The sequence below is a fragment of the Janthinobacterium sp. BJB426 genome (genome assembly GCF_002735705.1).
In the GTDB taxonomy this organism is placed as follows: domain Bacteria; phylum Pseudomonadota; class Gammaproteobacteria; order Burkholderiales; family Burkholderiaceae_D; genus Janthinobacterium.
Genome location: NZ_PDZL01000027.1, coordinates 1 through 57229 on the forward strand (window position 1 = coordinate 1; position 57229 = coordinate 57229).

Annotated in this window: 50 protein-coding genes and 2 tRNA genes; 19 read left to right on the forward strand and 33 right to left on the reverse strand. The window is 62.6% G+C overall.

Annotation, left to right across the window (positions count from 1 at the left end; all coding sequences use genetic code 11):
• Window positions 1-118: 118 nt before the first annotated feature.
• Window positions 119-646 (forward strand): hypothetical protein, encoded by a 528-nt coding sequence (locus CSQ93_RS26075; RefSeq protein ID WP_099380544.1) that lies wholly within the window; start codon window positions 119-121, stop codon window positions 644-646.
• Window positions 647-811: 165 nt separating this feature from the next.
• Here CSQ93_RS26075 and CSQ93_RS26080 read toward each other — a convergent pair.
• The 5 genes from CSQ93_RS26080 to CSQ93_RS26100 all read right to left on the reverse strand — a co-directional run bounded on the left by CSQ93_RS26080 (window position 812) and on the right by CSQ93_RS26100 (window position 4601).
• Window positions 812-901 (reverse strand) — tRNA-Ser (locus CSQ93_RS26080).
• Window positions 902-1236: 335 nt separating this feature from the next.
• Window positions 1237-1326 (reverse strand) — tRNA-Ser (locus CSQ93_RS26085).
• 76 nt (window positions 1327-1402) lie between these two features.
• Window positions 1403-2692 (reverse strand): serine--tRNA ligase, encoded by a 1290-nt coding sequence (gene serS / locus CSQ93_RS26090; protein WP_099380545.1) that lies wholly within the window; start codon window positions 2690-2692, stop codon window positions 1403-1405.
• A 134-nt stretch (window positions 2693-2826) separates the two neighbouring features.
• A complete protein-coding gene (locus CSQ93_RS26095) occupies window positions 2827-3030 on the reverse strand; it encodes a hypothetical protein (RefSeq protein ID WP_099380546.1) in 204 nt (67 codons plus the stop codon).
• 149 nt (window positions 3031-3179) lie between these two features.
• On the reverse strand, window positions 3180-4601 hold the full coding sequence (locus tag CSQ93_RS26100; RefSeq protein WP_099380547.1) for an aminotransferase-like domain-containing protein: 1422 nt from the start codon (window positions 4599-4601) through the stop codon (window positions 3180-3182).
• Between the two features lie 180 nt (window positions 4602-4781).
• Here CSQ93_RS26100 and CSQ93_RS29110 point away from each other — a divergent pair, with 180 nt between their 5' ends.
• Window positions 4782-5072 (forward strand): DUF2917 domain-containing protein, encoded by a 291-nt coding sequence (locus CSQ93_RS29110; RefSeq protein WP_158301373.1) that lies wholly within the window; start codon window positions 4782-4784, stop codon window positions 5070-5072.
• Window positions 5069-5806, forward strand: coding sequence for an NAD-dependent epimerase/dehydratase family protein (locus CSQ93_RS26110; protein WP_099380549.1), 738 nt, complete (start codon window positions 5069-5071; stop codon window positions 5804-5806). The genes CSQ93_RS29110 and CSQ93_RS26110 overlap by 4 nt, the downstream gene beginning before the upstream one ends.
• Window positions 5807-5808: 2 nt before the next feature.
• Here the strand turns inward: CSQ93_RS26110 and CSQ93_RS26115 are convergent, their stop codons facing one another.
• The 3 genes from CSQ93_RS26115 to CSQ93_RS26125 form a co-directional block, all read right to left on the reverse strand.
• Window positions 5809-7116, reverse strand: a complete 1308-nt coding sequence (locus tag CSQ93_RS26115) for a replication-associated recombination protein A (protein WP_070304040.1) — start codon at window positions 7114-7116, stop codon at window positions 5809-5811.
• Between the two features lie 73 nt (window positions 7117-7189).
• Window positions 7190-7819 carry an outer membrane lipoprotein chaperone LolA gene (gene lolA, locus CSQ93_RS26120; RefSeq protein ID WP_233516360.1) on the reverse strand — a complete coding sequence of 210 codons (630 nt, stop codon included), beginning with the start codon at window positions 7817-7819 and terminating at the stop codon, window positions 7190-7192.
• Window positions 7820-7849: 30 nt separating this feature from the next.
• On the reverse strand, window positions 7850-10210 hold the full coding sequence (locus CSQ93_RS26125) for a DNA translocase FtsK (protein ID WP_099380551.1): 2361 nt from the start codon (window positions 10208-10210) through the stop codon (window positions 7850-7852).
• Between the two features lie 215 nt (window positions 10211-10425).
• Between CSQ93_RS26125 and trxB the strand changes: the two genes are divergently transcribed.
• The 3 genes from trxB to CSQ93_RS26140 all read left to right on the forward strand — a co-directional run bounded on the left by trxB (window position 10426) and on the right by CSQ93_RS26140 (window position 12812).
• Window positions 10426-11379: a thioredoxin-disulfide reductase gene (gene trxB, locus CSQ93_RS26130; RefSeq protein WP_034786153.1), complete on the forward strand. Its 954-nt coding sequence runs from the start codon at window positions 10426-10428 to the stop codon at window positions 11377-11379.
• Between the two features lie 7 nt (window positions 11380-11386).
• On the forward strand, window positions 11387-12061 hold the full coding sequence (locus CSQ93_RS26135) for a Smr/MutS family protein (protein ID WP_099380552.1): 675 nt from the start codon (window positions 11387-11389) through the stop codon (window positions 12059-12061).
• 121 nt (window positions 12062-12182) lie between these two features.
• Window positions 12183-12812 carry a trimeric intracellular cation channel family protein gene (locus CSQ93_RS26140; RefSeq protein WP_034786156.1) on the forward strand — a complete coding sequence of 210 codons (630 nt, stop codon included), beginning with the start codon at window positions 12183-12185 and terminating at the stop codon, window positions 12810-12812.
• 25 nt (window positions 12813-12837) lie between these two features.
• On the opposite strand, the gene CSQ93_RS26145 is transcribed toward CSQ93_RS26140, so the two are convergent.
• Both CSQ93_RS26145 and CSQ93_RS26150 read right to left on the reverse strand, forming a co-directional pair.
• Entirely contained in the window at window positions 12838-13176 is a 339-nt protein-coding gene (locus CSQ93_RS26145; RefSeq protein ID WP_034758685.1) for a P-II family nitrogen regulator, read from the reverse strand.
• A gap of 41 nt (window positions 13177-13217) precedes the next feature.
• A complete protein-coding gene (locus CSQ93_RS26150; protein WP_099380553.1) occupies window positions 13218-14834 on the reverse strand; it encodes an NAD+ synthase in 1617 nt (538 codons plus the stop codon).
• A 91-nt stretch (window positions 14835-14925) separates the two neighbouring features.
• Between CSQ93_RS26150 and CSQ93_RS26155 the strand changes: the two genes are divergently transcribed.
• A complete protein-coding gene (locus CSQ93_RS26155) occupies window positions 14926-16059 on the forward strand; it encodes a GNAT family N-acetyltransferase (protein ID WP_099380554.1) in 1134 nt (377 codons plus the stop codon).
• Between the two features lie 55 nt (window positions 16060-16114).
• Here the strand turns inward: CSQ93_RS26155 and ppa are convergent, their stop codons facing one another.
• Window positions 16115-16657 carry an inorganic diphosphatase gene (gene ppa / locus CSQ93_RS26160; RefSeq protein WP_034758697.1) on the reverse strand — a complete coding sequence of 181 codons (543 nt, stop codon included), beginning with the start codon at window positions 16655-16657 and terminating at the stop codon, window positions 16115-16117.
• A 623-nt stretch (window positions 16658-17280) separates the two neighbouring features.
• Here ppa and CSQ93_RS26165 point away from each other — a divergent pair.
• Window positions 17281-19716, forward strand: a complete 2436-nt coding sequence (locus tag CSQ93_RS26165) for a membrane-bound PQQ-dependent dehydrogenase, glucose/quinate/shikimate family (protein ID WP_233516357.1) — start codon at window positions 17281-17283, stop codon at window positions 19714-19716.
• 78 nt (window positions 19717-19794) lie between these two features.
• On the opposite strand, the gene CSQ93_RS26170 is transcribed toward CSQ93_RS26165, so the two are convergent.
• Genes CSQ93_RS26170 through hemC form a run of 4 tightly spaced genes read right to left on the reverse strand, consistent with a single transcriptional unit; the run spans window position 19795 to window position 23932 of the window.
• Window positions 19795-20991: a heme biosynthesis protein HemY gene (locus CSQ93_RS26170; RefSeq protein WP_071653290.1), complete on the reverse strand. Its 1197-nt coding sequence runs from the start codon at window positions 20989-20991 to the stop codon at window positions 19795-19797.
• A gap of 4 nt (window positions 20992-20995) precedes the next feature.
• Complete coding sequence (locus CSQ93_RS26175; protein WP_099380556.1) at window positions 20996-22156, reverse strand: uroporphyrinogen-III C-methyltransferase; 1161 nt, start codon at window positions 22154-22156, stop codon at window positions 20996-20998.
• The gene (locus tag CSQ93_RS26180) at window positions 22153-22935 is read right to left on the reverse strand and encodes a uroporphyrinogen-III synthase (protein ID WP_099380581.1); all 783 of its coding nucleotides are present in this window, start codon (window positions 22933-22935) and stop codon (window positions 22153-22155) included. The genes CSQ93_RS26175 and CSQ93_RS26180 overlap by 4 nt, the downstream gene beginning before the upstream one ends.
• Complete coding sequence (gene hemC / locus CSQ93_RS26185; protein ID WP_099380557.1) at window positions 22928-23932, reverse strand: hydroxymethylbilane synthase; 1005 nt, start codon at window positions 23930-23932, stop codon at window positions 22928-22930. The genes CSQ93_RS26180 and hemC overlap by 8 nt, the downstream gene beginning before the upstream one ends.
• 243 nt (window positions 23933-24175) lie before the next feature.
• On the opposite strand from hemC, the gene ppc reads away from it, so the two are divergent.
• Both ppc and CSQ93_RS26195 read left to right on the forward strand, forming a co-directional pair.
• Window positions 24176-27016, forward strand: a complete 2841-nt coding sequence (gene ppc / locus CSQ93_RS26190) for a phosphoenolpyruvate carboxylase (RefSeq protein ID WP_099380558.1) — start codon at window positions 24176-24178, stop codon at window positions 27014-27016.
• 176 nt (window positions 27017-27192) lie between these two features.
• Entirely contained in the window at window positions 27193-28950 is a 1758-nt protein-coding gene (locus CSQ93_RS26195; protein WP_158301374.1) for a PAS domain-containing sensor histidine kinase, read from the forward strand.
• Between the two features lie 190 nt (window positions 28951-29140).
• On the opposite strand, the gene rpoD is transcribed toward CSQ93_RS26195, so the two are convergent.
• Complete coding sequence (gene rpoD / locus CSQ93_RS26200; RefSeq protein WP_099380560.1) at window positions 29141-31699, reverse strand: RNA polymerase sigma factor RpoD; 2559 nt, start codon at window positions 31697-31699, stop codon at window positions 29141-29143.
• 569 nt (window positions 31700-32268) lie between these two features.
• Here rpoD and CSQ93_RS26205 point away from each other — a divergent pair.
• From CSQ93_RS26205 to CSQ93_RS26215, 3 genes are read left to right on the forward strand one after another with little or no spacing between them, the layout of a single operon-like run.
• Window positions 32269-32778 carry a ProQ/FINO family protein gene (locus CSQ93_RS26205; protein WP_099380561.1) on the forward strand — a complete coding sequence of 170 codons (510 nt, stop codon included), beginning with the start codon at window positions 32269-32271 and terminating at the stop codon, window positions 32776-32778.
• A 9-nt stretch (window positions 32779-32787) separates the two neighbouring features.
• On the forward strand, window positions 32788-33447 hold the full coding sequence (locus tag CSQ93_RS26210) for a 3'-5' exonuclease (RefSeq protein ID WP_099380562.1): 660 nt from the start codon (window positions 32788-32790) through the stop codon (window positions 33445-33447).
• Between the two features lie 21 nt (window positions 33448-33468).
• Window positions 33469-33894, forward strand: coding sequence for an SMI1/KNR4 family protein (locus tag CSQ93_RS26215; RefSeq protein WP_099380563.1), 426 nt, complete (start codon window positions 33469-33471; stop codon window positions 33892-33894).
• A 21-nt stretch (window positions 33895-33915) separates the two neighbouring features.
• Here the strand turns inward: CSQ93_RS26215 and CSQ93_RS26220 are convergent, their stop codons facing one another.
• Both CSQ93_RS26220 and CSQ93_RS26225 read right to left on the reverse strand, forming a co-directional pair.
• Window positions 33916-34263 carry a DUF4870 domain-containing protein gene (locus CSQ93_RS26220; RefSeq protein WP_034786172.1) on the reverse strand — a complete coding sequence of 116 codons (348 nt, stop codon included), beginning with the start codon at window positions 34261-34263 and terminating at the stop codon, window positions 33916-33918.
• A 99-nt stretch (window positions 34264-34362) separates the two neighbouring features.
• Window positions 34363-35775 (reverse strand): aminotransferase-like domain-containing protein, encoded by a 1413-nt coding sequence (locus CSQ93_RS26225; RefSeq protein WP_099380564.1) that lies wholly within the window; start codon window positions 35773-35775, stop codon window positions 34363-34365.
• Between the two features lie 153 nt (window positions 35776-35928).
• Here CSQ93_RS26225 and CSQ93_RS26230 point away from each other — a divergent pair, with 153 nt between their 5' ends.
• Window positions 35929-36654 carry a c-type cytochrome gene (locus CSQ93_RS26230; RefSeq protein WP_233516358.1) on the forward strand — a complete coding sequence of 242 codons (726 nt, stop codon included), beginning with the start codon at window positions 35929-35931 and terminating at the stop codon, window positions 36652-36654.
• The gene (locus CSQ93_RS26235) at window positions 36651-37925 is read left to right on the forward strand and encodes a cytochrome c (protein ID WP_099380566.1); all 1275 of its coding nucleotides are present in this window, start codon (window positions 36651-36653) and stop codon (window positions 37923-37925) included. The genes CSQ93_RS26230 and CSQ93_RS26235 overlap by 4 nt, the downstream gene beginning before the upstream one ends.
• A 52-nt stretch (window positions 37926-37977) precedes the next feature.
• Here CSQ93_RS26235 and CSQ93_RS26240 read toward each other — a convergent pair whose 3' ends face one another.
• Complete coding sequence (locus CSQ93_RS26240) at window positions 37978-38613, reverse strand: SAM-dependent methyltransferase (RefSeq protein ID WP_034758744.1); 636 nt, start codon at window positions 38611-38613, stop codon at window positions 37978-37980.
• Between the two features lie 188 nt (window positions 38614-38801).
• Between CSQ93_RS26240 and CSQ93_RS26245 the strand changes: the two genes are divergently transcribed.
• Window positions 38802-39587, forward strand: coding sequence for a head GIN domain-containing protein (locus CSQ93_RS26245; RefSeq protein WP_099380567.1), 786 nt, complete (start codon window positions 38802-38804; stop codon window positions 39585-39587).
• Window positions 39588-39647: 60 nt separating this feature from the next.
• On the opposite strand, the gene CSQ93_RS26250 is transcribed toward CSQ93_RS26245, so the two are convergent.
• Both CSQ93_RS26250 and purU read right to left on the reverse strand, forming a co-directional pair.
• A complete protein-coding gene (locus tag CSQ93_RS26250; protein WP_034786185.1) occupies window positions 39648-40190 on the reverse strand; it encodes a YaeQ family protein in 543 nt (180 codons plus the stop codon).
• A gap of 39 nt (window positions 40191-40229) precedes the next feature.
• Window positions 40230-41111, reverse strand: coding sequence for a formyltetrahydrofolate deformylase (gene purU, locus CSQ93_RS26255; RefSeq protein ID WP_099380568.1), 882 nt, complete (start codon window positions 41109-41111; stop codon window positions 40230-40232).
• Between the two features lie 345 nt (window positions 41112-41456).
• Between purU and CSQ93_RS26260 the strand changes: the two genes are divergently transcribed.
• The 3 genes from CSQ93_RS26260 (at window position 41457) to CSQ93_RS26270 (ending at window position 43072) form a co-directional block, all read left to right on the forward strand.
• Complete coding sequence (locus CSQ93_RS26260) at window positions 41457-41969, forward strand: phasin family protein (protein ID WP_099380569.1); 513 nt, start codon at window positions 41457-41459, stop codon at window positions 41967-41969.
• A 48-nt stretch (window positions 41970-42017) separates the two neighbouring features.
• Window positions 42018-42401, forward strand: a complete 384-nt coding sequence (locus CSQ93_RS26265) for a KGG domain-containing protein (protein WP_099380570.1) — start codon at window positions 42018-42020, stop codon at window positions 42399-42401.
• Between the two features lie 158 nt (window positions 42402-42559).
• On the forward strand, window positions 42560-43072 hold the full coding sequence (locus tag CSQ93_RS26270; protein ID WP_034758768.1) for a YgjP-like metallopeptidase domain-containing protein: 513 nt from the start codon (window positions 42560-42562) through the stop codon (window positions 43070-43072).
• Window positions 43073-43183: 111 nt separating this feature from the next.
• Here the strand turns inward: CSQ93_RS26270 and CSQ93_RS26275 are convergent, their stop codons facing one another.
• The 12 genes from CSQ93_RS26275 to CSQ93_RS26330 all read right to left on the reverse strand — a co-directional run bounded on the left by CSQ93_RS26275 (window position 43184) and on the right by CSQ93_RS26330 (window position 57115).
• Window positions 43184-43786: a PEP-CTERM sorting domain-containing protein gene (locus tag CSQ93_RS26275; RefSeq protein ID WP_442778350.1), complete on the reverse strand. Its 603-nt coding sequence runs from the start codon at window positions 43784-43786 to the stop codon at window positions 43184-43186.
• 303 nt (window positions 43787-44089) lie between these two features.
• Window positions 44090-44635 (reverse strand): TIGR00730 family Rossman fold protein, encoded by a 546-nt coding sequence (locus tag CSQ93_RS26280; RefSeq protein ID WP_199534519.1) that lies wholly within the window; start codon window positions 44633-44635, stop codon window positions 44090-44092.
• Window positions 44636-44646: 11 nt separating this feature from the next.
• On the reverse strand, window positions 44647-45420 hold the full coding sequence (locus tag CSQ93_RS26285) for a hypothetical protein (protein ID WP_099380573.1): 774 nt from the start codon (window positions 45418-45420) through the stop codon (window positions 44647-44649).
• 41 nt (window positions 45421-45461) lie between these two features.
• Window positions 45462-46133, reverse strand: a complete 672-nt coding sequence (locus tag CSQ93_RS26290; RefSeq protein WP_034758777.1) for a TetR/AcrR family transcriptional regulator — start codon at window positions 46131-46133, stop codon at window positions 45462-45464.
• A gap of 138 nt (window positions 46134-46271) precedes the next feature.
• Complete coding sequence (locus tag CSQ93_RS26295; protein ID WP_099380574.1) at window positions 46272-46877, reverse strand: phasin family protein; 606 nt, start codon at window positions 46875-46877, stop codon at window positions 46272-46274.
• A gap of 136 nt (window positions 46878-47013) precedes the next feature.
• On the reverse strand, window positions 47014-50652 hold the full coding sequence (locus CSQ93_RS26300) for an EAL domain-containing protein (protein ID WP_099380575.1): 3639 nt from the start codon (window positions 50650-50652) through the stop codon (window positions 47014-47016).
• Between the two features lie 302 nt (window positions 50653-50954).
• Window positions 50955-51911, reverse strand: coding sequence for an esterase/lipase family protein (locus CSQ93_RS26305; protein WP_099380576.1), 957 nt, complete (start codon window positions 51909-51911; stop codon window positions 50955-50957).
• Window positions 51908-53548 carry a GMC family oxidoreductase gene (locus tag CSQ93_RS26310; RefSeq protein ID WP_099380577.1) on the reverse strand — a complete coding sequence of 547 codons (1641 nt, stop codon included), beginning with the start codon at window positions 53546-53548 and terminating at the stop codon, window positions 51908-51910. Before CSQ93_RS26310 ends, CSQ93_RS26305 begins: the two co-directional genes overlap by 4 nt.
• A 7-nt stretch (window positions 53549-53555) precedes the next feature.
• The gene (locus CSQ93_RS26315) at window positions 53556-54077 is read right to left on the reverse strand and encodes a hypothetical protein (RefSeq protein WP_099380578.1); all 522 of its coding nucleotides are present in this window, start codon (window positions 54075-54077) and stop codon (window positions 53556-53558) included.
• A 77-nt stretch (window positions 54078-54154) separates the two neighbouring features.
• Window positions 54155-55360: an MFS transporter gene (locus tag CSQ93_RS26320; RefSeq protein ID WP_233516359.1), complete on the reverse strand. Its 1206-nt coding sequence runs from the start codon at window positions 55358-55360 to the stop codon at window positions 54155-54157.
• Between the two features lie 91 nt (window positions 55361-55451).
• Window positions 55452-56354: a LysR substrate-binding domain-containing protein gene (locus CSQ93_RS26325; protein ID WP_099380579.1), complete on the reverse strand. Its 903-nt coding sequence runs from the start codon at window positions 56352-56354 to the stop codon at window positions 55452-55454.
• Window positions 56351-57115, reverse strand: a complete 765-nt coding sequence (locus CSQ93_RS26330) for an RNA methyltransferase (RefSeq protein WP_099380580.1) — start codon at window positions 57113-57115, stop codon at window positions 56351-56353. The genes CSQ93_RS26325 and CSQ93_RS26330 overlap by 4 nt, the downstream gene beginning before the upstream one ends.
• Window positions 57116-57229 lie beyond the last annotated feature (114 nt).

The following is a 57229-nucleotide window of genomic DNA, read 5'->3' on the forward strand; positions in this document are numbered from 1 at the left end:
CAGATGTGTATAAGAGACGGGTAGATTACCATAGGCTGAGGGGGCTCAAGGTGGGCGGCAGCAGCGAAGGGTAGCGTGGACAGCATCGGCGCCACCAAAAAGTTGAAAAGGACGCAGCATGCACAAGCTGAACGATACACAGGCGCGGCCTGATGCGCCGCAGCGGCAGGCACGCCAGCGCAAGATCGATGCATGGCTGCAGGTTGCAGCCAGCCTCAGCGAACAGATCGCTGCCGAATTACAGACTGCCACGGACCAGCTTCAGGGCAAAGGAATGGCAGACCTGCAGCGCGCGACGGTACTGGCGCAACGCTTGGCAAGGAATAGTAAGGCCATGCACGATACTCTCGGGACACTGTTTGACAGGAGTGAAAAAAGCGAGGAGCATGGAATCAAAAGCACGGAGGATTGCACCATGGACGAGCAGCTCAACGCACTCGCAAAAGACATGGCTGGTGTAAAAGCGGATATTGCCGTTCTCAAGGCGGATGTCGGCAACTTGAAACTGGACTTGGCAGTGGTGCGCTCCAATTATGCGACCAAATCCGATGTGGCTGAGGCGAAGTCGGCTGTCATTCTGTCGTGTGTGGGAACGATAATTGCTATGTCGGGCGTGGCGTTTGCTGTGGCTAGGCTGGTGCACTAGCTTGTTGCGTTAGTGGCGGCGCTAGTTATTAGAACTTGAATGGAGGAAAAAACGCCTTGCGCTGCGCGCTTTGGGCGATTTTTTCTACCTGGACTTTGAGCTGGTGGCTTTTTGACCTTGCGGGAATAAAAAAAGCTCCCTTGCGGGAGCTTCTCTTATGTATTCTGGCGGAGAGGGTGGGATTCGAACCCACGGTACGATTTAACGTACGCTTGATTTCGAGTCAAGTACATTCGACCACTCTGCCACCTCTCCGTTTACTGCGGTCTATTCATTCAAACTGGCGCGCCGGTTTGAACGAGGCGCTATTTTAGCATGGGTGTTGTTGGGTTGGGTAGGGGGTTTATTGCTAATCTTGCTTTTGAAAAGCAAAAACCATTTGGGCGATTCGGGGAGGCTCGCGCGCGTGGATTCCCGTCTTTGAATTTGCTGCCTTGGCGCACGCGTAAAAACCAATTTGGCAATTCGGAGAGCCCCGCGCAAATATGCGCGGGGCTTCGAATCCCACGCGCAAGGCGCGCAGGCGCCTTGCTCCTTTCCGCCGCCACAAATAAAAAAAGCCCCCTTGCGGGAGCTTTCTCTATTTGTTCTGGCGGAGAGGGTGGGATTCGAACCCACGGTACGATTTAACGTACGCTTGATTTCGAGTCAAGTACATTCGACCACTCTGCCACCTCTCCATTTGCTGCGGTCTCTCCCGCATTGCTGCGAGAAGGCAAGATTATAGCAGCCCGCGGCGAAAAGAAAAGGACTATTTTAAGCCGTCAGATGCGTCAGGCCCCCCATGTACGGGCGCAGCACTGGCGGGATCTCGACGCTGCCGTCTGCCTGCTGGTAGTTTTCCAGCACGGCGACCAAGGTGCGGCCCACTGCCAGGCCGGAGCCGTTCAGGGTGTGCGCCAGTTCCGGCTTGCCGGCGGCGTTGCGGAAACGCGCCTGCATGCGGCGGGCCTGGAAGGCTTCGCAGTTCGACAGGGACGAGATTTCGCGGTAAGTATTTTGCGCCGGCAACCACACTTCCAGGTCGAAGGTCTTGGTGGCGCCGAAACCCATGTCGCCCGTGCACAGCGACATCACGCGGTATGGCAGGCCCAGGCGTTGCAGGATGGCTTCCGCATGGCCGACCATGTCATCGAGCACCTGGTACGACGTGTCCGGATGCACCACTTGCACCATTTCCACCTTGTCGAACTGGTGCTGGCGGATCATGCCGCGCGTGTCGCGGCCATAGCTGCCAGCTTCCGAACGGAAGCATGGCGTGTGGGCCGTCATCTTCAGGGGCAATTGGTCGAGCGCCAGGATTTCATCGCGCGCGATATTCGTCAGCGACACTTCCGAGGTCGGGATCAGGTAGAAGGTCTCGCCCTCGCCTTCCGCGCCGCCTTTTTTCACCGAGAACAGATCGGCTTCAAATTTCGGCAGCTGGCCCGTACCGCGCAGCGAATCGGCGTTGACCATGTACGGCGTATAGCATTCCGTGTAGCCATGCTCGTCCACGTGGGTGTTGAGCATGAATTGCGCCAGTGCGCGGTGCAGGCGGGCGATGCCGCCTTTCATGACGGAGAAGCGCGAACCGGTCAGCTTGGTGGCCACTTCGAAATCGAGGCCCAGCGGGGCGCCCACGTCGACGTGATCCTTGACTTCAAAGTCAAACGTGCGTGGCGTGCCGACCTTGCGCACTTCCACGTTGCCCGACTCGTCCGTACCCAGGGGCGACGATTCATGCGGCAAGTTCGGCACGGCCATGATGAAATCGCTCAGCTTGGCTTGCACGACGCTCAGGGCCGCTTCATCGGCTTTCAGCTCATCGCCCAGGCCGGCCACTTGTGCCATCACGGCCGAGGTGTCTTCCCCCTTGCCTTTCAACATGCCGATTTGCTTGGACAGCGCATTGCGCTTGCCCTGCAGCTCTTCGGTGCGCGTCTGGATCGCCTTGCGTTCGGCTTCGAGGGCGGTAAAACCTGCCACGTCGAGCTGGAATTTGCGCGTCGCCAGGCGTTCTGCGACGTTGGCGATGTCTTTACGGAGAAGTTGGATATCTATCATGGGTGGATGGCGGTGCCGATGTATCGAAAGCACTCATTGTACCAAGACCCTGTTCACTTCGATGAGTTTTGCGCAAGGTCAACCATCGTCATGGCAGCCTGGCTGGGCACTCGCGCCCGCTTTACAACCGGTGTTCAGATAAAGGCGGCTTTTTCGGCAGCGGTCAGGCGGCGGGCGCTGACGGTAACGACAGGCATCGTGCTGTCGGCAGCCTGGGCGACCACGGTGCTGCTGGCGCTCACTTCCACGGTATTCGCGCCGGCGGTGGCGAAGCTGGCGCCGATGGCGATGATGGCGGCGGCGACAAAGGTGATTTCCATGTTTTTCAGTGCGTTCATGATGTTACTCCTGGTTAGTTTGTTTCGTTGACTGCTGCTGGTATGGTGGTACTTTAGCCAACGGCCACGAACAACGCCACCGGCTTGCGACCAGCAGCGAAAAACAGGGAGCGAACGGTGAAAAACGGGGACTGAAGCGCAAAGAATAGTTACAAGGCGTCCTTGACGAGACGACCGAGGCGGCCAATCGCCTGCTCGATGCGCGGCGTCCACGCATTGCCGCAATTGAGGCGCAGATAATTGCTGAACTTGCCCGAGGCCGAGAACAGCTGGCCCGGCATGTACGCCACGCCGTCCGCGATAGCCTTGCCATGCAGGGCCAGCGCATCGACTTGCGGCGGCATCTGCACCCACAGCACGAAACCGCCCTGCGGCTCGGACAGCATGCACTCAAGCGGAAAACTGGCCGCCACGGCATCGGACATGCGCGCGATGCGCTGCACCAGGGTGCGCCGCATCTTGCGCAATTGCTGGTCGTAGCTGCTGCCATCCAGAAAATCGGCCAGCACGGCCTGGAAGAAATGGCTGGTGGCGCCGCTCGACACGGTTTTCAGCAAGGCCACTTCCTGCGCGAAACGCCCGGCCAGCACGTAACCGACACGCGAGGCGGGCGTGATGGCCTTGGAAAACGAGGAGCACAGCAAAACGTTGCCGCTCGTGTCGTAGGCTTTCACGGGCCACGGCCGCTGCGGAGCAAAGCACAGGTCTCCATAGACATCGTCTTCCACCAATGGAATATTGAATTCAGACAGCAGCCCCGCCAGCCGCTTCTTGTTTTCTTCCGGCATGACGCAACCCAAAGGATTATTTGCGTTCGGCACGAACAGGCACGCCTGCACGAGGCCCGCGCGCAAGGCCAGTTCCAGCGCGTCGAGCGACGGCCCCGTCTTCGGGTCGGTGGGAATTTCCAGCGCCTTCATGCCCTGGCTTTCGATCATTTGCAGCAGCACGAAATACGTGGCCGACTCGATGGCGATGGTGTCGCCCGGCTTGGCGACGGCGCGCAAACACAGGCTGATCGCTTCCGTGCAGGAATTCGTCACGACGATCTCGTGCGGGTCCAGCTTGCCCCAATCCAGCGCGCGGCGCGTAACCTGGCGCAGAAAATTGCCTTCGCTGACGTCGTAGCAGCTGACCTTGCTCAGTAACGCGGGCTCGCGCCGCGCCACGGCGCTGATGGTGCGCTGCATGCGCTTGATCGGCAGGATCTCGTCGGGCGGCCAGGCCGTGCCCAGCTGCACGATATTCGCCGTCTCGTTGTCCTTCAGCACGCGCATCAACAGATTGTTGATGCCGACAAAGGCCGGCTCCTTCAAGTGCTGGGCGTCCGCGCTGCACGGGCGGCGCGGCGCGCGGTGGCGCACGAAATAGCCGGACTGGGGCCGCGCATCGACTTGCCCCCGGTCTTCCATCAGGCGCAAGGCTTGCATCACGGTGCTGATCGAGATCCGCTTTTGCTGCGCCAGGTGACGAATCGACGGCAAGCGGTCGCCGGGCGCAAACACGCGCGAGTCGATCAGGGCGCCCAGCTCGTTGGCCAGGTGCTCGTACAGATTCAAATGCGCGCTCATGTTCATCCCTTCAGTATGCGGCTGCCGCGCGCGGCACGCACAGATACAGTTGCCGAGTTTTTTGATAAGCACAGTCTACGACGAAATGTACTGTATTCATCACAATTTCGTTTTCCTGCATCTGTCATGGTTCGTCGCAAGCGCCTAAGCTGTTCCTGTCAGCACAACAGGAGCGATGCCATGCATACCGACCACGAATTACGCAGCGAACGGCCCTTGCGCCTGGAAAAAGCGCACGCCAGGGTCATCGAATGCCTGTCCGGCACGGCGTGGATCACGGCCTACGCCCAGTTCGAGGATTGCGTGCTGCGCAGCGGCGAACGCTATACGATACCGAATGACGGCCTGGTGCTGGTCGAAGCCGTAGGCAGCGGACACATCCGCGTGCATGGCACAACCACACCCCGGCCCACCCTGCTGCGCTGGCTGCACCTGGCACTGCCTCACACACTGAATACAAGGAATACATGATTCAAGAACCACTGCGCGTCCTCGTCACGGGCGCCGCCGGCATCATCGGCACCGCTTTCTGGAAGCGCCGGCACGGGGAATTCTCCCTGCGCCTGGCCGACCTGCACACAGGCAAGCTGGCCGAAGCGCCCTGCCCATCCATCGAGCTCGACGTCAGCGACTATGCGGCCTGCCTGGCCGCCTGTGCCGATATCGATGTGGTGCTGCACCTGGCCGGCGTGCCGCACGCCAGCGCCGATTTCGATGCGCAACTGCTGCAGCCGAACATTGTCGGCACGCACAACATCTTCCGCGCGGCGCAGGCGCAGGGCGTGCAAAGAGTGGTGTTTGCCAGCAGCGCGCAAGCCATCGAAGGATATCCGCTGGACGTGCAAGTGCAGGAAAACATGCCGGCCCGTCCAGCGAACATGTATGGCGCCAGCAAGGCCTTCGGTGAAGGCGTCGCTTCCGCGTTCGCGCACCAGCATGGCATGACGGCGATCGCCGTGCGCATCGCCAACGTGGCCAACTTTGCGCCAGGCCAGGAGCACAGCGCGCGCGACATCGCCGCCTTCATCAGCGAACGGGACGTGGTGCAGTTGCTGGCCCGCTGCATCGTGGCGGATGTACCGGCCGGCTACCACGTCGTGCATGGCGTGTCGGACAACCGCTACAAGCGGCTAGCCATCGAAGCAACGCGCCGGCTGGTGGGCTACGCGCCGCAGGATGACGGTTTTAGCTTGCTGGGACTGTAGCCTCAGCCCTTCCCTGCTTTCCTGTCCAGCTCGCGGAGCCAGGCCAGCTTGTCGGCAATTTTACTTTCCAGGCCGCGCGGCACGGGCTGGTACCAGCCCGGTTCGGCCATGCCGTCCGGGAAGTAGGTTTCACCGGCCGCATACGCATCGGGTTCGTCGTGCGCGTAGCGATAGGCGTGGCCGTAGCCCAGTTCCTTCATCAGCTTCGTCGGCGCATTGCGCAAGTGCACGGGCACTTCCTTCGACTTGTCCTTCTTGACAAACGCCATGGCCGTATTGAAGGCGTTATAGCCGGCATTGCTTTTCGCGGCGATCGCCAGGTAGATGACGGCCTGGCCCAGCGCCAGCTCGCCTTCGGGCGAACCGAGCCGCTCATACGTTTCCGCAGCGTCGTTGACCATGGTCAAGGCACGGGGGTCGGCCAGGCCGATGTCTTCCCAGGCCATGCGCACGATGCGCCGCGACAAATAACGGGGGTCGGCGCCGCCGTCGATCATGCGGCAAAACCAGTACAGGGCCGCGTCCGGGTTCGAGCCGCGCACGGATTTATGCAGGGCGGAAATCTGGTCATAGAAATTGTCGCCGCCCTTGTCGAAGCGGCGCGAATTCAAGGTGAGCGCATTGTCGACGAAGGCCGCGTCGATTTTGGTCGTGCCCGTCGAGCTGGCGGCCGTCTCGGCCTGTTCCAGCAAATTCAGGAAGCGGCGCGCATCGCCGTCCGCGTAGCCGATCAGGGTATCGGCGGCCGCCTCGTCAAAGGTCAGGTGCGTCAGGGCCGTGGACTGCGCCTTGGCCAGCAACTGCTTCATCTCGTCTTCGTTGAGCGACTTTAATACATACACTTGCGCGCGCGACAGCAGCGCCGAGTTCACTTCGAAACTGGGGTTTTCCGTCGTCGCGCCGATGAAGGTCACCAGGCCCGATTCGACGAAGGGCAGCAAGGCGTCCTGCTGCGATTTATTAAACCTGTGGATCTCGTCGACAAATAATAAAGTGTGCTTGCCGAACTGGTCCAGGCTGTGGCGGGCCTGGTCCATGGCTGCGCGGATATCTTTTACACCCGCAAACACGGCGGACAAGGCGATGAATTCGCTGTCGAACGCGTTCGCCATCAGCCGTGCCAGAGTCGTCTTGCCCACGCCGGGCGGCCCCCACAAGATCATCGAGTGTGCCTTGCCCGCCTCGAACGCGAGGCGCAGCGGCTTGCCCACGCCCAGCAGATGCGTTTGGCCGATGACTTCGTTCAGGGTGGCTGGCCGCAAGGCTTCGGCCAGCGGCTGGCGTGGTGCGGTGGAAAAGAGATCCGCCATAATGAGTTACCTAATAAGAATGCAAAAGCCCCGCATTGCTGCGAGGCTGGCTCATACGCAAGGCGCGACAGTCTTAATTATTAATGACGTCGGCACCCTTGGGCATGACAAATTTAAAGTGATTAGCCGAAAGCGCCGGATTTTTCTGGAAATTCTTGAACGCCAGCACCGACGTCTGACCGAACGAATCGCGCAATTCCATCGCTTCCGGCACGCCATTGCGCAGGCCGATGGTGATTTCGTCAAACGTTGTGTCCTTGGCTTTCGGCGTCGCTTTCAGCCATTCCAGGCCATCGCGCGTGCCCGCTTCAGCCAGGGTGAAATTCTTTTCCAGGTCGTTGCTGCCGAACAAGATGGCCGCTGGCGAGGAACCGAGCGCGTCGCCCAGTTTCTTGACCGTTACCTGGCTCAAGTCCTTGTCATAGATATACAGCTTGTCGCCATCCGCTTGCAGCAGCTGCTCGTACGGTTTCAGATACGTCCAGATGAACTTGCCTGGACGGGCAAACTCGAACGTGCCACTGGCCGGTGTCGACACTTTCGACTTGCCGCTGGCGTCCGCCTTCTTGACCTGGCGCTGCACGAACTCGCCCTTGGCCGACTTGGTGCCGGCCGCAAAGCTCTTGAACTGTTCCAACGCGCTGGCCGAGGCACTGGCCGCGAACAGCAGGCCGCAGGCAACGCTGGCCGCGCCGATCATCATTTTTGCTGCGAAAGTATTGCTTTTCATTCTTTACCCTTGTTCGGCACTTGCCGCCGGCACCAGGATTTCCCGGTTGCCATTGGATTGCATGGTTGATACCACCCCGCTCTGCTCCATCTGCTCGAGCAGACGGGCGGCGCGGTTGTAGCCGATGCGCAAATGGCGCTGCACCAGCGAAATCGAGGCGCGGCGGTTTTTCAGCACCACCGCCACCGCCTGGTCATACAGGGCATCGGCCTCGCCGCCGCCCTCGCCCGGCGCGCCGCCTTCGGCGCCGTCGCCTTCCAGGGTGCCGCCTTCGAGGATGCCCTCGATGTAATTCGGTTCGCCCTGCAGCTTCAGATGGCTGACAACGCGGTGGACTTCTTCATCGGACACGAACGCGCCGTGCACGCGCATCGGCAAACCGGTGCCGGGCGGCATGTACAGCATGTCGCCCATGCCCAGCAGGGTTTCCGCGCCCATCTGGTCGAGAATGGTGCGCGAGTCGATCTTCGACGATACCTGGAAAGCAATACGCGTCGGGATGTTCGCCTTGATCAAGCCCGTGATCACGTCTACAGATGGGCGCTGCGTGGCCAGAATCAAGTGCAAGCCGGCGGCGCGCGCCTTTTGCGCGATACGCGCGATCAATTCCTCGACTTTTTTGCCCACTACCATCATCAAATCGGCCAGTTCGTCGATGATGATGACGATGGTCGGCAGTTTTTCCAGCGGCTCCGGCGAGTCCGGTGTCAGGCTGAACGGATTCGGGATGTGTTCTTCGCGCTTTTTCGCGTCAGCAATTTTTGCGTTATAGCCGGCCAGGTTACGCACGCCCATCTTGCTCATCAGCTTGTAGCGGCGCTCCATCTCGTTTACGGCCCAGTTCAGCGCGTGGCCGGCCTGGCGCATGTCGGTGACGACGGGCGCCAGCAAGTGCGGAATGCCTTCGTAGACAGACATTTCCAGCATCTTCGGATCGATCAAAATCAGCCGCACATCGAGCGGGTCGGATTTGTACAGCAACGACAGGATCGTCGCATTGATGCCGACCGATTTACCGGAACCGGTGGTACCGGCCACCAGCAAATGGGGCATCTTGGCCAGATCCGCCACGACGGGCTTGCCGGCGATATCCTTGCCCAGCGCAATCGTCAGGCTCGATACGCCATCGTTGTAGACCTTGGAGCCAAGGATTTCCGTCAGGCGCACGATCTGGCGCTTGCTATTCGGCAATTCCAGCGCCATGTAATTCTTGCCGGGAATGGTTTCCACTACACGGATGGAAGTAAGCGACAGCGAACGGGCCAGGTCGCGCGCCAGGCCGACGATCTGGCTGCCCTTGACGCCCGTGGCCGGCTCGATTTCATAGCGCGTCACCACAGGGCCGGGGTAAGCGGCCACTACCTTGGCATCCACGCCAAAGTCCGACAATTTCTTTTCGATCAGGCGGCTCGTGAATTCCAGGGTTTCCACGGAAACCGTTTCCACCACGGGTGGCGCTTCATCGAGCAAGGACAGCGGCGGCAGCTTGCCGTCGCCGGGGGTTTCAAACAGATGCGCCTGGCGTTCCTTCTCCACGCGCTCCGATTTCACCACGGTCACCACCTGCGGCTCGATCTTCACGGGCGGCGCGGCCACGTGTTTCTCCACGTGCTTGGCCCGTTCGATGACCACCACCTCGTCGCGGCGCACGGCAGCCACTTCGCCCTGGCGGCGGTCTTCGCGGTCCTGGTAGCGCAGCACGAACCAGTTGAAGGCATCTTCGATGGCGCCGCCAATGCGTTCGGCCACTTGCAGCCACGATACGTGGAAGAACAGGGAAAAGCCCAGGCCGAACAGCAGCAACAGCAGCAAGGTCGCGCCAGTGAAACCGAAGGCCACGTGGGCCGAGTGCCCCACCAGCTGGCCCAGCACGCCACCGGGATCGCGCGGCAGCTGCACGTGCAGGCTCTTCGCCATGCGCAGGTATTCGAGTCCCATGCTGCCGATCAGCATGATGGAGAAGCCGACGATGCGGATCAGCATCTCGACGTGGTGCTCGCGCTCCACCTCTTCCTCTTCCAGCAGGAAGCGCTTGCTCAGGCGGCGATAGCCATGCCACACCGTGCGCAGCAGCCACACGCACCACCACCAGGCGGAAAAGCCGAAGATATACAGCAACAGATCGGAGAAGGTCGCACCGAGCTTGCCGCCCAGGTTGGCGACCTTGTCGACGTTGGTGGCATGCGACCAGCCCGGGTCGAGCTTGTTGAAGCTGGCCAGTATCAGCACGAAATACAGGGCAAACGCGGCCAGCGCGAACCAGCGCGCCTCGGACAGCAGCCGCACCAGCCGGTTGGGCAGGGGCCGGCGTTCGACCGGTTTTCGGGTGTAGCTATTTTGATTGGCCTGGGCTGGTTTAGTCATTCTGGGAAGCGCTGCAAGGTGAAAAATGTTTCTGAAAGGGAATTTCCCATAATAAGGAAGTATTCTAAGCCATATATGCCCCGGACGGCCCCACGATTCGTCGCTACAGGCGGCTTGGTCTATAATCGTGGATTGTTTGCGCAAGCGCAATACGCCCTTGTTCTTCGCGCGTATGCCCCCAATTCGGATAGACCCCACTCATAGAGAAGCCTCCCATGACCACTACCAAACACGCCCGCGTTTTGATCCTCGGCTCCGGCCCAGCCGGCTACAGCGCCGCCGTCTACGCCGCCCGCGCCAACCTGAACCCGATGCTGGTCACCGGCGTGGAACAAGGCGGTCAATTGATGACCACCACCGACGTGGAAAACTGGCCAGGCGATCCAATGGGCGTGCAAGGTCCGGACCTGATGCAGCGCTTGCTGCAACACGCCGAGCGTTTCAATACGGAAATCGTGTTTGACCACATCCATACCACCTTCCTGAATGAAAAACCGATCCGCCTCAAGGGCGACAGCCACGAATACACGTGCGACACCTTGATCATCGCCACGGGCGCGTCCGCGCAATACCTGGGCCTGCCATCGGAAGCGGAATTCATGGGCAAGGGCGTGTCCGCCTGCGCCACCTGCGATGGCTTCTTCTACCGCAACCAGGAAGTGGCCGTTGTCGGCGGCGGCAACACGGCCGTCGAAGAAGCGCTGTACCTGTCGAACATCGCCAATAAAGTCACGCTGATCCACCGCCGCGACAAGTTCCGCGCGGAAGCGATCCTGATCGACCGCCTGAACGCCAAGGTTGCCGAGGGCAAGATTGTGTTGAAATATAACCACACTCTGGATGAAGTGACAGGCAACGAAGGCGGCGTGACGGGTCTGAACATCAAGTCCACCATCGATGGCAAGGTTGAAGCGCTCTCCGTGCACGGCGTGTTCATCGCCATCGGCCACAAGCCGAACACGGGCATCTTCGAAGGCCAGCTGGAAATGCACAACGGCTACATCAAGACCAAAACGGGCCTGGAAGGCATGGCCACCGCCACCAGCGCACCGGGCGTGTTTGCCGCCGGCGACGTGCAAGACCATATCTACCGCCAGGCCATCACCAGCGCCGGCACGGGTTGCATGGCAGCACTGGACGCCCAGCGCTACCTGGAAGGCCAGGAGTAAGCGTCGCATGGCGTCGATGAAAGACTTTGCCGACCTGAAAGCGGTCAGCAAGCAGCTCAAGGAGCAGGCGGATGCGCGCGCGCAAGCCGCGGCTGAGCGCGCGCAGCAGGTCAAGGTGCAGGCCGTGGAGAGCAATCTGTTCAAGGCCAGCATCGGCGGCGTCAAGCGCCTGCCCGAGTCGGACCGCTACGTGCCCAGCTTGCCCAAGGCGGGCGCCATGGCGGCCCAGCAGCCGGCGCGCAAGTTGTCTCCGGAAGAGGACGATGCTGCCGTGTTGCGCGAATCGCTGTCGGACTTGTTTGAAGTCGACCATTACCTGGAAAACGATCCGGCCCTGAACTACGCCCGTCCCGGCGTGGGACCGGACGTGGTCAAGAAGATGCGCAAGGGCCACTGGCCTATCCAGGATGAGCTGGACTTGCACGGCTTGCGCCGTGACGAGGCGCGCGACGGCATCGGCGCCTTTTTAAACCAGGCGACGCGGCGCAAGCTGCGCTGCGTGCGCGTGATCCACGGCAAGGGTTTTGGCTCGAAAGGCCAGGAACCGGTCTTGAAATCGATGGTACACAGCTGGCTCGTGCAAAAAGATGAAGTCATCGCCTTTTGCCAGGCGCGCCGCTCCGAAGGAGGCGATGGCGCCCTCGTCGTTTTACTTTCCGCAGCGCTGCAGCCCATCCGTTAGCCTTGACAGCAAGATCACAATTCAATAACAAGTTCCGCACTGCACACGGCCCCGTTTGTCACCATTCGGGGCCGTGTCATGTTAACCTGTGACAATTATTTCCTGCTCAAGCGCTCCGCCCATGATGCCACCCCAATTGCCGCCTGGCTCGCTGATCAAGATCATTGAGGTCATCGCCATCCTGGTGGGCGCGTTTTCCGGCTTCATCGAAGCGCGCCGCAAGCGCATGGACCTGGTCGGCGTGTTCGTCGTGGCGTTCATCACGGCATTCGGCGGCGGCACCCTGCGCGACATCCTGCTCGACAAGCGCCCCCTGTTCTGGGTTTCGCACCAGGAATACGCGATCCTCATCTTCGTGCTGGCCCTAACGGCCGCGCCCTTGATCCAGCATTTGCGGCAAATCGTCTCGGAACGCCTGATCGTCATCGCGGACGCCATCGGCCTGGGCATGTTCGCCATCGCGGGCGTGGCTGAAGCCATGCGCGCCGGCATGCCGATCTTCATCGCCTCGATGATGGGGGTGATTACGGGGATTTTTGGCGGCGTGATGCGCGACATCGTCTGCAACGAAGTGCCGATGGTGTTTCGCGACGGCAAACCATATGCGATCTGCGCCTTCTTCGGCTGCTGGGCTTATTTATTGCAGATGCACTTCGGCGCCGAGCACGACTTCGCGCTGTGGACCAGCGCCAGCGGCATCACGATTCTGCGCCTGATCTGCTGGAAATTCGACATGCGCCTGGGACGCTGAAGGTCAGCGGCCCAGGCTGAAACACTTACACGGCGTCGGGGCCAGTCTCGCCCGTACGGATGCGGATGACTTGCTCCACATCGCGCACGAAGATCTTGCCGTCGCCGATCTTGCCCGTGCGGGCCGCCTTGATGATGGCGTCGACCACCAGTTCCGACACGCTGTCGTCCACCACCACTTCGACTTTGACTTTCGGCAAGAAGTCGACCACGTACTCGGCGCCACGGTACAGCTCGGTATGGCCCTTCTGGCGGCCAAAGCCCTTCACTTCCGTCACGGTCAAGCCCGTCACGTTCACGTCGGCCAGGGCTTCGCGTACTTCGTCGAGCTTGAATGGTTTGATGATGGCGGTAATCTGTTTCATGGCTACTCCTTAAAATTGTTGGATTGTGGACAGATGGCTGCTTATTCGTAGAACTTCGACGTAATCGGGTAGCGCCAGTCGCGACCGAAGCCACGGTGTGTGACGCGGATGCCCACCGGCGACTGACGCCGCTTGTATTCATTGATCTTGATCAGGCGCGTGACCCGGGCCACATCGGCCGGCGGGTAGCCAGCCTCGATAATCTCGGCGATCGGCCGGTTTTCTTCCATGTACAGCTGCATGATGCCGTCGAGTACGTCATATGGCGGCAAGGAATCCTGATCCAGCTGGTCGGCGCGCAATTCGGCCGACGGTCCGCGCGTCAGGATGCGCTCGGGAATCACGTCCGACACGCTGTTGCGCCATGTGCACAAGCGGTACACGAGGGTCTTGGCGATATCCTTGATCACGGCAAAGCCACCCGCCATGTCGCCGTACAGGGTGCAATAGCCGACCGCCATCTCGCTCTTGTTGCCCGTCGTCAAGACGATACTGCCATGCTTGTTCGACAGGGCCATCAGCAGGGTGCCGCGGATGCGCGCCTGGATATTCTCTTCCGTCGCGTCTTCCGCCAGTCCGGCGAACTCGTCAGCCAAGGTGGCACGGAAAGCGTCAAAGGTTTGCTTGATCGGAATTTCATCGTAGCGCACATTGAGGCGTTTTACCATGTCGCGTGAATCGATCCATGAGATATCTGCCGTAAATTGCGATGGCATCATCACGGCGCGCACCTTGTCGGCGCCCAGCGCATCGACGGCGATGGCCAGGGTCAGGGCGGAATCGACGCCGCCGGACATGCCGATCAGCACGCCAGGGAAACCATTCTTGCCGATATAGTCGCGCACGCCCAGCACCAGCGCCTGGTACACCTGCGCTTCGGTGGTCAATGGCGTGGCCAGCGGCTGCGGCACGGGCGAGGCGCCGTCGAAGTCGACCAGTTGCAAGTCTTCCTCGAAGTGACGCAACTGGGCGCAAATCGTGCCGGCCGCATCCATGACGAACGAGTCGCCATCGAAAATCAGTTCATCCTGGCCACCGACCAGGTTGGCATACACGAGCGCCATGCCTTGTGCGCTGACATTCTTGCGCATGGTTTCATAACGCAGATGCTGCTTGTTCATGTGGTACGGCGAGCCGTTCGGCACCAGCAGCACTTGCGCGCCGGCCGCGCGGGCGCGCATGGGCGCATGCTCGAACCACGTGTCTTCGCAGATATTGATGCCGAAACGCACGCCCTTCACGCCAAACACGAAAGCCTGGTCGGAGGACGTGAAGTAACGCTTTTCATCGAACACGGTCGTGTTCGGCAAGTCGTGCTTGCGGTAGGTACCCAGCACTTCACCGTTGAGCAGCACGGAGGCGGCGTTGTGGCGCACTCCCTTCTCGTCTTGCAGGGGCAAGCCCACCACCACGTGCAAATCCTTGAACTGGGCCAGGTCGGCAGCCAGTCCCGCAAACGCTTCCTGCGTTTTTGCGTAGAATGCATTGCGCAGCAATAAGTCCTCGGGTGGATAGCCGACCAGCGACAGTTCCGGCGTAAGCACGATATCGGCGCCCGCCTCGAACGCGCGGCGGGAAAGGTCGAAGATCTTGGCACGGTTGCCGGCCAGATCGCCGACCGTACTATTCATTTGAGCAATTGCGACTTTGACTGTCATGATGATGATGGATATTTTCGTTCTATTAAACAAGACAGGGGCGCACAGGCCGATGGTGGCGCCCCGAGAGTGATGAATGCACACTACAACAATGAATTATCGCACGGCTATCGTCACTACCCTGGCTGAAATTGGCGAAGCGGCCTGGTCTGAACTGCTGGCAAGCCAGGCGGACGCCACTCCCTTCCTTTCCTACGCCTTTTTGCACGCGCTGCACGAGTCCGGCTGCGCCAGCGCGGACACGGGTTGGCAGCCGAATTACCTGGTGCTGTGGCAAGGCGAGGTGCTGGCCGCCGCCCTGCCCCTGTACCTGAAAATGCACTCGTATGGCGAGTACGTGTTCGACTGGGCCTGGGCCGATGCATATCAGCAACATGGTCTCGAATATTACCCGAAACTGCTGTCCGCGATACCGTTTACGCCTGTGAGCGGCACGCGCTTGCTGGCCCGCGATGGCGAGGCGCGCGCCGCCCTGCTGGCCTTCCTGCAGGCCCAGCAACAAGCGGCCGACGTGTCGTCCTGCCACATCCTGTTCCCACCGGAAAGCGAAGCGCGCCAGCTGGCGCAAGCCGGCTACCTGATGCGTAGTGGCGTGCAGTTTCACTGGCTCAATCCCGGCTACACGGATTTCGAGCAATTCCTCGCCACCCTGGAACACAAGAAGCGCAAGAATATCCGCGCCGAGCGGCGCAAAGTGCGGGAAGCAGGCATCACCCTGCGCCAGGTACGCGGCATCGACGCCCTGGACGCCGACTGGCAGCTGTTCCACCGCTGCTACAGCAATACCTATGCGGAACACCGCTCCTCGCCCTATCTGTCGCTGGACTTCTTCCGGCGCATCGGCGCCAGCATGCCTGAAAACATTCTCCTGGTGATCGCCGAGCGCGAAGGCCTGGCCATTGCCGCCTCGCTGGTGATCCACACGGCAGACACTTTATATGGCCGCTACTGGGGCGCGCTCGAGCACGTGCCCTGCCTGCATTTCGAGACGGCCTACTACCAGCCGCTGGAATTCTGCATCGCCAACGGCATCGCCACCTTCGAGGGCGGCGCCCAAGGCGAACACAAGATGGCGCGCGGCTTCCTGCCGCAAAAGACGTGGTCGGCCCACTGGCTGGCGCACCCGGCCTTTGCGGACGCCGTGCAGCGCTTCCTCGAGCGCGAACGGGGCGGCATCGATGCCTACCTCGATGAATTGAACGAGCACAGCCCGTTTCGCGCATAAAAAAACGCTCCCGGCCATGACTGGCGGGGAGCGTTTTCTATTTTACTGCGTGTACTTAGGCTTTGGCGGCATCGGCCTTGAACGCGGCGACGCCGTTCAGGATTTCCTCCTTGGCCACTTCAGGACCATACCAGCCGTCGATCTTGACCCATTTGCCTTTTTCCAGATCCTTGTAGTGCTCAAAGAAATGCTGGATTTGGCGCAAACGCAGTTCGTTCAGATCTTCCGGCTTTTGCCAGTGGCTGTAGATCGACAGGACCTTGTCGACTGGCACGGCCAGCACTTTCGCGTCTTCGCCCGACTCGTCGGTCATTTTCAGCACGCCGATAGGACGGCAGCGCACAACCACGCCAGGGATCAGCGGGAACGGGGTGATGACCAGCACGTCAACCGGGTCGCCGTCCGGCGACAGGGTGTTCGGCACGTAGCCGTAGTTGCACGGGTAATGCATGGCGGTACCCATGAAGCGATCAACGAAGATCGCGCCGCTTTCCTTGTCGACTTCGTACTTGATCGGATCGGCATTCATCGGGATTTCGATGACGACGTTGAAATCGTTCGGCAGGTCGCGGCCGGAAGAGACGTTATTCAAACTCATGGGGTTCCTCATTAGCGGATGGTGTTTTAACCGCGCAATTATAGCGAAGTACAGGCAGCTTGTGCGATGCAGCAGCGGCCCGCCGGTGTTTTGCGCGTCCTGCCAGCAACAGTGCCATGCACGGCCCGCGGGCACGCGCAGCCTGCCCGCGAAAGAATAAACAGACCACTCAAAATAATAAGTAAAAACACTTAAGTAATACTACGCTTACGCCTGAATTAATACCTGGAATATCTTCGTATTTTCATTTCAATATCACCATGCGGCAGGCATGGTTATTATAAGCGGCATTGCATTTATTGCAGCCACTTATAACAACAATTCGACCATCATTCATCCGGTGATACCTGCACATAATGACGCTGGCGTTTCAACATGCTGCGCCGAACGCCGGCCAGCCCTGCAATCTCCGCTTCCAGCATAATATTTGCTCTTATCTGAAGAGTTTATTTGATTCAAATGGCGACCTCGCCAAAAAATGGCACGACCAGAAGACAATCATCAATTCTGATAAACTATAACATTCTGGTGATTCCAAACTTTGTATATTCTGCAATCGACGCCTTCCCTGAATTCAATATGGCGCATCCACGCGCCACCGATAAATCCTTGCAAAAAGGAATATGATGATTCCCTCTTTCCGGCCCGGTCCTTTATTAAAGGTCACCGGCGTTATTTTCATTCTGTTTGGCCTCGCCCTGCTGGGCGGCGGCATCTGGCTGGCCAGTCTCGGCGGCTCCTGGTACTACCTGCTGGCCGGCATCGGCATGCTGGTCGCAGGCGTGCTCGTCTTCAAAGGCAAGCGCAGCGCGCAACCGTTCATGGCCTTCCTGCTGCTCGCCACCCTCATCTGGTCCGTCATTGAAGTGAAATTTGACTGGTGGCAATTGCTGCCGCGCCTGGACATCTGGTTTGCCGCCGCCGTCTGGCTGCTGCTGCCCTTCGTCAGCCGCCGCCTGGCCCCGCCCGCCGCTGGCGCAGCGAAACAGCCGCAAGCGGGCAAGACGGCCCTCTCTGCCGCCGTCGCGCTGACCGTCATTGCCGGCGTCATCGCCCTGTTCCAGGACTACCATGATTTGCATGGCGACGTGCCGGCCGAAAACATGGCAGCCACCGCCACCGGCGATTTCGCGCCTGGCGTCGAACACAACGACTGGTCCGCGTATGGCCGCTCCGGCTATGGCGACCGCTATGCGCCAGCCGCGCAGATCACGCCGGCCAATATTTCCGGTCTGAAGGAAGCCTGGACCTACCACACGGGAGACTTCAAGGGTCCGAACGACCCGGGCGAGATCGCCAACGAAGTCACGCCGCTGAAGGTCAATGACATGCTGTATTTGTGCACGCCACACAATATCGTCATCGCCCTGAACCCGGACACGGGCAAGGAAATCTGGCGCCACGATCCGAAGATCAACCGCGATGCGGCCAGCTACCAGCACATGATCTGCCGTGGCGTGGCGTACTGGGACGTGAACGCGGGCCGCGCCAAAAATAATCCTGCCCCTGAAGCTGCCAGCATGGAATGCCCGCGCCGCATCCTGGCGCCAACCATGGACGGCACCATGATCGCCGTCAATGCCGATACAGGCGAGTCGTGCAAGAGTTTTGGCAACAATGGCGTCGTCAACCTGTACAAGAACATGGCCATGATCAAGCGCGGTTTCCTGATGCCGACCTCGCCGCCAGCCGTGTCGCAGAAAATGGCCGTGATCGCCGCCAGCGTGACGGACAACCATTCGACGGAAGAGCCGTCGGGCGTGATCCGCGGCTACGACCCCGTCACCGGCAAGCTGATGTGGAACTGGGACCCGGCCACGCCGGAAGATACGCAGCCTTTCCCTGAAGGCAAGAACTACACCAACAACTCGCCCAATTCCTGGGGCGTGGCCAGCATCGATGAAAAGCTGGGCATGGTCTACATTCCGATGGGTAATGAAACCCCCGACACCTGGGGCGGCAACCGCAACAAGAACGGCGAGAAATTCAACAGCGCCATCGTCGCGCTGGACCTGGCGACGGGTAAAGTGCGCTGGGTCTACCAGACCGTGCACCACGATATCTGGGACATGGATATCGGCGGCCAGCCATCGCTGGTCGACATCGACACGCCGAAAGGCAAAGTGCCATCCGTGGTGGCCACAACAAAACGGGGCGACATCTATGTGATCGACCGCCGCGACGGCAGCCTGGTCGTGCCGGCGCCGGAAAAACCCGTGCCAACGAGCAATCCTGCCGCTGGCGACACCCTGTCGCCCACGCAGCCGTTCTCGGCCCTGACCTTCTTGCCTGAACGCAATATCAGCGAAGCGGACATGTGGGGCACGACGCCATTCGACCAGCTCGCTTGCCGCATCATCTTCAAGGAACGCCGCTATGAAGGCCCGTTCACGCCGCAAACGGCCGGCAAGGGCGCCGTCATCTCGCCGGGCCCGCTGGGCATCTTCGAATGGGGTGGCGCGGCCATCGACCCCGTGCGCCAGTTGTTGATCGTCAACCCTGACTACATGGGCTTCCTGGAAAAACTCGTGCCGCGCGCAGAAACGACGGCCAAGGGCGGCACGGGCGGCGAAATGGGCTTGCAGCCGCAGACGGGCGTCCCGTTCGCCGTGGAAATCAAGGCCTTCCTCTCGCCGCTGGGCTTCCCATGCCAGGCACCGCCGTGGGGCTATGTGGCCGCCGTCGACCTGCGCACCATGAAAAAAGTGTGGATGCACAAGAACGGCACCACGCGCGACAGCGGTCCCGTGCCGATTCCATTGCCACTGGGCGTGCCCAGTCTGGGCGGCATGGTGACCACCGGCGGTGGCGTGACCTTCCTCAGCAGCACGCTCGACTACTACATCCGCGGCTACGACGTCAGCAATGGTAAAGTCATCTGGAAAGCCCGCTTGCCAGCCGGTGGCCAGGCTACGCCGATGAGCTATGTGTCGAACAAGTCGGGACGCCAGTTCGTCGTCGTCATGGCCGGCGGACACGGTTCGCTGGGCACGAAGATGAGCGACACCTTGGTCGCGTATGCCTTGCCGGAAGGCACTGCAGCAGTACCGAAGAAATAAAGTAGCAAAGTAGCAGCGCAAAAAAAAGCCGTTCAGTCTGCACTGAACGGCTTTTTTACGTCTGAAGAAACAAGTGGCTTACAGGATGGTAGCCAGTGCGCACTGCCGGTAATGCGCGGCAGCCTGTTCCGTCTGCTGCAAAGCGTCGTGCATCTGCGCCAGCTTCAGGTGGGCGTCACGCACCATCTGCGGCTCGTTCGCGTCCGACAAAGCCTGCTCCAGGTGGCGCTGGGCCTTGCCCCACAGTTTTTGCTTGAGGCACAGGGTACCCAGGGTCAGCGCCAGTTCCGCGTCCAGCGGACGCTGCTTCATCCATTGCTCGCAATGCTCGATCTGCAGCAGCAGGGCCGGCGTGCCGCTCGGGGCCGCCGCTTCGCGGTAGGCGCGCACGACGCGCTCGTCCCAGTCGGCGGCCAGCGACTCTTCGCACACGAGGCGCGCTTCGTCATGCAGGCCGCGCGCATTCAGGGCCGTGGCGGCGCGGCAGGCGATATACGGCTTGACCCGGTCCGCACTTGGCACGGTCGACCACACGCGCATCAGGGATTCCGCGTCATGCGATGGGTCGGACAGCAAATGGTCGTACGCCAGTTCGCGCAGGCGCGACGACAGGGCCGGATGCAGGGCGCGGTGCTTGTCGAGCGAACGCACGAGGCGCAGCACTTCCGGCCAGTTCTTCGCCTGCTGCTCGGCTTTCAGCGACCATTGCAGCGCGTGGATGTGGCGCGTGCCGCTGGCATTGAGTTCGCGCACGGCGGCCAGGGCCGCTTCCGGCTGGTGGTCGTCGACCAGCAATTCCGTCACCGTCATCAAACGGGCCGTCTTCAGGCTGGCATCGCCTTCGACGCGGGACAGCCAGCTGTCGCGGCGTTCGGACTGGCGCATGCGGTGCGCGGCGCGCGCGCCGATCAGCGCTGCCAGGCCGGCGTTTTCTTCCAGCTCGGCAGCGCGCAAGGCAGCCTTCTCGGCATGGCCGAAACGGCCTTCGAACAGGGCTTTCAAGGCTTCACGCAAGCCCTTGTTGCCGTCGCGCTCACGCTTGCGCTGGCGGTAGGCCGCCACTTGCGCCGGCATGCGCACGGTGGCGCGCACGGCGCGCACCAGCAGATACAGCAGCACGAACAGCACGACCTGCAGCAGCAGGAAGAAATTCAGCGACAAATCGATGCGGTACGGCGGGTAGAACAGCACCACATTGCCGGGGTTGAAACGGGCCGTCACGGCGATACCGATCGCCGCGGCCATCAGGGCGAGTAACCAGAGAAATAGACGCATGGGCTCAGGACTTCGCTTTGTAGTTGCGCACAGCCGTCAGGCTGTCGGACAAGGTTGGCATTTCGATGGCCAGGTTGCTGCCCTGCACCTGGCGCAGCAGGGCTTGCGCCGTCTGCGTGCTCTTGGCGCGGGTGTCGAAATACTTGGCCAGCGCATCCTGGGCGGCGATCAAGTCGTTGCGGAACGCCGTTTCATTGCGCGACAACAAGGCCATGCGGGCATTGAGCAGGCGCAACTTGACGTTTTCACGCAAGAAATACGCTTGCGTCGGCGACAGCATCAGCGCTTCCGGCGTATCGACACGGCGGATGCGGATCAATTGACGCACGTCGGCCCACATGTCGCCGCTCCAGGTATTGAAGCCGTCGCGCACTTTTTGCAGCAGCGGTTCCGGCGCGGGCGGTCCCACCAGCTTGCCGCTGGCATCGCGCACGGGCTTGGCCCCGGCCTTGGCCTTGCCCGGCTTTTCCGGCGCGGCCGGCAAGGCAGGCGTTTCATCGGACAGCATCGGCAGGGAATCGACCTGGGCGATCACGGCGTCGAGGCGCAGGGCCACGCCCGTCGAATCGACGCTGGGCAGGGCCTTGAGTTTTTCCATGTCCCGCCCGATGGCGCGGCGGATGGTGATGAATTGCGGCTTGTCGGAGCGCGACAGGCTGCGGTCCGCGTTTTGCAGGGCGATCAGCGCGCCGGGCACGTTGCCGGCCAGTTGCAGCTGCTGGCTGGCCGTCGACAGCACTTGCTCGATTTCCGTCAGCGCCCACTCGTCGCGGTTCTTCGACAAGTCGTTATACAGTTGTTCCAGCGCAAGCTGCTGGCTTTGCGTTTCGCTCTGGCGGTTTTCCAGCGCGCCCACCTTGATTTGCAGCTCTTTCGTGCCTTCTTGCACGTTGCGCGCCAGCACGCCCGTTTCGGCATTGCTGACATCGCCTTTTTGCAGGCGCTTGGCCACTTCTTCGCGCAGGTTGCGGATCTGCTTGCTGGTCGACCAGCTTTGCGCAGCCAGCAGCACGGCCAGGACGATGACGGCGATGCTCATGGGCTTTTGCAGCTGTTCGAGCAGGCTCGGCGCGCGGCCAGCGGGTTGGTCGGCCGCCTGCGGCGCCGTCTTCACGGCGCTGCCAGGCGTTGCATTCGGTTCGGAGAGTGTAGGCATTTCGTTCATGGTCGTGATTGTAACGCGGCGAGCACTCCTGCGTCGCCTGATCCTGTCAGGGTGACACGGGCAAAACCCAGGGCCGCCGCCGTTTGTGCAATGCGGGCGTGCGGCACGATCAGATGCTGCTGTTGCATTTTCACAACAGCCGCCTTTTTACCATCCATTTCGTCCAGCAGCGCCAGCAAGCCGCGCAGCGCTTCCGAGCTGGTGATGATCCAGTCATTATTATGCTGCAACAGGTTTTCCAGGGTCGCCCGCAAGGCCGGCGTCAGCGTCGGCACCTTGCGGCGGTAAGCCGTGACGAACTCGACTTCGGCGCCGGCCGCGCGCAAGCCGTCGGCCAGGTAATCGCGTCCGCCATCGCCGCGCACGATCAGCACGCGCTTGCCGTGCAGGGCCGGCAAGTCCAGCGCCAGCAATAAATGTTCGGAATCGCTGCGCGCCGTATCGAGCGGACTGGTAATGCTGGCGTTGGCATCCGTGACGCCATGCGCGGCCAAGGCCGTCTTGCTGCCCTCGCCCACCACGGCCAGCGGCAAGCCGGATGGCCAGGCGGGCAGGTGCGCAAAGACGCAATCGATGGCGTTGGGCGAGACGAACGCCACCAGGTCATAGTCGCGCAGGCGGGCCAGCACTGCTTGCAGCTGCGCGCACTCGTCTGCGCCGTCAAGCGCGTGGATTTCCAGCAGCGGCAGCAGTTGCACGGGCAGCCCCAGCGCCGCGATGTTGGCGGCCAGCGGCCCCGCTTGTTGCGCGGGCCGCGTGATCACCACGGTGTCAGGCATGCGGCGCCAGGCCTTCATGGTTGTCGGGCGTGACGGCGCACGAGGCGAGGATGCCGGCGGCGTCTTGCCCGCGCAGCAGTTCGGCCACTTGCTCACCCAGCTGTTCCGGTGCGCTGGCCGGGCCTTCGAGCTCGGCGCTGGCCATGCGCGCGCCGTCCGGCGTGGCGACCATGGCGCGCAAACGCATCTGTTCGCCCTCGACGGTGGCAAACGCGGCCAGCGGAATCTGGCAGCTGCCGCCGAAAATCTTCGATACCTTGCGCTCGGCCGTGACGGCTTGCGCCGTGTCAATATGGTTCAGCGGCGCCAGCAAGCGCACCAGATCGGCGCCGTCCGCGCGTCCGCTGCGGATCTCGATCGCCATGGCGCCCTGGCCGGCGGCCGGCAGGCTGTCTTCCGGCGCCAGCACGGCGCGGATGCGCGACGCCAGGCCCAGGCGTTTCAGGCCGGCGGCGGCCAGGATGATGGCGGCGTAATCGCCACGGTCCAGCTTGCCCAAACGCGTATCGAGGTTGCCGCGCAGGGGCAGAATCGTCAGATGCGGATAGCGCGCGGCGATCAGGGACTGGCGGCGCAGGCTGCTGGTACCGACGACGGCGCCGCGCGGCAACTCGGCCAGGCTGGCGTAGTCGTTTGACACGAACGCGTCGCGCGGGTCTTCGCGCTCGAGGATGGCGGCCAGGCTGTAGCCCTCCGGCAACTCCATCGGCACGTCTTTGAGCGAATGCACGGCCAGGTCGGCGCGGCCTTCTTCCATCGCCACTTCCAGCTCCTTGACGAACAGGCCCTTGCCGCCTACCTTGGACAAGGCGCGGTCCAGAATCTGGTCGCCGCGTGTGGTCATGCCGAGAATTTCAACGCTACACTGCGGATACAGAGCGGCCAGGCGTGCGCGCACGTGTTCAGCTTGCCACATGGCAAGACGACTCTCGCGCGTGGCGATCACCAGGCGGGCAGGAATATTCAATTCGTTCGGGGTCAATTCGGATGCTTTCAAAACAAGTTCTTTCGCTGTGGCTGTCGTTGTCATTATCGTTGCCAATTCGCCCGTCCGATATCAATTTGTATCGGAATGGCGCCCGGCGTCGCTATAATCGTTATCCCTTGGCCTAGAAGGCCAAGTCAGGCTAGCGTCCATGTTGAAGACCACAAATTTTATCATGCGCCCCCTCCCCTCTGCGGCCAAACGCCCGGTGCGATCCACATTCCCTTGCTTTTACACTTACTTTGGTTCTTTATTATGCTCAATGACGCAGTAGCACCAGAAATAGTTCCAGCGGCCGGCTCCGACAAGGACGCGCCGCTGAAAGAAGACATCCGCCTGCTGGGCCGCCTGTTGGGCGACGTGCTGCGGGAACAGGAAGGCGACGCCGTCTTCAATGTGGTGGAAACCATACGCCAGACCTCCGTGCGCTTCCGCCGCGAAGCGGACGCGGGCGCCGCGCTGGAGCTCGACGCCATGCTGAAGGAACTGAGCCGCGAACAGACGATTTCCGTCGTGCGCGCCTTTTCCTATTTTTCGCACCTGGCCAACATTGCGGAAGATCAGCACCACATCCGCCGCCGCCGCGCCCACCTGCTGGCCGGCTCGCCAGCGCAAAAGGGCAGCGTCAGCTTCGCGCTGAAAAAACTGCGCGCCGCCGGCGTGCCGCGCAAGACCGTCGACACTTTCTTCCAGGACGCCCTGATCGCGCCCGTGCTGACGGCCCACCCGACGGAAGTGCAGCGCAAGAGCATCCTCGACGCCGAGCACGACATCGCCCGCCTGCTGGCCGAGCGCGACCTGCCGCAGACGCCAAAAGAGCGACACGCCAACATGCAGCTGCTGCGCTCGCGCGTCGCCACCCTGTGGCAGACGCGCATGCTGCGCTACTCGAAGCTGACGGTGGCCGACGAAATAGAAAACGCCCTGTCCTACTACCGCATCACCTTCCTGCGCGAACTGCCGGGCCTGTATGACGACATCGAGGACGATATCGCCGCCGAGTACCCGAACGGCGATGGCACGATCGAGCCGATCAACGCCGCTTACGTGCAGATGGGCAGCTGGATCGGCGGCGACCGCGACGGCAACCCGAACGTCAACGCGGGCACCATGCAGCACGCGCTGGCGCGCCATGCCACCACCATCCTCGACTTTTACCTCGACGAAGCGCATGCGCTGGGCGCGGAATTGTCCGTCTCGACCCTGATGGTGGGCGTGAGCGCCGAACTGCAGGCGCTGGCCGACCAGTCGCCGGACGCTTCGCCGCACCGCAGCGACGAGCCGTACCGCCGCGCCCTGATCGGCATCTACGCGCGCCTGGCCGCCACGGCCCGCGCGCTGGGCGCCACCAACATCCTGCGCAAGGAAGTGGGCGCGGCCGCCGCCTATCCGGACGCGGCCGCCTTTGTCGCCGACCTGCGCACCATCGTCGCCTCGCTCGAATCGCACCACGGCGCGGCCCTCGTGCGCCCGCGCCTGGCCACCCTGGCGCGCGCGGCCGACATCTTCGGCTTCCACCTGGCCTCGCTCGACATGCGCCAGACCTCGGACGTGCACGAGCGCGTGCTGGCCGACCTGTTCGCGCAAAGCGGCGTGGCCGACGACTACTCGGCCCTGTCCGAGGAAGACAAGCAAGCGCTGCTGCTGAATGAACTGGCCCAACCGCGCCTGCTGTACTCGCCCTACATCAGCTATGCCACGGAAACGGATTCCGAGCTGGCAATTTTGCGCGCGGCGCGCGACATCCGCCAGCGCTACGGCGCGCGGGCGATTCGCAACTACATCATTTCGCACACGGAAACCATGTCCGACTTGCTGGAAGTGTTGCTGCTGCAAAAGGAAACGGGCTTGCTGCGCACCGACTGGCAAACTGGCGACAGCAGCTGCGAGCTGATGGTCATCCCCCTGTTCGAAACGATCCCCGACCTGCAGCGCGCGGCCGGCATCATGAGCCAGGTCATGGCCTTGCCTTTGGTCAAGCAATTGATCGCCAAGCAGGGACAGTTGCAGGAAGTCATGCTCGGCTATTCCGATTCGAACAAGGACGGCGGTTTCCTCACGTCCAACTGGGAACTGTACAAGGCGGAACTGGCGCTCGTCTCCGACTTCCAGAAGGCCGGCGTCAAGCTGCGCCTGTTCCATGGCCGCGGCGGCACGGTGGGCCGTGGCGGCGGACCCAGCTACGAAGCCATCCTGGCCCAGCCGCCGGGCACCGTCAACGGCCAGATCCGCCTGACGGAGCAAGGCGAGATCATCGCCTCGAAATTCTCCAACGCGGAAATCGGCCGGCGCAACCTGGAATTGCTGGTGGCCGCCACCCTGGAAGCGAGCCTGGCGCCGCAGGAAGCCAATCCGGCCCGCAACGGCCAGCTGGCGCAGTTCGAAGCCGTGATGGCGCAACTGTCGGACCTCGCCTATCACGCCTACCGCCACCTCGTGTATGAAACGCCGGGTTTTACGGAGTATTTCTTCTCGGCTACGCCGATTGCGGAAATCGCCGAACTGAACCTCGGTTCGCGCCCCGCCTCGCGCAAGGCCAACCAGCGCATCGAAGACTTGCGCGCCATTCCCTGGGGCTTTTCCTGGGGCCAGTGCCGCTTGCTGCTGCCGGGCTGGTTCGGCTTTGGCAGCGCCATCGAAGCGTGGATCAAGCAGGCCGACGGCGCCGCGCAGGATGACAGGATCGCCACCCTGCGCGCCATGTATGCAGAATGGCCATTCTTTGCCACCCTGCTGTCGAACATGGACATGGTGCTGGCCAAGACGGACCTGGCGATTGCCTCGCGCTATGCCGAACTGGTGGCGGACCAGGGCTTGCGCGAACGCATCTACAAGCGCATCACGGACGAGCATGGCAACACCTTGCGCTGCCTGGAGCTGATCACCGGCAATACCGAACGCCTGGCGGGCAATCCATTGCTGGCCCGTTCGATCCAGAACCGCTTCGCCTATCTCGACCCGCTGAACCACTTGCAGGTGGAATTGATCAAGCGCAACCGCGCCCTGTCCAGCGCCAGCAAAGTCGACGAACGGGTGCACCGCGGCATCCAGCTGTCGATCAATGGCGTGGCGGCCGGCCTGCGCAACACGGGCTGATCGCGTCACCTTGCCATCGGCAAACAGGGCCGGCACCGCAAGGGCCGGCCCTTTTGCTTGCCCAATGGAAAAATATTCTCAAGAAAGCAACAATTGGTATTACACTAGCGTCGGATACTTTTCCCTCTTCGGCGCCAGGCGCACCGCAGCGGCCAACCATGACGCCAGGAACGCGGATGAGCAAATGGTCGATTGAAACGCTGAGTTCGGCATGCGCCGCCCTCATCCTGATCATGCTGGGCTGGCTGGCGGGCGCCGCCTGGCAGCAGCTCGACTTCTGGGAACACATCTGGCTGTCGCTGCTGCTGACGGGCGCCGCCGGCACAGCCATGTGGCTGATGCGCAGGCTGCGCGCCCGCCTCGCCAGCACGCGCCAGCAGCTCGACGCCAGCGCCATGCGCTACCGCGACCTGAGCGAGGCGGCGCAGGACGGCATGTGGCAAACGGATGCGCAGGGCACGATCTTGCATCTCAACCAGCGCCTGTGCGACATGCTGGGCATCCCGGCGGAAAAGCTGCTGGGCCACAAGATGAGCGAATTCCACGACGAGGCGACCTTGTTGCGCCTGTGTCCGCTGCGCCAGACAGCCACGGATAGCTGCATGGGAGAATTGCAGTACCGTCACAGCGACGGCTCGGAACGCTGGGCCATGATCAGCGGCCGCTGCCTGTACGACCCGCAAGGCAGCCTGACGGGCGCCCTCGTGCTGGCCAGCGACATCACGGAACACAAGCGGGCCGAACACGCCTTGACCGTCGCCCATGCGGAGCTGGAAAGCCGCGTGGCCCTGCGCACGGCCCAGCTGCTCGATGTCAATCTGCAGCTCTCCGCAGAAATCGCCATGCGCGCGCAAACGGAAGCGGCCCTGGCGCGCAGCGAAGAGCGGCTGCAGGACATCATTTCCATGATGCCCCTGTCGCTGTTCCTGAAGGATGCCGATTCGCGCATGCTGCTGATGAACCAGGCTTGCGAGCAGCAATGGGGCGTGCGATTCCAGGATATCGCCGAAGGACGCGACGTGCAGCACTTTCCCTCGGACCAGACCCAGGGGTTCCACGCGGCGGACCAGGAAGCGTTTGCCAGCCGCCAGGTCGTGATCCGCGAAGAACTGGTATGGAACGCGCGGCTGCAGGAAAACCGCCTGCTGCAGACGCATAAAAAACCCATCTTCGATGCCCAGGGCCGGCCGCAGATGATCATCGCCATGGGCATCGACATCACGGAAAGCAAGCGCAACGAGGAGAACCTGCAGCGCACCCTGGCCCAGCTGCGCGAACTGACCGACCACCAGCAGACCATCAAGGAAGAAGAAAGGCGCCGCATCGCGCTCGACATCCATGACGACCTGGGCCAGAACCTGATGGTGCTGCGCATCGACGTGTCGCTGCTGCATGCGCGCACGGCCAGGACCCATCCGCGCCTGCACCGCCATGCCCAGCGCGTGCTCGACACCATCGACGCCACCATCCGCTCCGTGCGCACCATCATCAATGACTTGCATCCCAGCACCCTGGAGCTGGGCCTTGGCCCGGCAGCCGAATGGCTGATACGCCAGATGGAAAGCCGTGGCGCCATCCGCTACCAGCTCTCGCTCGACAGCGAGGCGCCCGACCTGGGCCTGGACCAGCGCCAGACGTCGGCCATCTTCCGCGTGCTGCAGGAATCGCTGTCGAACATCGTGCGCCACGCCCAGGCCAGCGAAGTGGAAGTGGCGCTGGCGCAAGATACGGATGCCATCATGCTGCGCATCAGCGACAACGGCATCGGCATGCAGCCGGACGCCCACGGCAAAAAGGCCGCCTTCGGCCTGAAAAGCATACGCGAACGCGTCCACGCCCTGGGTGGCGAACTGCGCATCGACAGCCAGCAGGGCCAGGGCACGGCGCTGGCCATCCGCTTGCCGATCGCCAAAAGCCAGCCCATCGAAGCCTAGGTCAATTCCAAGGCGAAAAAAAAGAGGCTTGCGCCTCTTCTTATTGAATCTAATTACAACTGCAATCACGACGCCTGACAGAACCGTCGCGAGCGGAAGTGAATTGTGGCCGAGACGCGGAACCGTACTTTAGTACAGTGAGCATCGCAGGCCGCAAGTCACGACGCGCAGCAGGTTCTGACAGGTGTCTCTAGTTTTGAGTGAGGAAGGTTTTGAGTTTGTCCGAGCGCGAAGGCTGGCGCAGCTTGCTCATGGCTTTCGCTTCGATCTGGCGGATACGCTCGCGCGTCACGTCGAACTGCTTGCCCACTTCTTCCAGGGTGTGGTCGTTCGACATTTCCACGCCGTAACGCATGCGCAGCACTTTCGCTTCGCGCGGCGTCAGGGAATCGAGCACTTCCTTGATCACGTTGCGCATCGATGCGTGCAGCGCGGCGTCCAGCGGCGCCAGGGTCGTGTTGTCTTCGATGAAGTCGCCCAGTTGCGAATCGCCATCTTCACCCATCGGCGTTTCCATGGAAATCGGCTCTTTCGCGATCTTCATGATCTCGCGCACCTTGTTTTCCGGCATTTCCATCTTGACGGCCAGGGTCGCCAGGTCCGGCTCGCTGCCCGTTTCCTGCATGATCTGGCGCGAGATGCGGTTCATCTTGTTGATCGTTTCGATCATGTGCACCGGCACGCGGATGGTGCGGGCCATGTCGGCGATCGAACGCGTGATCGCCTGGCGGATCCACCAGGTGGCGTAGGTCGAGAACTTGTAGCCGCGGCGGTATTCGAATTTATCGACAGCCTTCAGCAAGCCGATGTTGCCTTCCTGGATCAGGTCGAGGAATTGCAAGCCGCGGTTGATGTATTTCTTGGCGATCGAAATGACCAGGCGCAAGTTGGCGACCGTCATTTCGCGTTTCGCGTGACGGGCACGCTTTTCGCCGGCAGCCATCTGCTTGTTGATCTTGCGCAAGTCCGCCAGCGGCAAGGCCACGCGGGCCTGCAGGTCGATCATCTTCTTTTGCAGTTCCTTGACGGCAGGCACGTTGCGGCTGAGGATGGCGCTGTACGGATACTTGCAATCGACTTCGCGGTCGACCCATTCCAGGTCGCACTCATTGCCCGGGAACACCTTGATGAAGTGGGCGCGCGGCATGCCGCATTTGTTCACGCACAGTTCCAGCACGGCGCGCTCGATGTGGCGCACTTCTTCCATCTGGCCGCGCAAGGTGTCGCACAGCTTTTCCACGACCTTGGCCGTGAAGCGGATACCCAGCAATTCCTGCGAAATGGCTTCCTGCGCCTTGATGTAGGCTTTCGAGTTGTAACCCTCGGGCGCCTTGCGCATCTTGTCGTACTGCGTCGAAATGACGTTGAATTTCTCCAATGCATTCTTTTTCAGCTGGGCCAATTGCTCGCTGGAGAAACCGGCCGCGCCGCCATTGGCGTCGCCGTCTTCTTCCTCGGCTTCTTCTTCCTCTTCCTCGTCGTCACCGCTGGCGGCGGCAGGCGCGGCGGCAGCGGCTGGCGCCGGGGCATTGCTTTCGTTCAGATCGACAAAACCGTCGACCACTTCATCGACCTTGATTTCGTCGCGCGCGATTTTTTGCGACAGCGCAACGATTTCGCCGATGGTGGTCGGGCAGGCGGAAATCGCCTGGATCATGTCCTTCAGGCCGCCTTCGATGCGCTTGGCGATCTCGATCTCGCCTTCGCGCGTCAGCAGCGCCACGGCGCCCATTTCACGCATGTACATGCGCACGGGGTCGGTGGTGCGGCCGAAGTCGGAATCGACCGTCGACAAGGCGGTCGCGGCAGCCGCTTCCACTTCATCGTCGCTGGTGACGGTGGCGACGTTGTCAGTCAACAACAGGCTTTCCGCGTCAGGAGCGCGCTCGTAGACGGCGATGCCCATGTCATTGAAGGTGGCGATGATGCCTTCGATGGCTTCCGGATCGATGATGTTTTCCGGCAATTGGTCATTGATCTCGGCATAGGTGAGGAAACCGCGTTCCTTGCCCATGTTGATCAAGCCCGTGATCTGCTTGCGGCGGCGTTCCAGGTCCGCTGCCGATGCTTCCGGATCGCCCAGTGCGTCCGCCAGGCCGCCCTTGGCCTTGCGGTCGCGCGCTTTCGAGACGGCCTTCAGTTCGGCGCGCTCGACGGCGTTGAGTGCTGCCACTTCATCGTTTTCCGGCGTGAATTCGCTTGGCTTGCGGCCACGGCGGCCAGGTACCTTGACGGTCGGCAGGAAGTAATTCGAGGTATCGATGGCGGCCAGGGCATCGGCGTCCGTGGTCTTGCTGACCACTTGCGCGCCAGTGATGATGGTCACGGGCGCCGCTTCAGGCTTGGCGCGCACGACTTTCGAACGGGCTGCCGTCACCACTTTGTTCGTGGCGGCGCTTTCGCTGACCTTGCGCGGCGCGGCCGGAGCCTTGGCGCCAGGGGCGATCTTCACGCTCGGCGTCTTGGCAGGTGCCGCTTCAGCGGCCTCGGCCACGTCGGCAACAGCCTCGGCGGCCGGGGCGCTGACGGCCGCTTCCGCAGCCGTTTCGGCCGCTGGCACGGCAGCCAGGCGCGAGCGGCTTTTCTTCACCACGGTGACGACGGTCGGCGCCGTCGTGACGGTGGCTTCCGGATTCGCTTGCGCATTATCGATGAAGTAAGATAAAGTCGTTTTGGGTACGGCAAGTGGCGCCGCGGCTGGGCGTGGCGCCTTGGCGGACAACGTTAAAGTTTTTGGCGTATTCTTCATGAGATATCTCTTAATGCGAGACCAGATGGTGTCGGCGCGAAGTGAATGATTCCACCTAAGCCTGCGAAACCGGACTCGATGGAGCGTATTGTTGCGGCTGCCGTGTTAACGGCAGCGGCGCCTGTCTATCGGGACGTTCAAAGCCCGCGCATCCGTCATGGGGAGCGGCGGGGCCGAAGCCGGGTCAGATAAATAAGCGATGTACATTGCGGAATGAAAAAAAGCCCGTACCAGAACGGGCTTGAATCTATTGTTGTTCAGTGAAGACACAGCGGAGAGCAAGATTATGCACGACGGCCAGTTATCTGGATAATTGATAAACAAAATATCTGATATCAAAAATACTAATAATTGGGGGCCTGCACCGCACTGCTCCTATCCCCTGCACACCTGAGCCAGACCGTCAAATACGGGGTCCAGTCATCAGCGCAAGCCGACATTATACACATTTCCCGCATTTCGCGCTTGGTACGGCCAGCCACGCGCAGGCAGATCGCAGCGCAAGTTGCCAAAAAAGACAATGCACTTGCCTGTGGCGCGTGCTATGCTCCCCTTTTATAGCCCAACCAATGATGTCGATGACCAGCTCCACGCCAGACCAGCAAGCCACCACTCCTGACACGCCAGTCGATGCAGCCCCAGCGGCGGCACCGGCCGCAGCGACCACGCCGGCGCCTGCCGGCCTGACCGCGCGCGCCCTGCTGAAGCAGTTCCAGGAGCAATTCCCGCCATTCCGCGATTGCCTGCCCTTGTCGATCGGTATCGACAAGCAGATCCTGGCGCGCCTGCCGGACCTGGACCGCAAGCTGATGCGCACGGCGCTGGGCATCCACACGGGTTCGCTGCGCTACCTGCGCGTGATGGAAAAAGCCAAGGTACGCTACGACCTCGACGGCATCGCCGGCGCGGAAGTGACGCAAACCCACCGCGACCACGCCACGCAAGTATTGCAGCAGCGCTTCAAGAAGGAAGCCGAGCGCAAGAAAGCCGAACGCGACGCGGCCGCCGCCGAAGAAGCGAACCGTTTGCGCCTGGAAAAACTGAATCAGCTGACCGCGAAATTCTCGCGCAAAGGCTGATCCGGTTTCATGGACACAGCTGCCGCACCGCCACTGCCCCCGTATCAAGGCATTGCACTCGACCACGTCAAGCTGGTACGCACCAGCGATGATGCACAGGCGGCCATGGCCGCCCTGCTGGCAGCGGACGCCATCGGCTTCGATACGGAATCGAAGCCGACGTTCGTCAAGGGCGAGTCCTCCACGGGACCGCATCTGATCCAGCTGGCCACCGACGACATCGCCTACCTGTTCCAGGTGGGCAGCACGCCGGCCCCGGCCCTGGCCGAACTCAAAGCCATCCTCGAATCGACCACCACCCTGAAAGTGGGTTTTGGCCTGTCCGACGACGTCAAGCGCCTGCGCAACAAGCTGGGCATCGCGCCGGCCCAGGTGCTCGACCTGTCCGTCGCCCTGCGCGGCGGCCAGCGCAATGACCTGGGCGCGAAGACGGCCGTGGCCAAGTTCTTCGGCCTGCACCTGCAGAAATCGAAAAAGATTTCCACCACCAACTGGGCTACCTCGCGCCTGACGGAAAAGCAGATTCTGTACGCAGCCGACGATGCGCAAGTGGCCCTGCGCGTGTACCGCCGCTGGATCGCCGACGGCGGTAAGGTGGCGCCGCAAAAAGCCCCGCGCGCCAGCACGCCGCCGGCGACGCCGACCGCCCCGCCGCCTGTCTCCGCCTGAGCCGGCGCGCCTTCCTGCAACATGAGCAAGAGCAAGTCCACCGGCACCACGCCTGACGCGATCGCCGCCGCCGAACAGGCGCTGGGACGCCAGCTGCCGGCGTCCTACGTGCAATGGTTATTGGCGAACAATGGCCGCGCGCTGGGTGCCTTGAGCGTGTTTCCCGTGTACGACGCGGCCAATGCGCGCAAGACGTGGGAATCGATAGCACGCCATTACCGCACGAGCTGGCAGGAATGGCTGGAGAATGTGGACGGCGGCAACGCGGCCAGTGCCCTGCTGCCCTTCGCCCAGTTCGGCACGGGCGATTACTACTGTTTTGACTATGCGCAAACGGGGCCATCGAGCGAGCCCGTGGTCGTGCTGTGGTCGCACGAAACAGGCGCCACCGCCACGGTGGCGCCCGACTTTGCGTCGTTCCTGACACTGCCCGGCCGCCCGGGCTGACACCCGGCGGCCGGCCCAGCCTTATTTGACGAGACGCAAGGTCAGGGGATAGCGGTAAGTGACGCCATTGCTGGCCTTGACCGCCGCGACGATCGAGCACACCAGATTGGCCAATGCCACGATCCAGAACAGGAACAGGCCGATCAGCACGAACGACAGGATGAAGCAGGCGAAATACCAGATGATCAGGGTGATCTGGAAATTCAGTGCTTCGCGGGCGTTCTCTGCCGAGAATTTATCCGCGTCATCTTTCTTGATCAAATAAATGATCAGCGGCGCCACCCAGCTGGTGAACAGGCCGCCAACGTGGGACAGAATGGCGATCGTCGTATCTTGCGTACGACCCACTTCCGGCTGCGTGTTATCCATTATCATTCCCATCATTAGTTATAGATACACCAATATAACAGCAATATTTCCTTTTGGAATGAAACACTTGCTGACGCAAGGGACTTTTTTTGTTCGCCGCTACACCGCCGCCAGCGCCAGCCGCCCCAGGGTGGCGATGGCCTCTTCCAGCTGCGGACTCCACGGGTGGCCGTAATTGAGACGGATGCAGTGGCGAAACGCGCGCGTGGCGGAAAAGATGGGGCCGGGCGCGATGCTGATGCCGGCCGCCAGCGCGCTGCGGTGCAAGGCCAGCGCATCGATACCGGCAGGCATCTCCACCCAGACGAAATAACCGCCCTGCGGCCGCGTCACCCGCGTGCCGGGAGGAAAATGCACGGCAATGGCTTGCAGCATGGTGTTTTGCTGCGCCGCCAGGGTCAGCCGCAGCTGGCGCAAATGCCGGTCATAGCCGCCCTGCGCCAGGTAATCGGCCAGCGCCATCTGCAGCGGTATCGGCGCCGACAGGCTGGTCGTCAGCTTCAGGCGCTCGACCTGGCGCGCGTAGCGGCCCGCCACGGCCCAGCCCAGACGAAAGCCGGGCGCCAGGGTCTTGGAAAACGAACTGCAATGCATGACGAGACCCGCGCTGTCGTGGCTTTTCGTCAGGCCGGGGCGCTGCTTGCCAAAATACAACTCGCCATACACGTCATCCTCGATCAGCGGCACGCCATGGCGCGCCAGCAGCTCGACCAGTGCGCGCTTCTTTTCCGGCGACATCAGGCTGCCCAGGGGATTCTGGAAATTCGTCATCAGCCAGCACGCCTTGGGCTGGTGGCGCTGCAACAGCTCTTCCAGCGCGGCCAGGTCGACGCCATCGCGGGGGCTGGTAGCGATCTCGACTGCCTTGAGTTCCAGCCGTTCCAGCGCCTGCAGACACGCATAGAAGCTGGGCGACTCGATCAGCACCGTGTCGCCGGGCCGCGTGACGGCTTGCAGGCACAGGTTCAGCGCTTCCAGCGCGCCATTCGTGATGACGATGTCATCGCTGGAAACGAGCACGCCGTCGAGCTGGTAGCGCAAGGCGATCTGGCGGCGCAGCTCCGCATTGCCCAAGGATAAATCCGTGACGGTGCTCCACGGGTCGAGCCGGCGCATGCTGGCCGACACGGCCCGCGCCAGTTTTTCCATCGGGAACAGGTGCGGACTGGGAAACGCCGAGCCGAAGGGCACGATATCGCGCGCGCCCACGGCGCCCAGCACTTCGAACACGAGGTCGCTGACATCGACCGTGGTGCTGGCGTCGAGCGGGCGCGAACTGTCCGGCTCGGGGGCTAGCGCGGCGCGCTGCGGCGCCACGTAATAGCCGGAGCGGGGCCGCGAGACGATCATGCCGCGCGCTTCGAGCAAATAGTAGGCCTGGAACACCGTCGACGGGCTCACGCCCCTGCGCGCATGCTGCTGGCGCACGGAGGGCAACTTATCACCAGGCAACAACAGCTGCGTGCTGATCATGGCGGCCACTTCTTCCGCCAATTCCTCATATCGTTTCAACCCTGCTCCTCAAACTGATCCGTAGTTTTATTGCACAACTGATCCTGTCACAGTGACAGCACCCGGTATATGCTAGGGTAACAATATCCGGGCAACAACACCGGCACGCCATTCCCACCGACGAGACAGCTGATTTTCCCCATGCGACTTCCCATGCTACTGCATTCCCCCCTCGTGCTGCTGCTGGCCCTGGCCGCCTTGCCCTGCATGGCGCTGGCCGCGCCCGCCACCATCTCCGCCAGCCACGACAGCCTGGAGCAGCGCATCAAGGCGTGCACGGCCTGTCATGCGCAGCAGGAAAAGCACGACGCCTTCTTTCCCCGCATCGCCGGCAAACCTTCAGGCTACCTGTACAACCAGCTGCTGAACTTTCGCGAGGGACGGCGCCAGTATCCGATGATGAACTATATGGTGGAACACTTGCCTGACGATTACCTGCGCGAAATTGCAGACTATTTTGCGGCACAGCACCCGGCTCCGCCGCCGGCACAGCCCAGCAGCGCCGGCACGACGGCCCTGACGCGGGGTAAACAATTGGTGCTGCACGGCGATGCCGGCAAAAAAATCCCCGCCTGTATCGGCTGCCACGGCCAGCAGCTGGCCGGCGTGGCGCCCGCCATCCCCGGCTTGCTGGGCTTGCCGCGCGACTATATCAACGCCCAGCTGGGCGCCTGGAAAAACGGCATCCGCCGCGCCCACGCTCCCGACTGCATGGCGCAAGTGGCGCAGCGCCTGTCGGACGCGGACGTGGGCGCCGTCTCGGCCTGGCTGGGCACGCAGGTGGCCAGCGCCGACGCGCGCCCCGCCAGCAGCATCGCCCTGCCCTTGCCGCTGCATTGCGGTGGCGTGCCGGGCTCCAGTGCGCAGGTGGCGCCATGAAAAAGTGGATGATCGCGGCCGGCCTGGTACTGATCGCCGGCGGCAGCGCCAAATTCCTGCTGTACCCGAGCGACGACCTGGGCCCGCCTGCCGTGGCCAGCACCCTGAGCCAGGAACAGCTGGTCGCGCGCGGCGCCTACCTGGCCAAGGCGGGCGACTGCATGGCGTGCCACACGACGCGCGGCGGCGTGGCGTATGCGGGTGGCCGCGCCCTGCAGACGCCGTTCGGCAAGGTGCTCTCGCCCAACATCACGGCCGACAAGGAAACGGGCATCGGCAGCTGGACGGCCGACGATTTCTGGCGCGCCATCCACAACGGCAAGTCGAAGGATGGCCGGCTGCTGTATCCGGCCTTTCCGTACACCAACTACACCAAGGTACAGCGCGAAGACAGCGACGCCCTGTACGCGTATTTCCAGAGCGTGCCGCCGCACAAACAGGCGAACGCGCCGCACGCGCTGCGCTTCCCCTACAACCAGCAGGTCGCGCTGGCCGCCTGGCGCGCCCTGTACTTCAAGCCGGGCGTGTACCAGCCGCTGACGGGCAAAAGCATGGAATGGAACCGCGGCGCCTACCTGGTGCAGGGCCTGGGCCACTGCAGCGCCTGCCATAGCAGCCGCACCACCCTGGGCGGCAGCGACGACGGCCTGTCGGGCGGCCTGATTCCCGTGCTGGGCTGGTACGCGCCCTCGCTGACGTCGGATGCGGAAGCGGGCCTCGGCGACTGGGACACGGCGCATATCGTGGAATTGCTGCAAACGGGCGTGTCGCCGCGCGCCACCGTCTTCGGCCCCATGGCGGAAGTCGTGCGGCAAAGCTTGCAACACATGAGCAACGCCGACGTGCAGGCGATGGCCGTCTACCTGAAAAGCCTGCCCGGTCCCGCGCAGCCCGCGCAACGCTCGCCGCGCGACACGTCGGAGCAAGCCAGACAGCAACTGGCGCTGGGCGCGAAACTGTATGAGGCGCAATGCGCGAGCTGCCACCGCGATGATGGCAAGGGCGTGCCGCCCGGCTACCCGCCGCTGGCCGGCAACCGCGCGCTGACAACGGAGTCGGCCGTGAACGCCATCCGACTCGTGCTCAACGGCGGCTTTGCGCCCGGCACCCGCGGCAACCCGCGCCCCTACGGCATGCCGCCGTTCGGCCCCGTCATGGATGACGCGGAAGTGGCGGCCGTGGTCACGTATCTGCGCGCGTCGTGGGGCAATGATGCGCCGGCCGTGTCGGCCCTGGAAGTCAACAAATACCGCAGCGTGCCCTTGGAGTAACAGGCATGAAAAAACCGGCCAGCGCCGGTTTTTTCATCTTCAACAGCAATCCTCAGCGGAACTTGCTCTTGTGTCCTGTCTTCAAATCCAGCGCATAACGCACGCCGTTGTCCGTCAGCATGACTTCATCGGGCGGTTCCTCGCCGGCCAGGGCGCCGTCGATCAGGGGCAAGCCTTCGCCCTTGCGCATCAGGTCGTCGCAGCGCTCGTACACGTTGGCGCAACCCGTGGACGCCATCAGCGATTGCACGATGGCCACTTTCCACGCGTCGACGCCGCCGGCGTTGAATTCGCAGATCAGGTAGCCTTGCACGCCGCCGAACAGCTGCACCACCAGGCCCGGCAAGCCTTCGTCTTCGCCCTTGATCAGGGTCAACAGCTGGTTTTCGCCCGCCTTCTTGATGGCCGGCAGTTTTTTCTCGATGGCGGCCTTGACGCGGCGCTTGATCAGCGCGTGGTCGACCGGTTCGTCTTCCTTGAAGCTCCAGATGCGCGCGCGGATCTGCGACTTCGAATTGTAGGCGGCGCGGGCGATGAATTGCTTGGACGAGCTTTGCACGATGGCCGTCGAGCCAGGCTTCATTTTTTCCTGCGGCTTGCCTTCGACTTTTTCAATCGCGGACGCGTAAATCCACGATTGGCCCAGCAAGCTCTTTTCCTTGCCCTGTTTGATGGTGATGATCAGCATGTAATTCCAGTAGTGTGACCGGCGCGTACCGGTCGTCGTATGTCCAATACCGGCATGATACCTCATGCCATCCTGTCGCATCCTCCTGCATTCCATGCCGCTGCTGGCGCAGTCTGTCGCAGCGCGGTACGCAGGCGCGGCCGGCTGGCATACCATGCATGTATACCAATTCCAAACAGGGAGCAAGAATGACACCGACACTTTTCCACCCACGCCATGCCCGCGCCGCCACCGCCCTGCTGCTGGCCGCCTGCGCGCTGGCCATCCCGGCCGCGCCGGCGCTGGCGTCGCCGCTCGACTGGATTTCCGGCAATAGTATCCAGGGCAGCGGCAAGCTGCAAAAGCAGACGCGCGAAGTGGGAAATTTCCATGCCGTGGCGCTGAACGTGCCGGGCACGGTCGAGCTGCGCATCGGCAACACGGACAGCGTCACCATCGAAGCCGACGACAATATCCTGCCGCTGATCGAGACGGCCGTGGAAAACGGCACCTTGCGCATCCGCCCCGCCAAGCGCAACGCCAACTTCCGCCAGAGCAGCCTGACCATCGTCATCCAGGCGCGCCAGGTCGAGCGCATCAGCGTGGGCGGCTCGGGCAACATCACGGCAACGGGCTTGCGCGCCGAGAATCTGCGCTTTGACGTGGGCGGCTCCGGCTCCATCAACGCGCGCGAGCTCGACAGCCGCCAGGTCTCCATCGCCATCGGCGGCAGCGGCAACTTCAAGGCCAGCGGCAAGACGGAGCAACTGACGGCCTCCATCGGCGGCTCGGGCAATATCCAGGCGGGCCGCCTGGCCGCGCGCGAAGTGCAGGTGAGCATCGGCGGCTCGGGCGAGGCGCAAGTGTGGGCCAAGGACGACTTGACCATCAGCATCGGCGGCTCGGGCGAAGTGAGCTACTACGGCGACCCGCGCATCAGCCGCAGCATGCAGCGCTCCAGCAGCATCCGCCGCCTGGGCGCAACGCCGAATTAATCCTTCGCAATGACAAAAGCCCGGAGCGATCCGGGCTTTTTTGCATTTCAACCGGTTAAATCAGCGGGCCGGCTTCACCGGTTCGCGGTCGATCAGGACCGTGTTGACGCTGTCCGTCAGCCAGATCTGTCCATCCTGGATCGTGCATTGCAGCTGCATGCTGCGCTGCGCCAGCTTGCTCATGTCTTGCGCCGCCTCGGAGGGCAAGTTGATCACGGTCAAGTTCTTCGCCCGTTCCAGTTTGTTCGCGATCTGCTTCCACCAGATGTGGCTCGTTGCGCCATAGCTGTAGACGATGACCTGTTCCGAACGGCCGCACGCTTTCAGGATGCGCTTTTCGTCGGGCTGGCCCACTTCGATCCACAGCTGGATGGCGCCCGTCAAGTCTTTCTGCCACAGGTCCGGCTCTTCCGTATCGAACAGACCCTTGGTAAACGTCAGCGCCTCGTCGGCGTGGATGGCGAACGCCAGCAGGCGCACCATCATGCGCTCGTCCGTTTCAGACGGGTGGCGCGCCAGGGTCAGCGCGTGATCCTGGTAGTAATTGCGGTCCATGTCGGCGATCTGCAGATCGGCTTTGAAAATTGTTGCTTTGAGGGCCATCGTGTTTCTGTCTCGGTAAAGTGAATAGTGAAGTCGGTATCAGCGGAAAACCACGGTCTTGTCGCCATTTTTCAGGATGCGGTGCTCGACGAACCATTTCACGGCGCGCGCCAGCACCACGCACTCGACGTCGCGGCCGATGGCCGTCAAAGTTTCCGCATCCATCGCATGGTCGACGCGCTCGACGTCCTGCTCGATGATCGGGCCTTCATCGAGGTCGCCCGTGACGAAATGGGCCGTCGCGCCGATCAGCTTGACCCCGCGGTGATGCGCCTGCGCATACGGCTTGGCGCCCTTGAAGCTGGGCAGGAAGGAATGGTGGATATTGATGGCGCGGCCATCAAGCGCCTGGCACAGGCCGGGCGACAGGATCTGCATGTAGCGCGCCAGCACCACCAGGTCGATCTTGTGCGTGTCCATCAAGTCGATGATCTTCGCTTCCTGCGCCAGCTTGGCCGCTTCCGGCGCGCCGGCCGCCAGCGGCAGGTGGTGGAACGGAATATTGTAGCTGGCCGCCAGCTGGTAGAACTCCATGTGGTTCGACACGATGGCGGGAATTTCCACGTTCAGCAAGCCGCTCTTGTAGCGGAACAGCAAATCGTTCAGGCAATGGCCGATCTTCGACACCATCAGCATCACGCGCGGCTTCACGCGCGCATCGTGCAACTGGCCGTGGAAGGGGCCATTCAACTGCATGGCTTGCGACAGGTCGGCGAAGTCGCTGCGCAACTGGGTGTCGCTGACGGCGCCGTCTTCCAGCGCGAAATGCACGCGCATGAAGAACAGCTGGGATTCCTGGTCGCCGAACTGGGCGGAATCGAGGATGTTGCAGCCGCGTTCGGCCAGGAAGCCGGACACGCGGTGCACGATGCCGCGCTGGTCCAGGCAGGACAGGGTCAGGATGTATTCGGGATGCGTCATGGTCGCGGAATAAGGCAAAAAAGGTGGGCTATGCTCGGCTCAGCCACGCGCGCCGGCCATCGGCTGCGCTGCCGCGAGCGGGCTATTGTCGCACGGCCGGGCCTGTAAACCTGCATTTTCCACACAAGCAGCATGGCTGCCGGCGGCGGCAAGCCGATTGACGTTCATTTGATCTGGCACAAAGTCATCGCATTTTTCCACCTGCCAGGCCCCATTCTCACGCCAAACGGGTATCTGGCGTGGAACCTGGCACGCCATCCGGCGTCTATCCCTTTGCTTGTTTCAGCATACGTCGCATCCGGTGCACTGGGTGTTTCCTGGATCCGTTTTTCATTGAGGTAGAACATGTTCACAAACAGTATTTCCCCCAGTTTCAGCCCCGCCCTGAAGTCCCATCTGGAGGCCCAGTGCAATTTCGCCACGGAACTATCGCGCAAGATGTTCGATACGGTGCAGCACCTGAGCGAGCTGCATCTGCGGCTGGCGCAAGACTTGCTGCAAGAGTGGAGCAGCGCCAGCCAGCAACTGCTGTGTGCGCGCGACACGGGCGAGTTCATGTCGCTGGCCGCGGCCCAGTTGCAGCCAAGCAGCAACAAGCTGCAGCAATACCAGCAGCAACTCGGCAACCTCGTCGCCAACGCCAATGTCGAGATGAACCGCACGGCAGAGAACCACCTGCCCGAAACGAGCCGCACGGCCGTGGCCTTCGCCGACGAAGTGGTGCGCAAGACGGCCGAGGAAACGGAAAAAGCCACGCAGCGCCAGCGTGAAATGATCGAAAAAATGCACGCCACGGGCCACCGCAATGGCGCCGGCCACAGCCGCGATACCGGCAGGCAATCCGATCAGGCGCATTGAGCACTGGAATGTACCACTTGACCCCCACTCGACAGCAAGGAGAGCGACATGGCTAGCAATCAAGGTAATGAACAGGGCAAAGGCGCTGGCAGCAGCCAGAAAGCCGGCGAAGCGGGCAGCGGCAAAGGCACGGGCAAGCGCGGTTTCGCCGCCATGAATGAAGAACAGCAACGCGAGATCGCCAGCAAGGGCGGCCAGGCAGCCCATCAAAAGGGCACGGCGCATGAATTCGACTCGGAAGAGGCACGCCGGGCCGGGCAGAAAGGGGGCGAAGCCGTCAGCCGCAACCGCGAACACATGGCGGAAATCGGCCGCAAGGGCGGCGAAAGCCGGCAATCGGCCCAGCGCGCCAATGAAAACCGCAGCAGCACGGCGGCGCGCAGCGACAGCACTGGCCGGCAAGGCGGCAAGGACGAAGACGACAAGGGCTGACCAGGCTGCGCGGGTTTCCCCGGCAGCGCGGGGCTTGACGTAGACAGGCACGACCAGCCCTGGCGGCCCCGTGCCAGGGCTGGCGCAGCGCGGGGCGCGGCGGTATGGTACATTCTCGCCTTACCGACACCTCCGCGCCCCGTCCCGCCCTTCCCCGCATGCAGCCATCCCTGAAATATCTGAGCGCCTATTCCGAACAAACGCAAGCGCAAGTACAGCAACTGATCGCGCAAGACAAGCTGGGCGACGTCCTGTTGAAACGCTATCCGAACGCGCACGATGTACGCAACGACAAGGCTTTGTACCAGTATGTGCAGGACTTGAAGAATGAATTCCTGCGCAATGCCGAACCCATCAACAAGGTGGCGTTCGACAGCAAGATCCATGTGATCCAGCATGCGCTGGGCTTGCATACCTCGATCTCGCGCGTGCAGGGTGGCAAGCTCAAGGCCAAGCATGAAATCCGCGTGGCCACCATGTTCAAGGAAGTGCCGCTGGAATTCCTGCGCATGATCGCCGTGCACGAACTGGCGCATGTGAAAGAAAAACAGCATGACAAGGCGTTCTACAAGCTGTGCACGTATATGGAACCGCAATACCACCAGTACGAATTCGACGTGCGCCTGTACCTGACCCAGCTCGACCTGTCCGGCCAGCGCCTGTGGTCATGAAGTCCTGGCCATAACGTCCCGATCCTGACGTCCACGAAACAATGCCGCCCGGGGTATCCACTGGGCGGCATTGTTTCGTATGCGCCGGCGGGGCCGGCAGCAAGTTCAGATTCAGGCGGCGTTCTTGCGGCGGCGCAGGAAGGCCAGCAGGCCCAGTCCGCCCAGCATCATGCCGTAGGTGGCAGGTTCCGGAACGGCGCTCACGCTGGCGGCGATATTGTCGACCTGGAAGGTGTGCAAGGCGCCTTCCTTCCACGATGCCGACAGCAGGTTGTTGAAGCCCGTGAACGTGTAATCGCTGAAGTTATGGCTGCCATCGAGGCTGAAGGTCTGCGTCACCGTGCCGCCGCCCACCTGGTGGCCGACGAAGGTCACGTCGTAGGGGCCAGGCAGGCTCACGAAGTCAGCCAGACTGATCGAGCTCAGCGAGAAAGCGGCACCATCGGTACGGCTCAAGGTTGTCGTCGTCAGCAAGGTGGCGCCAAGGCCGGCCGAGCCTGCATAGGCAAAGTTGCTTTGATGTGCGGAGCTCAACAGGCCCAGGAAGCTGCTGTCGAAATCGTAGCCGCTTTCGGAGTAGGAGTTGAAGACGGAACCGAGGATGCCGGGATGTTCCAGTGCATCGAAGCCGATGGTGGTGGTTTGTGCGTGGGCGCCGCCAGCGGCGAAAATGGCGGCGACAGCGGTCGCGCGCAAGAGAGTCATTGGTTTCACAATAGCATCCTTTCAAGATGATGAAGTAGCGAGGTTGTGGCAACTTGCAATACCTAGGCGTCGTAGCGGGAAATGGGAGGCGCCTCGCTGGGTGTCCGACATGCCTGTCTTTTGAACAAGTGCAGTAGAACACATTCATGCATAAAAAGCATCTTGATTTTCAAAAAAACATGCTACTAGAGAAATATTCTGGCCATATTTATATTAATTAGTTTGTTGAGCTTGATCAATTTTCCCGTGCAGAAATAAAAAAACCATGCACTTCACAATGCATGGTTCTGGATGAGATTCCACAAAGAAAATTTACGGCACACAATCCTTCAGTCGCTGTACCAGGGTCGCCGGATCGGCGTCGGCATTCAGAAACGCCGCGTGCTGCGGGCGGATGAAGCCCTGCTCCTTGCCGTTTTGCACGAAAGCAATCAAGCCGTCATAAAAACGGTCGACATTGAGCAAGCCGATGGGCTTGGCGTGCAAGCCCAGCTGGGCCCAGGTCAGCATCTCGAACAGCTCTTCCAGGGTGCCATAGCCGCCAGGCATGGCGATGAAGGCGTCGGACAGGCTGGCCATCATCGCCTTGCGCTCATGCATGTCCTTCACGATGAACTGGCGCGTCAAGCCCGTGTGGCCCACTTCGCGCTCGACCAGCTGGGTAGGAATCACGCCCGTCACCTCGCCGCCCAGGCGCAGCACTTCATCGGCGATCACGCCCATCAGGCCCACCTTGCCGCCGCCATACACGAGGGAAATATTTTCCGCCACCAGCACGCGCGCCAGTTCGCGCGCCGCCACGGCATAGTCCGGCGAGACGCCCGCGTTGGCGCCACAATACACACATAAAGCCTTGATCACAGTAATCCCTACCCTTTCAATTCATCGATCGCCGCCTCGACCTCGAGGCGCTCCTTGGCGTCCAGTGCCTCGCACTCGGCCGCCTTTTCATACAGGGCCAGCGCTTCCGCCAGCTTTTTCTTTCCATCAAGCATGTTCAACGCGCGCGCATATTCGCTGTGGGCCAGCGCCGAATACGGCGTCAGGGCCAGCGCCGTCTTGAAATGCTGATAGCCATCTTCCTTGTTGGCGCCATAGGTCAAGCCGCCTATCATGGCGCCGACCTTGTCGATAATTTCCGTATGATAAATCCCAAACGCGATATGCGCTTCCGCATGCATGGGCGCCACCGTCATCGTGCGGTCCAGGCTATTGCGCACGCGCGCGCCCATGCCCTGCGCCAGGGCCTTGACGACGGACGTGCCCAGCGCGTAGCGGCCCAGGCTGTAGGCATGCCAGTAGTAGCCGGCCGGATTGTCCGGCTGCTCGCTCTGCTGGCGCTCGCAGCGCTCGGCCACTTCCTCGTACATGTCGAGTTTCCGGCTGTCGTCCACTTCCAGGTGCGTGGCATAGATGCAAGTCGCCTTGTGCGCCACCGCATAGCCGGGCACGCCGACGGCCAGGCCCAGTTTCACGGCGCGCTCGAAGTCGCCCGCATGGAAGGCCAGCCAGGCTTGCACCAGCGCAGGGTGGGTGGGAAACGGCTCCACGTCGCCCGCATGCAGGCGCGCCCAGGCCGCTTCCAGGGTTTGCGGCGTGTAGACATATGCTTCGTCCGGATAAGGAAATTGTTTCCAAGCCATATATCTCTCCTGTAAATGACGACGTGGCGCCAGCAGCCGCGTCAGTCGTTCTTGAGTTTGGTCACATACTCTTCCGACAGTTTGCGAAACAGCAAATGCGTTTCATTGCGCAAATACGGCCCGATCAGGGACAGCACCTGGTAGCAGCCGCGCGCCAGCGCATCGGACATCGATTGCTGCTCGCTGTACTTGCGCGGGTTGCGCACATACTCGTACGACAGCCAGTAGGTGGCAACGACCACCATATTCGTCGCCATCGCGGCCACTTCCATGTCCGATGCTTCCAGCGATTGTTCGCTGCGCAAGTCTTCGCACAGCTGCGTGGCGACCTTGATCTTGTGCGCCAGGATCAGCTTGAAGTGCAATTCCAGCTTGCGGTTGCGCGACAGCAAATCGTTGAGGTCGCGATAGAAAAAGCGGTAGCGCCAGATCAGCTCGAACATCAGGTGCAAATACAGCCAGACATCCTCGATATTCGAGCGGCGCCCGTCGGGCACGGTCAGGATGCGCTCGATTTCCGCCTCGAACTGGACGAAGATCGAATTGACGATATCGTCCTTGTTACGGAAGTGGTAGTACAGGTTGCCGGGCGAAATGTTCATCTCTTCCGCGATCACGGTCGTCGTGATATTCGGCTCACCAAACTCATTGAACAGGCGCAGCGACAACTCCAGGATGCGTTCGCGGGTACGGCGTGGTGCTTTTTGTAGCATGGCGGGCAATCTCTCTGTGTTCTGCCTCAAGCATACCACCTAAGATAGCTGGAATGAAACACTCCGCCCTTAGCCGCCGGCGAAAAGCACGGGCAAGAAAAAGCCTGCTCGCGCAGGCTGGGGGGATGCGGCGCCAGCTCAGGCGGCCGGCGCTTTTTTCTTCGCCGCCGGTCTCGCCGCCGGCTTGCTCGCCGGCTTGGCTGCGGCGCGCGGCGCGGCCCTGGCCGCCGGCTTGGCCGGAGCCTTGGCGACGGCCGCTTTCGGCGCGGCTTTTGGTGCTGTTTTCGGTACGGTTTTCGGCGCCGCCTTCACGGCGGGCCTGGCCGCAGCCTTCGGCTTGGGCGCTGGCGCGGCCTTGGCCGACAGCGCCGCCACTTGCCGGCTCAAGGCGTCGATCTGCGCATGCAGCGCGGCGAGGTCCTGTTGCGTGGGCACGCCGATGGTGGCCAGGGCGCGCGCGACGCGCTCTTCGAACACCTGTTCCAGCTTGTCCCAGGAGCCGCTGGCCTGCTTGCCCACGCCATCGGCCAGTTTGCTGACGCTGTCGCTGACATCGGCCACCTTGTCTTCGGCCCGCTTCTGGAATTCCGTGCCTTCCTTCACCAGCTTGGAAAACACGCGCCCGCCCTCTTCCTGCGCTTTGGCAAAGGCGCCCAGGCCCGCTTGCCAGATCTGCTGCGCGGACGAGCGCACGGCGTTCGCCAATTCCTTGTCTTCCGCCAGTTCCTTCAGTTTCTTCACCATCGCCAGCTCCCGTCAATTGAAAAGGCCATGCCACTTCATGGATACTTTTTATTCTAGTGAGCAAAACTAGAGACGGGAGTCTAATTCGATGGAAAGCTGCTACTCAACGTGCGCCAGCGCACGCGGCGGCAAGCGCCTAGGCCGCTGCCTTCACCTGGCCATGCAGCAGCTTGTGCAGGCGGAAGCCTTCGCGGATATTCTCGCGCAGCACGGCGCCTTTCCACGGCTTGGTGTAGAAGCGGTCGACGGCGCCACGGTTGATGGCCGCCATGATGGGCGTCAGGTCGGCAAAGGCCGACAACATGATGCGGAAGGTGTCGGGGCACAGGTGCTTGACCCGCTCCATGAATTCGGTGCCGCTCATGAGCGGCATGCACTGGTCGCACAGGATCACCTGCACCTTGTGGCGCGCCAGGATATCGAAACCCTCGGCGGCCGTCTGCGCCGTCAGGATGCGGTAGCCATCCTGCGCCAGGAAGTCACTGAGCACGTCGAGCATGAAAACATCGTCATCGACGATCAGCAAGGTTTGCTGCTCTTCGCCAGCGGCATCCTGCGGCGCCTGCAGCAGTTTGCCACCCATCAGCATCTGCTCGAATTCCTCGTGCGGCACGGGGCGGCTGAAATAATAACCCTGCATCTCGTCGCAGCCGTGGCGTCGCAAATAGGCCAGCTGCGCATCGTTTTCCACGCCTTCGGCGATCACTTCCAGCTTCATGCTGTGCGCCATGCTGATGATGGCCAGCACGATGGCCGCGTCGTCCGGATTGCTGGTGACTTCGCGCACGAAGGCGATGTCGATCTTCAGCTTGTCGATGGGGAAGCGCTTCAGGTAGGCCAGGCTGGAATAGCCGGTGCCGAAATCGTCGATGGAAATCTGGATGCCCAGCGCCTTGAGATTGCGCAATACGGCGATGGTTTCCTCGGCATTCGACATGAGCGAGCTTTCCGTCAGCTCCAGCTCCAGCAGTTCCGGCGCGATATCGTACTTGCGGATCGCCTTGAGCACTTCCTCTTGCAGGCCGCCAACGAAAAACTGGATGCCCGACACGTTCACCGACAGGTGCACGGGCCCGATGCTGCTGGCGCCCCACTCGCTGATCTTCTTGCACGCCTCGTCGAGTACCCAGTTACCCACGCGCACGATCAGACCCGTTTCTTCCAGCAGAGGGATGAACAGGGCCGGCGAAACCATGCCGTGACCGGGGCGGCGCCAGCGTATCAGCGCCTCGGCGCCGCTGATGCGCCCCGAAATGATATTCACCTTGGGCTGGAAGAACAGCACGAATTCTTCGTTGTCGATGGCGCGCCGCAGGGCATTTTCCATGTCCAGCCGCGCCATCGACTGCGCATTCATTTCCGCCGTGAAAAAGCGGAAGGCGTCGCGGCCCGCTTCCTTGGCGCGGTACATGGCCGTGTCGGCATATTGAATCAGGGTGTCCGCATCGACGCCGTCGTCGGGGTACACGGAAATGCCGATGCTGACCGTCACCGTCACTTCATGCCCCTGCAAGTCGAAGGGCTTGCGCATCGCTTCGCGGATCTTGTCGACCACGCCCACGGCATGCTGGGCGCCGTCGGGCAGCACCAGGATGGTGGCAAATTCATCGCCGCCAAAGCGGCCGATGGTGTCGCGCACGCGCAGGCAGTCGACGAGGCGGCTGGAAAACTGGCGCAGCAGGTCATCGCCGATGGTGTGGCCCAGGGTATCGTTGATATTCTTGAAGCGGTCGATATCCATGAACAGCACGGCCACGGCCCACTGGTGCTCGGCCGCCTGGGTCAGCGAATGGGTCAGCGAGGCGTAGAACTGGCTGCGGTTCGGCAAGCCTGTCAAGGTGTCGAAATGGGCCAGCTTCATCAGGCGCTGCTCCGCATCCTTGCGCTCGGTGATGTCGCGCGCCACGGCTACCAGGATCCAGCTCTGCCCCGAGCGCAGGGTGCGCCGCTGCACTTCCACCGACAGCGGCGAACCGTCCTTGCGCTGCAGCTGCAATTCCGTCATCGGCCCGCCCTGGTCGCCCGCCAGCAGCTTGTTGTACAGCTCTTCCAGCTGCGATTCTCCCTCGTGCGCGTGGCCCGGCCCCACGCGCAGGAAATCCTCGCGCTCGAAACCAAGCATGCGGCACGCCGTCTGGTTGACGTCGACGAAGCACATGCCGGCGCGGTCGACGAGAAAAATCGCGTCGGCCGTGGCGTCCATCGCCAGGCGGAAGCGGCGCAAGTCTTCATCGAGGCGGATGCGCGCCGCCATGTCCAGGGTCAGCTGCTCGTGATGGCGCTTGATTTCGTCGTACAGCAGCAGGTTGTCGTAGGCGACGGCGATCTGCGCCGCCACCGTGGCGGCGACCCGCTCATCGACTTCGGAAAACTCATTCGCCCCCAGCTTGTCGACCAGGTACAGCCAGCCGTGGCTGCGCTCGCGCGAGGCGATGGCCACGCCCAGGAAGGAATGCACGGGCGGGTGCGTGTCGGGCAAGCCCAGCGCGCCGGGGTCGCCCTTCAAGCCATTGACCCGGTAGGGCTGGCGCTGTTCCAGCAAGCGGTTCAAAATACCCGTGCGCGGCGCGCTGGCGATGCGCTCGAGGTTTTTCTCGGCGCCGCACGAGGAAAAATAGCTGAGCTTTTCGGCGCCCTCTTCCAGCACGCCAATGCAGGCGTACTTGGAGACGCAGATATTCTGCGCCACCTTGCAGCCCGCCTCGATCAGGGCGCGCGGATCGCGTTCGGCGCCCAGCTCGATGCCCAGCTCGATCAGGGCCGTCAGGCGCAGGCTGACCGCCTGCAGGCTGGACAGCGAACGCGACAGGCGCTCCGTCATGACGCCCAGGTCTTCGGGGATGGCGGCTTGGCCCTCGCGCTGGCTGGCCAGCTGCGAAATCTGCTGGCTGCTCGATTCGAGTTCATCGAGGTAGCCGCTGACCTGGTGCTCGATGCCGGCCAGCTTGCCCGTGGCGGGAGGCGCCGCAGCACCGCCAGCGCCCGGCGCAGCCGGCACCTGTGGCGCCGCCGGCATCAGCCCCAGCGCCTCGTTGACGGTGCGCACGATGACCTCGGGGTCGGATGGCTTGGGCAGCACCCAGCGCACGCCGCACGCCTGCGCCAGCAGGATCGCTTCCTGCTCGCGGTAGGTAGCCGTATAAAAGATGATGGGCACGTCGGTCAGCGCGGGATCGGCATGCACGCGCGTGACAAATTCGTAGCCGTCCATGTTCGGCATAAGGATGTCGGAAATGATCAGGTCCGGCCGCTCGGTGCGCAGCAATTCCAGCGCGTCGGCGCCATTCGCCGCCTCCAGCAGGCGGTGGCCGCCGTAGCCCAGCAGCGCGGTCAGGAACTCGCGGTTCAGCACATGATCATCGACGATCAGGATGGTGGCTATGTCGTTTTTAACTGGCGTCGACGGCGCCCCGGGTAAAAAAGACTCCAGCTCCGCGACGAACAGGTCGGGTTCGATCGGCTTGCCGATGTAGCCATTGAAGCCCGCTTCGAGCAGGCGCTCGCGGTCGCCCACCATGGCCAGCGCCGTCACGGCCAGGGCCGGGATCTTGCGCAGCTGCGGGTCCTTCTTCAGCTCCGCCACCACGCCGTAGCCATCGAGCTTGGGCAAATGCACGTCGCAAATGATCAAGTCCGGCAATTCGCTGCGCGCCATGCGCACGCCCTCTTCGCCGTCATAGGCGGCCAGCGGCGTGTACCCGAAGGCACGCAGCAAATACACCATCAATTCCATATTGGTGGCGTTATCTTCGATAATCAGGATACGTGCGGACAATTAGCGCCCCCAATAAAAACTGCATGGACTCATTTTCTGCCTGCGTTCAACTTTCCGTTTGCGCGATCTACATAACAATCCTACAACATCTTGCCATACATCCAGAAAAATATCTGTCCGCAGGATGCCTGCGGAACGGAACAAGCGGCCCCAGGAGCAAATTTCCGCCGGCTGTCTTCTGACGTTAGCTTAATACAGTACGCCAGTGGAAAACAGCATTTTCTACCCCTGGCGCTGTTAAATACGGGCAACAGCAGAGTCAAAAGAGACAGTCTTGCCATGCAGATAAAACACAACAGGACTCAGGCGAAATGGGGGGCGGAAGGGGGCCGGGCGACTTCGTTCTTGATAGTGATTTCTGCCAGCAGCTGGCGCAGCACGCGCGCGTCGCTGGCCAGCGCCACGTGGCCGATGCCGCCGAAGGCGAGATTGCGCGCACCGGGCAGTTGCGCGGACGATTGCGGCGCGACGATATTATCGTGATGCGAATACATCGACGTGATCAGGGCACGCGTCTCTGGCGTCTCGCTGGCGGCCAGCTGCGCCAGCCAGCCGCTCGGCGCGCCATCGACGCGGCTCATCTGGCGCGCATTGGCGCCCGCCGCCAGGTTGGCCAGCGCCGTGCCGTGGTGCGGCGTGCCGATGGTGACGATGCGGGCGACACGCTGCGCACCATGGCGGCGCAGCCAGGCGCGCGCCACCAGGCCGCCCATGCTGTGGGCGACAAGAATCACGCGGTCGCTGCCCGTGCGGGCGCACAGCGCCGCGATGGCTTGCTCGACCTGCGGCACGAAGTCCTCGATGTCGGCTCCGATCGGTTCCAGGTCGACGCCCTCGTGCGCGATGCCGGCCCGCGCCAGCTGCCGGCTCAGCTTTGTCCAGTAGCCGCGGTTGCACACATAGCCGTGGATCAGCAGCACGGGCAGACCCTGGCCAGTGATGATGTCGGCCGCATGCAGGCGCGGACGCAGCATGCCCCACGACGACGTCCACAGGGTGGCGCGCAACTCGCCCAGGAACAGGCGCGCGGCGCCCATGGCGCCCAACTGATGTTCCGCTGGCACGGGGCTGCCGGCGCGCCGGCTGTCCCAGAAATTGCGCGCCACGACCAGCGCGCGCACGGCCAGCAGCATGGCGCCCGCCAGCAGCATGGCCAGCACCGGCGAGGCGATGCCCCAGGCCTGCATGGCCAGGTACGCCACCCCCAGCACGGCCAGCACTTGCAGCAGCATCAGCCACTTGAGGATGCGCGCGATCATGCCGTCGTCGCAGCAGACACGGGAACGGGTGCCGGCTTGCCCGTCAACTCCCGCACCAACCCGCTGGCCAGGCGCGCGGCCAGCGCATACAAGGTCAGTTGCGGATTGGCGCCTATCGAGGTGGGAAACAGCGAACCGTCGTGGACGGACAGGTTGCGCACGCCGTGGTAACGGCCATCCGCCCCCGTCACGCCCAGGCGCGCATCGTCGGACATGGCGCAGCCGCCCATCACATGGGCCGACACCACGCGCGCCAGCAAGGCCTTCATCGGCAAGGCGCCGATGGCTTGCTTCGCCTGCGCCCAGCTCGTGTAATGGCTGGCCATTTCATGCACGGGATACACGCTCTTGGCGCCGGCGGCGAACTGGATTTCCGCCATCGACAGCAGCGCGCGCCGCACGCCATCCCAGATGAAGGGCGTGAGCGGATAGTCGAGCACGGGCGCGCCGAAGCTGTCGATCGACACGCTGCCACCCACCGCTTCATGGTGAAAACCGTCGCGCAGCAGGGCCAGCAAGGCGTGCGCATGGGGGAAGTCGCGCATGGTGCGCGCATGTTCATCGCCGAAGCCGCCCATGGTGGTGGCCATCAGCAGCGGGTGCAAAGGCGGCGCTTCGAGCTTGTAGCCGATCGGGCCATCGATGGGCGCCGTGTGCAGGAAATGGTCGGAATAAATCGTCTGCGGCGCGCCCGCATAGGCCTCGACGCGCTGCTGGAACAGGCCCGCCGAAATCACCGTCGGATGCAAAAAGGTGCGCCGCCCCAGCAAGCCGTGCGGGTCGGGCGCCTGCGAGCGCAGCAACAGCGCGGGCGAGTTGATCGCGCCGCCGGCCAGCACAAAATGCCTGGCGCGCAGCGTCAGGCGCACGCCCGTCGGCACCTGCCCGGCGGCGTCCAGCGCCGTCACCTGCAGGCTGTCGATGCGCTCGCCCTTGAAGCTGAAACGCTCGGCGCGCGCATGCACGAGCAAGCCCGCGCCCAGCGCCAGCGCCGACGGGATCGTCGTCACCAGCATCGACTGCTTGGCGTTGGTCGGGCAGCCCATGCCGCAGTAGCCGAGGTTCCAGCAGCCGTTCACGTTGCGCCGGATGGCGGCCGTGGGGATGCCCAGCGCACTGGCGCCACGGCGCAACAAGTCGTTGTTTTCATTCGGCGGCGCGGCCCAGTCGCTCACGTGCAGGCGCTTTTCCATCATGGCGAACCATGGCGCCATGGCATCGACGCCATAGCCGGACAAGCCGAAATGCTTGCGCCAGTATTCCAGCGTGCCGGGCGGCGTGCGGAAGCTCGACGTCCAGTTGACAGTGGTCGAACCGCCGACGGTGCGCCCCTGCAGGATATTGATGGCCTTGTCGCGCGTCTTGCGGGCAGCCGATTCCTGGTACAGCGCAGGATAGGCGTCCGCTTCGCGCATCTTGAAATCTTTCGACGACTTCAAGCCGCCCTCCTCGACGATCAGCACCTTGAGGCCGGCCAGCGCGAGGATTTCCGCCGTCACACCGCCGCCGGCGCCGCTGCCGATGACGACCACGTCGGCCTCCAGGGTGCGGTCGGTGTCCAGGGTGCTGGCGTCGGTGACGTTCCAGCCGGCGGCCACGCCGACGGCGATGGGGTCAGGAATGGGAGATGTGCTCATGGATGCCTTATGCGCTCAGTTCGGGCAGCGGTCCCGGATAGCCGATGGCGGCCCAGTGGGCGGCATCGGCATACCAGGCGCCGAGGATCAGGTCGTGCAGGGCCAGATAGGCCGTCTGCAGTGTGGCCAGGCGGTGCGTGCGCCATGACTGCAGAAAGGCGGCCACCTGGGCGGGGTCCGCTTCGCGCCAGCCATCTTTTACGCCGGCGACGAAGCGCCGCGCGGGCGCCAGCGCCAGCAAGCCAAACAAGTCCTGCACTTCCTGCTGCGCCGCCAGCGGCAAGCCGCGGATGGCCGTGTCCACGCCGGCGATGGCGCCATCGAGCGCCGCGGCCCGCGCTGGGGTTTCCTGCGGCAGCGCGCTGCCCAGCATGGCCGGCACGATGGCCGCCAGCGCCGCGCGTGCTGCGCCATCGAGCACGAAGCGGCCCGGCGGCGCCGGCCCCCGCACCAGCCGGTATGCGGCGCCGCCGGCAGCCAGCACCCCGGCGCCGAGCAAGCCCAGTTTCAGAAACGATCTGCGTTGCATATCCCCTATCCCCTTGTTTTGTACGGCCTTTTGCAGGCCAGTGTACGCCAAAGGCAGTGGGCGTTTGAACGCAAAAACTAGAGCGGAGAGTCTAGTTTTTGCGACTGAAACCACAGCAGCAGCATGGCCAACAACGCCGCCAGCGCGCCGCCGATGGCGATGCTGGGCAAGCCAAAGGCGACGATCAGCATCCCACCCAGCGCGCCGCCAAAGGCCGTGCCCGCATTGAAGGCGGCGATATTCAGGCCCGCCGCCACGGCGTCGCTGCCCGGGCAATGCTGCTGCGCCAGGCGTAGCAGCCGCATGGTCGACAGGGTCACGAGGGCGAAGAACAGCAAGCCCAAAGTGCCGCACAGGACCAGCATGGCCAGGGGATGGGCGCGCAGCGCATAAAACCCCAGCAGATTGAGCGCCAGCGCGGCCAGGGCCAGCACGCTGGAGCGCAGCGCGTGGGGACGATCCGCGCACCAGCCGCCCAGCAGGTTGCCGCCGATGGCGCACGCGCCAAAGCACAGCATGGCGGCACTGAGCCAGCCCGCATCGAGTCCGCCCAGCTGCAGCAGGAAGGGCGACACATACGTGAAAAAGCTGAAGGTGGCCACGCTGACCAGCGCCGCCACGCCGGCCGCCAGCAGCAGGGGCGGTTGCAGGATGGCGCGCAGGCTGGCCAGCGCCGATACGGCAGCGGCCTGCTGGCGCGCGGCCGGCATGGCACAGTACAAACCGGCGCCGCCGCACAGGGCCAGCACGCCGATGGCCGCAAATACCCAGCGCCACGACGAGACGGCTCCCAGCCACGTCCCCAGCGGCACGCCGCCCGCCAGCGCCAGGGTCAGGCCCAGCCAGACGATGGACAACGCCCTTCCTGCGCGCGACGGGTCGACCAGGCTGGTGGCCGCATGCGAGGCGACGGCCATGAACACGCCATGCGCGAGGCCCACGGCAAAGCGCACACCGAGCAGCGCGCTCAGCGCCGGCGCGGCCGCCGTGGCCACGCTGCCGGCCGCCAGCACGAGCATGGTGGCCACCAGTACCTGGCGCGTGGGCAGGCGCGCCAGCAGGGCCGTCAGGATGGGCGCGCCGATGGCAGCCCCCAGCGCATACGCGGCGATGGCGCCGCCGGCCGCCGACACGCTGGCGTGCAGGTCGCGCGCCATGGGAGACAGCAGGCCGGCGGCGATGAATTCGCACAAGCCGAAGGCAAAGCTGCACAGAGAGAGCAGATAAATGGAGAATGGCAGCGTGGCGGACGGCAGCACTGTGCGCGAGGACATGGTGGACATGGCAGTTCCTGACAATCAAAAACGCCATGCTGGCCCCTGGACCATCATCTGTAAAATATCTTATTTATCTTGAAACGAGACTTTGAAAGTCTCAATGGGCGGAAAAGAGCCGCAATTGCGCCAGCAGCCGCTCGCGCACGGGCGACGTGCGCTGCGGATCCCACGCCATGTACAGGTCGAGCTGGCGCAGCGCCTCGGGCGCATCGCTGTGCAGCGGCAGCATGACCATGCCCGTTGGCGCGCAGGCGGCCAGGCTGGCCGGCAGCAGCGCGACGCCGAAGCCGGCCGCCACCAGTCCCAGCACCGTTTGCAAGCGGCGCGCCTGCTGCGCCACGTGCGGCACGAAGCCCGCGTGCAGGCACAGGCTGGCCAGCTGGTCGTGGAAACCCTGGCCCAGTTCACGCGGCGAGGCGACGAAATCGTCACCGGCCAGCTCCGCCAGGTCCACCCGCGTCAGCCCCGCGCAGCGGTGGTTCAAGGGCAGCGCCACGACGATGTCTTCGCCGGACAGGCGCTCGAAGCGCAAGCCCGGCGTGCTGCGGCCCGGCGCGCGCAGCAGGGCGATATCGACCTCGTTCTTTTCCAGCCACTCGACCTGCTGCTGCGTCGACGCTTCGCGCAAGGTGAATTGCACGGCGGGCGATGCGGCGCGGAAGGCGCGCAAGGCATTCAATACGCGGGCATACGGCGTGATGTGGATGAAACTCAGGCGCAGATGCCCCTCGATGCCTTGCGCCACGCGGCGTGCGGCGGCCACGCCCTCTTCCAGGCTGGCCAGCACCTGGCGCGCCGTGGCAAGAAACGTGCTGCCGGCGGGCGTCAAGGCAACCTTGCGGTTGGTGCGCTCGAATACAGGGTAGCCCAGCGCCTCTTCCAGCCGCAATATCGCCTGCGACAACGGCGGCTGCGCCATGTGCAGCCGTTCGGCCGCGCGCCGGAAATTGAGTTCCTCGGCGACGGCGATGAACTGGCGCAGCAGCCGGGTCTCTATCATGGGCCTTTTTTGGCGACCGCCAGGATATGCCGGGCGATGCCGCGCAGGATATTGACTTCTTCCGTTTCCAGCCCCGTGCGCGAGAACAGGCGTTTCAGGCGCGGCATCAGTTTTTTCGGATTGTCGGCGTCGAGAAAATCGATGGCCACCAGCGCCTGTTCCAGGTGCGCATACATGCCGTCCACCTGCGCCAGACTGGCCGCGTCGCCATGGAAACCGACTGGGCTGGCGACTTGTCCATCGCCGAGGGCCGCCACGCGGCATTCATAGGCCACCACTTGCGCCGCCTGCGACAGGTTCAGCGAGGAATACTCGGGATTGGCGGGGATATTGATCAGCACATTGCACTGCTCGACGATCTCGTTGGGCAAGCCGAAGCGCTCGTTGCCGAAGATGACGGCCGCGTGCAGCTCTTCGCTGGCGGCCAGCTGGGCCGCGATGGCGCGCGGGGCCGTGACGGGCGGCGAGAATTCGCGCAATCTGGCCGACACGGCGGCCGCGTAATTGCAGCCTTCGAGCGCCTCGGCAATCGAACCGACGATGCGCGCGCCCGACAAAATATCCTGCGCGCCGCTGGCGAAGGCCACCGCTTCCGCATCCGTCAAGGCGTCGGGAAAGCGCGGGTTGACCAGCACCAGATCGGAAAAACCCATCGTTTTCATGGCCCGCGCGACGCCGCCAATGTTGCCAGGACGACTAGTTTCGACAAGAATAAATCGCAGGCGTTTGAAAAGAGACGTGTTGATTTCGGGCAGATTCATTTAAAATAGCGCTATTGCGCGGTATCGATACAGGAAATTTCGGGAAACGGAGTCACAAAACGCTGACTCCAGGCCGGGATTTTAACCACTTCGGCACCGCTCCGCTCTTTAATT

Bases quoted from the DNA above. Each gene is read 5' to 3' on its own strand.
- CSQ93_RS26180 (WP_099380581.1), bottom strand. From the start codon at position 22,935: ATGCCTGACACCGTGGTGATCACGCGGCCCGCGCAACAAGCGGGGCCG.
- CSQ93_RS26215 (WP_099380563.1), top strand. From the start codon at position 33,469: ATGAGCAAGAGCAAGTCCACCGGCACCACGCCTGACGCGATCGCCGCC.
- CSQ93_RS26210 (WP_099380562.1), top strand. From the start codon at position 32,788: ATGGACACAGCTGCCGCACCGCCACTGCCCCCGTATCAAGGCATTGCA.
- CSQ93_RS26305 (WP_099380576.1), bottom strand. From the start codon at position 51,911: ATGATCGCGCGCATCCTCAAGTGGCTGATGCTGCTGCAAGTGCTGGCC.
- CSQ93_RS26220 (WP_034786172.1), bottom strand. From the start codon at position 34,263: ATGGATAACACGCAGCCGGAAGTGGGTCGTACGCAAGATACGACGATC.
- CSQ93_RS26140 (WP_034786156.1), top strand. From the start codon at position 12,183: ATGATGCCACCCCAATTGCCGCCTGGCTCGCTGATCAAGATCATTGAG.
- CSQ93_RS26320 (WP_233516359.1), bottom strand. From the start codon at position 55,360: ATGTCCACCATGTCCTCGCGCACAGTGCTGCCGTCCGCCACGCTGCCA.
- trxB (WP_034786153.1), top strand. From the start codon at position 10,426: ATGACCACTACCAAACACGCCCGCGTTTTGATCCTCGGCTCCGGCCCA.
- CSQ93_RS26205 (WP_099380561.1), top strand. From the start codon at position 32,269: ATGATGTCGATGACCAGCTCCACGCCAGACCAGCAAGCCACCACTCCT.
- lolA (WP_233516360.1), bottom strand. From the start codon at position 7,819: ATGATGATCGGCGCGGCCAGCGTTGCCTGCGGCCTGCTGTTCGCGGCC.
- CSQ93_RS26235 (WP_099380566.1), top strand. From the start codon at position 36,651: ATGAAAAAGTGGATGATCGCGGCCGGCCTGGTACTGATCGCCGGCGGC.
- CSQ93_RS26115 (WP_070304040.1), bottom strand. From the start codon at position 7,116: ATGGCGGATCTCTTTTCCACCGCACCACGCCAGCCGCTGGCCGAAGCC.
- purU (WP_099380568.1), bottom strand. From the start codon at position 41,111: ATGACGCATCCCGAATACATCCTGACCCTGTCCTGCCTGGACCAGCGC.
- CSQ93_RS26150 (WP_099380553.1), bottom strand. From the start codon at position 14,834: ATGACAGTCAAAGTCGCAATTGCTCAAATGAATAGTACGGTCGGCGAT.
- CSQ93_RS26135 (WP_099380552.1), top strand. From the start codon at position 11,387: ATGGCGTCGATGAAAGACTTTGCCGACCTGAAAGCGGTCAGCAAGCAG.
- CSQ93_RS26230 (WP_233516358.1), top strand. From the start codon at position 35,929: ATGCTACTGCATTCCCCCCTCGTGCTGCTGCTGGCCCTGGCCGCCTTG.
- CSQ93_RS26170 (WP_071653290.1), bottom strand. From the start codon at position 20,991: ATGCGTCTATTTCTCTGGTTACTCGCCCTGATGGCCGCGGCGATCGGT.
- rpoD (WP_099380560.1), bottom strand. From the start codon at position 31,699: ATGAAGAATACGCCAAAAACTTTAACGTTGTCCGCCAAGGCGCCACGC.
- CSQ93_RS29110 (WP_158301373.1), top strand. From the start codon at position 4,782: ATGCATACCGACCACGAATTACGCAGCGAACGGCCCTTGCGCCTGGAA.
- CSQ93_RS26315 (WP_099380578.1), bottom strand. From the start codon at position 54,077: ATGCAACGCAGATCGTTTCTGAAACTGGGCTTGCTCGGCGCCGGGGTG.
- CSQ93_RS26310 (WP_099380577.1), bottom strand. From the start codon at position 53,548: ATGAGCACATCTCCCATTCCTGACCCCATCGCCGTCGGCGTGGCCGCC.
- CSQ93_RS26325 (WP_099380579.1), bottom strand. From the start codon at position 56,354: ATGATAGAGACCCGGCTGCTGCGCCAGTTCATCGCCGTCGCCGAGGAA.
- CSQ93_RS26245 (WP_099380567.1), top strand. From the start codon at position 38,802: ATGACACCGACACTTTTCCACCCACGCCATGCCCGCGCCGCCACCGCC.
- CSQ93_RS26250 (WP_034786185.1), bottom strand. From the start codon at position 40,190: ATGGCCCTCAAAGCAACAATTTTCAAAGCCGATCTGCAGATCGCCGAC.
- CSQ93_RS26285 (WP_099380573.1), bottom strand. From the start codon at position 45,420: ATGGCTTGGAAACAATTTCCTTATCCGGACGAAGCATATGTCTACACG.
- serS (WP_099380545.1), bottom strand. From the start codon at position 2,692: ATGATAGATATCCAACTTCTCCGTAAAGACATCGCCAACGTCGCAGAA.
- CSQ93_RS26175 (WP_099380556.1), bottom strand. From the start codon at position 22,156: ATGAACGAAATGCCTACACTCTCCGAACCGAATGCAACGCCTGGCAGC.
- CSQ93_RS26290 (WP_034758777.1), bottom strand. From the start codon at position 46,133: ATGCTACAAAAAGCACCACGCCGTACCCGCGAACGCATCCTGGAGTTG.
- CSQ93_RS26265 (WP_099380570.1), top strand. From the start codon at position 42,018: ATGGCTAGCAATCAAGGTAATGAACAGGGCAAAGGCGCTGGCAGCAGC.
- ppc (WP_099380558.1), top strand. From the start codon at position 24,176: ATGCTCAATGACGCAGTAGCACCAGAAATAGTTCCAGCGGCCGGCTCC.
- CSQ93_RS26145 (WP_034758685.1), bottom strand. From the start codon at position 13,176: ATGAAACAGATTACCGCCATCATCAAACCATTCAAGCTCGACGAAGTA.
- CSQ93_RS26270 (WP_034758768.1), top strand. From the start codon at position 42,560: ATGCAGCCATCCCTGAAATATCTGAGCGCCTATTCCGAACAAACGCAA.
- CSQ93_RS26155 (WP_099380554.1), top strand. From the start codon at position 14,926: ATGAATTATCGCACGGCTATCGTCACTACCCTGGCTGAAATTGGCGAA.
- CSQ93_RS26330 (WP_099380580.1), bottom strand. From the start codon at position 57,115: ATGAATCTGCCCGAAATCAACACGTCTCTTTTCAAACGCCTGCGATTT.
- CSQ93_RS26195 (WP_158301374.1), top strand. From the start codon at position 27,193: ATGAGCAAATGGTCGATTGAAACGCTGAGTTCGGCATGCGCCGCCCTC.
- CSQ93_RS26240 (WP_034758744.1), bottom strand. From the start codon at position 38,613: ATGCTGATCATCACCATCAAACAGGGCAAGGAAAAGAGCTTGCTGGGC.
- ppa (WP_034758697.1), bottom strand. From the start codon at position 16,657: ATGAGTTTGAATAACGTCTCTTCCGGCCGCGACCTGCCGAACGATTTC.
- CSQ93_RS26125 (WP_099380551.1), bottom strand. From the start codon at position 10,210: ATGACTAAACCAGCCCAGGCCAATCAAAATAGCTACACCCGAAAACCG.
- CSQ93_RS26075 (WP_099380544.1), top strand. From the start codon at position 119: ATGCACAAGCTGAACGATACACAGGCGCGGCCTGATGCGCCGCAGCGG.
- CSQ93_RS26165 (WP_233516357.1), top strand. From the start codon at position 17,281: ATGATGATTCCCTCTTTCCGGCCCGGTCCTTTATTAAAGGTCACCGGC.
- CSQ93_RS26295 (WP_099380574.1), bottom strand. From the start codon at position 46,877: ATGGTGAAGAAACTGAAGGAACTGGCGGAAGACAAGGAATTGGCGAAC.
- CSQ93_RS26110 (WP_099380549.1), top strand. From the start codon at position 5,069: ATGATTCAAGAACCACTGCGCGTCCTCGTCACGGGCGCCGCCGGCATC.
- CSQ93_RS26100 (WP_099380547.1), bottom strand. From the start codon at position 4,601: ATGAGCGCGCATTTGAATCTGTACGAGCACCTGGCCAACGAGCTGGGC.
- CSQ93_RS26260 (WP_099380569.1), top strand. From the start codon at position 41,457: ATGTTCACAAACAGTATTTCCCCCAGTTTCAGCCCCGCCCTGAAGTCC.
- CSQ93_RS26095 (WP_099380546.1), bottom strand. From the start codon at position 3,030: ATGAACGCACTGAAAAACATGGAAATCACCTTTGTCGCCGCCGCCATC.